Origin of the sequence: Shewanella sp. SW32 (genome assembly GCF_025653365.1) — a bacterium.
Lineage (GTDB): Bacteria > Pseudomonadota > Gammaproteobacteria > Enterobacterales > Shewanellaceae > Shewanella > Shewanella oncorhynchi.
The window spans coordinates 1-46,260 of the sequence record NZ_JAKKSJ010000040.1 but is presented as its reverse complement, the minus strand read 5'-3'; the positions used below and the strand labels follow the sequence as shown (position 1 = coordinate 46,260).

Sequence of the window (46,260 nt, the reverse complement as noted above, 5' to 3'; positions counted from 1 at the left end):
GCCTGTTAAGCCCATTGGCCTGGAAGTTGTTATGGCTAAAGACGGAAAAAAGCCAACCGCCCGAACAAGTCCCCAGTGTGCATTGGGCTTATCTAAGATTAGGAAAACTCGCGGGCTGGAATGACAGCAAACGAAGCGGAATTGTGGGCTGGGAAAGGTTATGGCAAGGATGGTTTAAACTGCAAACCATCCTTGAAGGTTACCAGCTAGCCTTGTCTCTTGAGCAAAAGATGTGATCAAGAGACAGGCCCATGCAGGGCTTTTTATTGTCTTTATCACCTCAATTTATGCACAAGCACAGTATCGAAGCCTAAAATTTAGGCAACGATAGCATTTAAGTTGATTAACAGATAACCAATTGAATCAGTTGCGTGAATTTCCAGCCAAAACACGGGTGACAAGCGTAAGTAAGCTTAGTATACTTCCTCCCGCTTCAGGTAATGACGATTGCCTTAAGTCGGCCCCTTAGCTCAGTTGGTTAGAGCACACGACTCATAATCGTTAGGTCCACGGTTCAAGTCCGTGAGGGGCCACCAATTTTGATAAGGCGTAGCAGGTTAGTAACCGCTACGCCTTTTTCATATCTAAGCATTACATACAAAGTAATGTTCTAAGCCACAACAGTACTTCTCTTGTTTATCTAGAGAAACACTTTAGCTCGAAGTTTATAAGAGCTTTCAGAAAAAGCATCACAAAGGAAATATGATGAAAAAACTTGGTTTACTTCTAGCCTCAGTGGCAATGCTAACTATTACAGGATGTACTGTACGAGTTGCAGATCTGACTGTTGGAAGTACTAAAAACTTCGATTTAAATTCAGGTAATCTAGTTAAGGGCGCACGTGTAACGGGTGAAGACTCATACCCTGTTTTTATTTTCCCTTTTGGAATACCGAATGTTAAAACAGCTATGGATAAAGCTATCGAGACTGAAAAATGTGCTGTTGGCCTTACAGATCTTGTCGTTACTCAACTTAACCACTCATTCCTTATTGGTTCTATTGGCATGAGAGTTGAAGGTGACCTTATCATTGATAAAAATAAAGCTGGTTGCGAAAATAAAGGCGTCTAACAATGGCTTTAAGTATTTGTAACTATCTTAAATTATAGTTATCTATTCTATAGTACTTATAATAAAAATAGGCTCTTTGATAAGTGTTAAGCAGCAACACAATCAAAGAGCCTATTTAAAATCAATGAGCTAATTCCACAAATATCTGAGTGCTAGGTTTTTAACTTGCCTAACTGCTCATGTTGCTGCTTCACTAAATTTGCCAGCACCACACTACTCTGTTGTGCTTCACCCGCAAGACGCGCAAGTTCAGAAGCCGAATCAGAAATGCCTGTAATATTGCGATTAACCTCTTCAGTCACCGCGCTCTGCTCTTCTGCCGCTGCCGCGATATGGGTCACTTGGCCCGAAATTTCTTCAATCTGACTCACCATAGAGTTCAATGAGTTCAGCGCTTGCTCAGTTTGAGATACGGCCATTTGTGCCCGTTCAGCGCCTTTATCTATGATGCCAGAAGCACTTTGAACTTCTTTTTGCAGTGCATCGATAAGAATACTAATATCATTCGTCGAGCTTTGAGTCTTAGATGCCAGCGCACGGACTTCGTCAGCCACCACGGCAAAACCCCGTCCTTGTTCACCCGCCCTCGCCGCCTCAATCGCCGCATTTAATGCCAGCAGGTTTGTTTGTGCGGCAATGGAGCTGATCACCTCAAGAATACGACTAATATTCATACTGCTGTCTGCGACTTTACTCACGGCCAGCTTAGCTTCCATTGACTCTTTAGACATAGTCGCCACAAAGCCCATCGCCTTAGTCAGACTTTCTTCACTGTGACGAATGTTGCGTGACATAGCTTCTGTTTCTGCAGCGGTTTGCTCAGACGCCTTAGCAACCTCAAGTGCAGTGGCACTCATTTGGTTGACGGCCGTTACCACACTCTCAATTTCACCATATTGACGATTGACACTATCACGCGTGAGCTGGGCAATTTTCGCTGAAGCTTGGCTTTCTTCCTGAGAACGACTCGCGAGGGTTTTAAGCTCGGCAATCAGGTTTTTCAGTTTATAAATAAAGGAGTTGAAACCTTTTGCTAACGCAATCAACTCTGCATGGGAGTCCACTTCTATCGATTGCGTTAAATCGCCATCAGCGCTTGCCAGGTGTTCTACACGGCCTTGGATCATCTTTAAGGGTGAAATAATGCTACGGATCACTAGGCTAATCGTAATCACAGCAGCAATCGACACGACAACACCGACCATGAGCAACAAACTTCCCAAGGAAGTTGCCATTTCATCCATATCATTATTCAACACAATCGAACTCTTGTACGCCTGCGCAGTCGGCACTTGGATCACTAAGGACCACTCGGCATTCGCTAAAGGGATCTTAATTGGGTAGGCAACAATAATTTCATCATCGTTAACCATGTAACCCGAGTTCTTGTGTAACGAGATAATTTGTGAAGCAATAGCTGGATTTATTGACTCCGCTAAAGGACGAGCCTTTTTACTGTAATGACTTGCTGCAACCACTAAACCTCGGGTACTCAATAAAGTTACTTTCGCTTGCCCATCGTAGAGGCTCTTAGATAACTTATCGATAAGAGTTTGAAAGACGGGTAAGTTTAAATCAACACCGACCACACCGATAAACTGTTTATGCTTAAGCACTGGAACAGTTAGCGAGGTCATTAATGCTTTGTTACCGGGAGTGATTTCGTATAAATACGGCTCCATTAGACAGGGCTTTAAGGTTTCTTTACCGCATAAATACCATTCTGCATCACGGATCCCAAATTCATTTAGGCTAGTAAGGTATTTTTCTGACGAATCTTCAACCTGTTGATGTGCAACAGTGCCATTGTCATCACGGGTATAGTAAACCTCTAGGGCACCTGATGTCGTTACACTGTGGCTGGAATTAATATTCAGAAACTCAGTATCGAGCCCATCATAACCATTAGGTTCAAACTGGGCATACATGGAGGAAACTTGCGCATTCTTCTTAAGCACAGCCGCCACAGTGAGTTCTAAACGATCACGCTTTAAGGGAAGTTCTTCTGCCGTACTCTCCACCATACCGGCAAAAGAGTAAGGAATACGATAGGCTTCGTTAATAAATCCAGCGACCATTTCGCCATATTCACCGGCGCGGGCTTCGAGTTTATCCCGCGTTTCAGTTTGTAGGGTATTTTGAACTTGATCCGATAATTGCGCGTTTTGAGCCGACAGTGTCCACCATAAACTGATAGATAAAATAGCCACTATCGATAAAAATAATGCTGATGTAATCCACAACAACTTAGTACTGATGGACAAATGCTTCATCTAGTAAACTCCCAAGAGAACGACAATAGCGTAATTATTTTGATCTACTTTATTTTTATACTTTCTATACAGCATTAAAAATAGCACTTAGGGTAAGAATTACCAGTACTTAAGATAAAGAGTTGTCAATGGAATGTAAAACTTTTGAATGACTAAATAAAAAAAAGGCCAAATTCAAATAAATGAATTCAGCCTTTAATATCAAACACTATTCTTGATTGAGTCTAGGATTAGCGTCCCCACAACCAAGCGGCGCCACGCACCCCAGATGAAGCACCATAATAATTTTTAACAACCGGTGTATGGCACTCTCGGCCAACCACATATAGCGGCAAAATTTTTGGTAATTCGGTATAAATAGCATCGATGTTAGACACGCCGCCGCCAAGGACGATAACATCAGGATCCATCATATTGATCACATGGGCCAATGAACGGGCTAAACGATCAATAAAGCGGTTAAATGCTTGAGTTGCCAGCGGATCTCCCGCTTGCATCATTTGGGCAATTTCAATACCGCTGTCAGCAACACCGCCCGCAGCGCGAAAGTCGCGAACAAAGCCTGTTCCAGATATAAACGTTTCGATACAGTCTCTATTACCACAAAAACACGTCGTGGTATTAAATTCATCGGCTTTCATCCACGGTAAAGGATTATGGCCCCACTCACCACCAATACCATTGCCACCATCATGTACTTGGCCTTTAATTGCGATACCAGCACCACATCCCGTTCCAATAATGGCACCAAATACAACGGACTTTCCTGCGGCAGCGCCATCTACCGCTTCTGATACGGCAAAACAGTTCGCATCATTAGCAATTTTTACTTTACGATTTAATCGAGTCCCCAGATCCACATCAAGTGGATGACCATTGATCCAAGTTGAATTAGCGTTTTTTACTAGGCCAGTAAAAGGAGAAACAACCCCAGGAATACCTATTCCGATAGTGGCGGTTTGCTGCAGGCTGTCTTCGACTTCAGTTACCAATGCAACCAAAGCATTGACTGTCGCAACATATTCTCTCGGTGTCGGGATGCGTTTACGAAAGACTTCGTTACCATCGCTATCTAATGCGACTACCTCGATTTTTGTGCCACCAAGATCGATACCAATTCGTAACATTCATATACTCCGTTTAAATATATTTAACGCAAAGCGGTGCATTAACAACCTGATGCATATCTGCAACTGTAGAGACGCTGCTAAGTAGAACTTTTCGTTTTAAAGTTATCTACATTAGAATTTCCAAGCGCACTATGCCTGCTGGACAAACAGCAATCAACCTCAATGTATTTAAATACACCATAGCGCATACCCGCACATGCCATTATCTGCTTATCCGATAGTACTGCGAATGTTCCTTGATTTATCCGCAGCAGAAAAACTTAGATAGAACTGTCCCCGCTTAAATCCACCTTAAAATTGATAAGGTCATTTGTAACAAAGTCTGTTTTTGCCTATGTCTGCCATTGGTTTGAATTGGTTATCGCCTTATACTTTTGAGCTCAAATATTAAAACAACAATGTTGGAAGCAAGCGATATGACTATTGGGACTGCTCCGGTAAGTAAAACACATTCATTTATGACTGTGTCTCTTATCGAATTATGGGAACGCTTTGGTTATTACGGCATGCAAGCGCTGATTGTGTACTTTATGGTGCAGCGCCTTGGCTTTGATGACTCACGTGCAAACTTAGTATGGAGTGCCTGTGCGGCACTTATTTATGTATCACCGGCGATTGGTGGCTGGGTTGGTGATAAGATCCTCGGCACTAAACGCACTATGCTGCTTGGCGCGGGGATTTTGTCTCTGGGTTATGCGCTAATGGCCGTACCCACTGAAAATACGTGGTTTATGTTTTCAGCGCTCGGCGTGATTGTGGTCGGTAACGGCCTGTTCAAACCCAATGCCGGTAACTTAGTTCGTAAGATCTACGAAGGTGACGATTCTAAAATCGACAGTGCGTTTACCATCTATTATATGGCGGTCAACGTCGGCTCGACCTTCTCTATGTTACTGACACCTTGGATTAAAGATTACGTCAACGCCCAGTATGGCAACGAGTTTGGCTGGCATGCCGCCTTTGCCGTGTGTTGTGTCGGCATATTGGTGGGGTTAGGCAACTATGCACTTATGCGTAAGAGTTTAGTCCATTACGGTTCTGAGCCTGATACTCGCCCAGTGAACAAGAAAAGCCTCGCAATTGTGTTAGCTCTATCCGCATTGTCGGTTGTCGCTTCGGCCATTATTTTGGAATATGAAGCGGTTGCCCGTGTCTTTGTTTACGCCGCTGGTGTAGCGGTATTGGCCATTTTCTTCCACTTGATCCGCACCAGCGAAACCAGTGAACGAGCGGGACTGATTGCGGCGCTGATCCTCACAGTGCAAACCGTGTTCTTCTTTATCTTCTATCAACAAATGTCGACCTCGCTTGCACTCTTTGCATTACGTAACGTGGACTGGGATTTCCAAATTTTTGGTACCCATTTGTGGACTTGGTCACCGGCCCAGTTTCAAGCATTGAATCCATTATGGATTATGGTGTTAAGTCCAATCTTGGCGTGGAGTTATTCGTGGGCGGGTCGTAATGATAAAGACTTCTCTATTGCGGCGAAATTTGCCCTCGGTTTTGCCGTTGTAGCGATTGGCTTCTTTATCTATGGCTTTGCCGGACAATTCGCCGTCAACGGTAAAACCTCTTCATGGATCATGATCTGGGGCTATGCCTCTTACTCTTTAGGCGAATTGCTGGTGAGTGGTCTTGGTCTTGCTATGATTGCCCGCTACGTACCTGCGCGTATGGGCGGCTTTATGATGGGAGCCTATTTCGTCGCATCAGGTATTTCACAGTATCTGGGCGGTGTGGTCGCTAACTTCGCCAGTGTACCGAAAGATTTAGTCGATCCACTGCAAACCTTACCCGTATACACCAGTCTATTTAATAAGTTGGGTATCGCGGCTGTGGTCTGTACCTTTATCGCCCTTGCGGTATTACCGCTAATGCGTCGCCTGACTGAAACTCACCATTCACACAACAATGCTGCTGATGATGGTATTAGTGAAAGTGCTGCGGCATCGCTACGGGATGTAAAAGCCGAGCAGTAATGCTCGACTGACAATAGCGATTTTTCTATTACATAACATTAACTGCCGATAGCCCTGCTATCGGCAGTTTTTTTATGACGTCACTTAGTTATACCCTTGTGTTGCAACTCATAACCAAATGAGCTGTAGCAAACATCACCCAATCCCGCAGTGACAGGCCTAGCGCTGAGTTGCTGAGAATAAGATCTTCAGTTCCACATTATCGCCCCTCACGCTGGGATGACTTCACCGCCTCGATTTGTTACAAAGCAAGTATGAACCTAGACGCACTCGGTTTAATAGCGCAGCTCAAGTGCAAACTCAAATTGACATGATTAATGAAATAACGAAGGGGAAAAGAGTTAGCCGTTCAAGCTTGAGAAGCGCGGTACTTAGCCCCATATCAATATCACTGAATACCTTTTATTCATCAAGACTGAGCCGTTAACGCTTGTTCTTCGCTATGCGCATAACAATGCCACTAGCAATGCGACTAACACTGTTAGCACCGCTTGTTTTCGCTAGCAAAAGACGGCAGTCACTTGGAGACACTATGTCACAACAGACATCAATATTGGCCGATATTCCCTTCTCACTATTGGAACTCGCGCCCATGCGCCAAGGTTCGACTGTGGGTGAAACGCTGCACAATAGTTTGCAGTATGCCAAGGAAGCCGATCGGCTCGGCTTTAATCGTTTTTGGTTTGCCGAACACCACAATATGCCCGGCATCGCCAGCGCGGCGACCTCAGTATTAATTGGTTATATTGCTGGCAATACGCAGCGTATTCGCGTCGGCGCGGGTGGCATTATGCTGCCAAACCATGCGCCATTAGTGGTCGCCGAGCAGTTTGGCACCCTTGAAAGTCTCTATCCTGGTCGTATCGATTTAGGACTGGGACGCGCCCCCGGCAGCGATCAAGTTACCAGCCGAGCACTGAACCGCGATACCAGTCGCGCCGAACAATTCCCTGAAGAAGTCAGTGAATTACAAACCTTACTCGGCCCTTATAATGGTCGCCATGCGGTGCGAGCGATTCCAGGGGAAGGCACCAATGTGCCGATTTGGTTATTGGGCTCGAGTCTCTTTAGCGCACAGTTAGCGGCGCAGCGCGGTTTGCCCTATGTGTTTGCGGGCCACTTTGCACCACGTTTTCTCTACGATGCGATTGAAATCTATCGCCGCGACTTTAAACCTTCTCAAGAGCTTGATAAGCCCTATGTGATGTTAGGTTTGCCGCTCGTTGCCGCCGACACTGATGAAGAAGCGCAATTTCTGGGCACGACCTCGAAACAGCGCGTACTGGCGCTTATCCGTGGTCACGAGTTATGGTTAAAACCTCCAGTTGAAACAATGGATGGCATGTGGAGTGCGCAAGAAGAAACCTATGTCGATAATTTCTTAGGTTTATCTGTCATTGGCGGCCCAGCGACGATTAAGCATCGTTTGGAAATGATCGTCAAAGAACTTGGCGTGAATGAGTTTATCTTCACCAATGACTTGTACGATCTTGATAAACGCAAAAAAGCGCTGCAGATCCTAATGGAGATTAAACAGTAGCGATTCAGTAAACTGACTGGTGCTGAAAGCCATTGGCAGTAAAAATAGCTGCCAATAGAACCATCCTCAAAACAATTGCCCCATAAAAAATCCCGCCGAAGCGGGATTTTCATTATGTAAAACTGTCATCTAAAACAGCTTTATATCAAAGCAATATTAGCTTTTCAGAACGGCATCGAAGCTGGCTTTGAGGATACCAAGGCCTGCATCAATTTGTGCATCCGGCGCGGTTAATGGCACCAAAATACGCAGCACATTACCGTAAGTGCCGCAGGATAATAAAATCAATCCACGGTCACGGGCATCTGCTAACACTTGCGCGCAATAGTGCGGTGCAGGTTTGCCATCTTCCATCAATTCAATGGCGATCATCGCGCCTAAACCACGCACATCGGCGATTTGTGCATGTTCAACTTGCATCACATTCAATGCAGACTTAATGCGCTCACCTATGCTATTGGCGCGGTCTAACAGCTTTTCTTCTTCAAACACTTCAATAACAGCAAGCGCTGCGGCGCACGCTAACGGGCTGCCACCATACGTACCGCCAAGACCACCCGGACCAATCGCATCCATCACTTGCGCGCGGCCAGTAATGCCAGAAAGTGGGAAACCACCCGCGATAGATTTAGCAAAAGTCGTGATATCCGCAGCCACACCCATTTGTTCCATAGCGAAGAAAGTGCCAGTACGGCCTGCGCCCGTTTGCACTTCATCGGCGATCAGCATAATGCCTTCACGGTCGCACAGTGCGCGCAGGCGCTGCATAAAGGCGGGTGATGCGGCGTAGAAACCGCCCTCGCCCTGCACTGGCTCTAAAATAATGGCGGCGATATCACTTGGCTCGGCATCATTTTTAAAGATACGTTCAATCGAGGCCATAGCATCGTCATCGGACACGCCGTGCAGCTCGCAGGGGAACTCAGCGCGGAACACATTCGCCGACATCAGCCCCATACCTTTACTGTAAGGCGCGACTTTTCCGGTCAATGCCAAGGCCGCGATAGTGCGACCATGGTAGCCAGACGTAAACGCAATCACGCCAGCACGTTTGGTATAGGCTCGCGCCACTTTAACTGCATTTTCAACCGCTTCTGAGCCACTGGTAAATAATGCCGTCTTCTTAGCAAAATCCCCTGGCACCAATTGATTAAGCTTTTCACACACTTGGATATAGCTCTCGTAACCGAGCACCATAAAACAAGTGTGGGAGAAATTATCCAGCTGAGCTGCAACCGCCGCCTTCACTTTAGGGTGAAGATGACCGGTATTAAGCACGGCAATGCCGCCCGCAAAGTCAATAAACTCGCGACCTTCAACGTCCCACACAGTCGCATTTTCGGCGCGAGCGGTAAAAATAGGGTGAATTTGCCCGACACCACCCGCAACTGCGGCTTGGCGACGTGCCATCAATGAATCATTGGTTGTTGTCATTTAGTGTTCCTCACACGCCAAATCGGACCGTATTAAACGGACATGCAGATATACTTCATTTCTAAATATTCTTCGATGCCGAACTTAGAACCTTCACGGCCAAGCCCTGAAGATTTCATCCCACCAAAGGGAGCCACTTCCGTCGAAATCAAGCCAGTGTTGACCCCAACCATGCCGTATTCCAAGGCTTCGGCGACTTTCCACACCAGTGAAATATCGCGACCATAGAAATAAGCGGCGAGGCCAAATTCCGTATCGTTAGCTTGTTTAATCACATCGTCGACATCACTGAATTTAAACAGCGGCGCAAGTGGACCAAAGGTCTCTTCACGGGCGACAAGCATGCTTTTATCGACATTAGTGAGCACGGTTGGCTCGAAGAAATTACCGCCAAGGTCATGGACTTTGCCGCCAGCGACCACTGATGCGCCTTTGGCAATGGCATCGACAAGGTGACTTTGCACTTTTTCGACTGCGGCAGCATTGATCAGCGGGCCCGTTGTGACGCCCTCCTTGATGCCCTCTCCGACTTTGAGCTTGCCCACAGCAGTGCTGAGTTTTAGGGCGAATTCATCGTATACGCCATCTTGCACATATATACGGTTAGCGCAGACGCAGGTTTGGCCGGCATTACGGTACTTAGCGATCATGGCGCCTTCGACAGCGGCATCGATATTGGCATCGTTAAACACGATAAATGGCGCATTACCGCCTAATTCTAAAGATAATTTTTTAAGAGTTGGCGCACATTGCTCCATCAGCTTAATGCCGACATTGGTCGAGCCAGTGAACGACAGCTTACGCACTATCGGGTTGCTGCACATTTCATTACCAATCGCGACGGCATCGCCTGTGACCACACTGAACACCCCTGCCGGAATGCCCGCACGCTCGGCAAGTTCGGCCAAGGCTAATGCGGTAAACGGCGTTTGCGGAGCAGGCTTAACCACCATAGTACAACCCGCAGCGAGAGCCGGAGCCGCTTTGCGAGTGATCATCGCCGCAGGGAAGTTCCACGGCGTAATCGCCGCCGTTACGCCAACGGGCTGCTTAATCACCATCAAGCGTTTATCCCCTTGATGCCCGGGAATGGTATCGCCATAGATACGTTTCGCTTCTTCGGCAAACCACTCGATAAACGAGGCCGCGTAGGTCACTTCACCCTTGGCTTCCGCCAGCGGTTTGCCCTGTTCTGTGGTCATCAATAACGCGAGGTCATCACTGTTTTCATTAAGTAACTCAAACCAGCGTCTTAATTTAGCGCCGCGCTCTTTGGCTGTGAGCGCTCGCCAAGCTGGCAGCGCCGCTTCCGCCGCTTTAATCGCAGCTTGGGTTTCGACTTGCCCCATTACAGGGACGCTTGCAATCACAGCGCCCGTAGCAGGATTGGCGATGGCGACAGTCTCTTTCGACTCGGCATCACACCACTGCCCGTTGATATAACATTGTTGACGCAGCAAACTCGGATCTTTTAGCAACACAAGGACGTCCTCGCATTAGTGAGGCAATCACTTGCCTCGAATGAAAATAAATGAAACATACTAGATACCTAATTTGTCTCTCAAAGTGTAATACCAAGCTCCGATAGCACTAAAAGGGACGCGAAGTGCGTGACCACCGGGGAAGGGATAATGTGGCAATGCAGCAAAGGCATCGAAGCGCGTGGCTTGGCCATTAAGCATTTCGGCCAGTAACTTGCCCGCCAGATGGGTATAAGTGACACCGTGGCCACTGCAACCCTGTGAATAATAGATGTTCTTACCGATACGACCGACCTGTGGCAGGCGCGACAGCGTCAGTAGGAAGTTACCTGTCCAGGCATAATCAATCTTCACATCTTTTAATTGCGGAAAGGTTTTGAGCATGTTCGGAATAATGATCGACTTGATATCCGCCGGATCACGGGCACCATACACTACGCCGCCGCCGTAAATCATCCGCTTTTCGCCAGACAGGCGGAAATAATCGAGCAAATAGTTACAGTCTTCGACGCAGTAATCCTGCGGTAATAAGCTCGCCGCTAGATCGTCACTCAAGGGCTCAGTGGTTATCACTTGCGTGCCGCAGGGCATAGATTTCGCCTGCAGTTCTGGTAATAACTTGCCTAAATAAGCATTACCCGCCACGACCACAAACTTGGCTTTAACACTGCCCTGCGCCGTATGCACAACTGGGCTATCGCCTTCATCGACACTCAGCACTGCAGAGTCTTCATAAATCTTGCCACCGAGGGATTCGACCGCGCGCGCTTCGCCAAGAGCTAAGTTAAGCGGGTGAATATGGCCGCCGCTTTTATCAAGCAGACCACCGACATAGCGCTCAGTATTTACTACACCGCGAATACCTTTGGCATCGAGGAGCTCAAGCTGATTAACATGACCGTGGCTTTCCCACAGTTGCTTTTGATGGCGCAGATGACCCATTTGCTTTTCGTTCATCGCGGCAAACACGCCGCCATCTTTTAGATCGCATTGAATGTTGTACTTAGCAATCCGATCGCGGATGATTTTTCCGCCCTCAAAGGCCATTTGGCCAAAGAGTTTACCTTGTTCTTTGCCGACTGTTTTTTCAATAGTATCAATGTCACGGCTAAAACTATTGACGATTTGTCCGCCATTACGGCCCGAGGCGCCCCAGCCAATGCGAGCGGCTTCTAACACCACCACACTAAAGCCAGATTCTAATAAATGTAGCGCAGCAGAAAGGCCCGTATAACCCGCGCCAATCACACAAACATCGGCTTCAATCGATTCCTCTAGGCGCGGACGTTCAACCTTATCGTTGGCCGATGCCGCATAATATGATCCAGCGTGAGCTATGGCAGACATGTTGTTCCCTTGAATTCTAATGTTCATTATTTTAAACAGCCATCACATCCTACACCTTCAGAAAACGAAACACTAGCCAGAAAAGTGCAATAATTTACATTTTGTTTGATATTTCAAACACGCAATATTCTTAAGCGCAGCGATGTCATGCTAATGGTGTCGAGTCGCAGAACTGGCCTGCAAAGCGAAGCGGTGATGGGAGTGGTGACACTTAACAAGGGTGGCTTTGGCGATACCAAAGCCACCCCAAGATTAAGCTAACTAGTTCATCGGTGTGCGGTCGCGTTTCTCTGCCCGTCTTGCCATATACCAAGAAAGGAAAGCGATGAGTGAAACACACAGTATGATCAGCGTCGCTAAGGCATTGATCTTAGGAGAAACTCCTAAACGTACCGAAGAGAACACCACCATAGGCAGGGTCGTTGCACCAGGACCTGAGGCAAAGCTTGCGATCACTAAATCGTCTAAGGACAAACTGAATGACAACAACCAACCCGCCACCAGCGCCGGCGAAATCATAGGCACAGTGATCAAGAAGAAAGTCTTGAGCGGTGTTGCCCCTAAGTCCATTGCCGCCTCTTCGATTGACATATCAAGCTCGCGCAATCTTGAAGACACCACCACAGCCACATAGGCAGCACAAAATGTTGAGTGTGCAATCCACACTGTCATCATGCCACGCTCCCTAGGCCAGCCCAACAAATCTGCCATGTGCACAAACAGTAAAAGCAAAGACAGACCAGTGATCACTTCAGGCATTACCAGCGGTGCAGTAATCATGTTCGACAGGGTCAGTTTTGCCCATGAACGCTTAAAGCGTGTCATCACAAAGGCTGCCATAGTACCGATAATGACCGCCATAGTTGAGCTATAAAACGCTATCCGCAGGCTGGTCCATACGGCATCTAAAATCTGTTGATCTTGAAATAATTCACCATACCATTTAGGGGAAAATCCTCCCCATACCGTCACTAATTTAGAGTCGTTAAAGGAATAAATCACCAGCACTAACATAGGTGCATACAAGAAAAACAAGCCAAACCAGAGCATCACTGAAGAAAAGCTTAATTTTTTCATAGGTCTTTCTCCAAACTACGCGCCTGATAGCGATGGAATAAAGTGATCGGAATAATCAATAGACCCAACATCACAATCGCCAGTGACGAAGCCACAGGCCAGTCGCGGTTATTGAAAAATTCTTGCCATAACACTCGACCTATCATTAAGGAATCGGGACCGCCGAGTAGCTCAGGGATCACAAACTCACCCACGGCAGGAATAAACACCAACATAGAACCAGCAATCACACCACTTTTTGATAGCGGGAAGGTGATTTTCCAGAAGGTATTCAAACGGCTTGAACCTAAGTCAGACGCAGCTTCAATCAAACTCATATCAAGTTTCACTAAGGTGGCGTACAAGGGCAGAATCATAAAGGGTAAATACGCATAGATGATGCCGATATACACGGCAATATTGGTATTGAGGATCTGTAACGGCTCAGAAATAATCCCCAACCACATCAGTGAATTGTTGATGATCCCTGTGTTACTTAAGATCCCCATCCAAGCGTAAACACGGATTAAAAATGAGGTCCAAGAAGGCAACATAACTAACAGCAGCAGCACGGTTTGCAACCGCGCAGGGGCACGGGCAATGGCATAGGCCATTGGGTAGCCAATAATCAAGCAGCCCAAGGTCGAAATTAACGCCATTTTCAATGAGCTGAGATAAGCCATGTAATATAGCGAATCATCGAGCAACATCAAATAGTTACCCAAATGCAGGAAGATATTTAATACATCGTCAGCATATTGGAATGTTGCTTCATAGGGCGGAATAGCAATCGCCGCCGTCGAAAAACTCAGTTTAAGGACAATCGCAAACGGTAGGGCAAAAAACAACAGCAGCCAAGCGTAGGGAATACCTATGGTCCAGAAGCGGCCCTTAAGCCACTTTAATTTAATGGGTTTCTTCATGATCTCAACACCACGCCACTGGTGTCCTCCCAACTAATGAACACTTCGTCATCCCATGTGGCATGATCAGCTCGGCGTTCACGATTAGTCATACTGCACTGTACGATTTGACCATTCTCTAAACGAATGTAATAGACTGAAATACCGCCTAAATACGCGATATCATGCACGATTCCTTTCGCCCAGTTGTACTGACCTTCGGGCTGTTCACGGCTAATAATGGTCTTTTCGGGACGCACTGCTAGCCAAACATTCTTATCTTCAACGTTAGTCGTGACGCCATAACCGACATAAAAAGGTTGGGCCAAATCATTAGACTTAATGATCAGATGGTCGACTTCATCCACTTCAATCGCGCCACCAAACAAATTCACAGTACCGATAAACTCAGCAATCATGCGGCTGTTCGGGCTTTCGTAAATATCCATTGGCGAGCCAGTTTGAGCAATCCAGCCATCACTCATGATCGAAATTCGACCTGCCATTGTCATGGCTTCTTCCTGATCGTGGGTCACCATCACGCAGGTCACGCCGACACGCTCAAGGATTTCAACCACTTCTAGCTGCATTTGGGTACGCAATTTTTTATCCAATGCGCCCATAGGCTCATCGAGCAGTAATAATTTAGGTCGTTTCGCCAGTGAACGGGCCAGTGCAACACGCTGGCGCTGACCACCGGATAACTGATGCGGTTTACGCTTACCGTATTGCTCCATATGCACGAGTTTCAGCATATCTTGCACACGCTGTTCAATTTCGGCTTTAGGCAGCTTGTCTTGCTTCAAACCAAATGCAATGTTTTGTGCCACTGTCATGTGGGGAAACAAAGCATAGGATTGAAACATCATATTGATGGGACGTTCGTATGGCGGTAAATCGGTGATATCTTCCCCATCAAGGAAAATACGGCCAGAGGTGGGCTTTTCAAAACCCGCCAACATGCGCAGTAGTGTTGACTTACCCGAACCTGACCCGCCAAGTAAGGCAAAAATTTCGCCTTTATTGATAGTTAATGACACATCGTCGACAGCCCGCACGTCATCGAATAATTTGCTTACTCGCTCAATCTTGAGCAGTACTTTTTCTTGCGTCTTTGTTGTCGGTTTATTGGTGACGCTCGAGGTGATTGCCATAGTACTTCTCCACCCGAAAATGAGGCGTAGATACGCTCAAACTCTAGGTTCAACACGATTAATGAATGAAAAGTGGTTAAACAAACTGTGTCAAATCCTATACGTGGATTAACTATGCATAGGATTGGACATAGAAGTTTGCCAAGCTGGGGGCAAGCTAGGCTTGCCCCCTATCGACTATTGTCCTGACTTCACTTTGGTCCAAACACGGGTTAATACGCGCTGAATTTTCAAAGGACGAATTTCACCGATATAAAGTTTGTCTAACACTTCTTGTGGTGGATAGATCGCAGGATCGGTACGGATAGCCTCATCAACCAGAGGTTGAGCGGGATCGTTCGGGTTAGCATACGCCACATAGTTAGAGATAGGCGCTATGACTTCTGGACGTAGAAAATAGTTAATCAGCGTGAGTGCATTATCGACGTTCGTTGAATCAGCAGGGATAGCTAACATATCGAACCACAGATTGGCACCTTCTTTTGGAATGGAGTAGCCAATCTTATTGCCATTTTTTGCTTCTTCAGCACGGGCCTTCGCTTGGAATACGTCACCGGAGAAACCGTAAGCGACACAGATGTCACCGTTCGCTAAGTCAGAAATATAACGTGAAGAATGGAAATACGTCACATAAGGACGAATTTTTTCCAGTAGCTCACCCGCTTTTTCATAGTCTTCAGCCTTAGTACTGTTAGGATCTAAGCCTAAATAAATCATCGCCTGTGGCACCATGTCGTCGGCAGAGTCCAACATAGCAAAGCCACACTTAGAAATTTTTTCAGCGTATTTAGTATTGAAGATCAGTTCCATTGAGTTAAATGGCGCATCTTCCCCCACAGCGGCTTTCACTTTATCGATGTTGTAACCAATGCCATTGGTTCCCCATAAATAAGGCACGGCATATTGGTTACCCGGATCGGCTTTTTCAAGCAACTTCATCAGGGCTGGATTTAAATTTTTAAAATTAGGTAACTTAGCGCGGTCTAAAGGTTTGAAAGCACCCGCTTTGATTTGCTTAGCGAGAAAGTGGTTAGAAGGTACAACGATATCGTAGCCACTACGACCAGACAGTAATTTAGCCTCAAGCACTTCGTTACTATCAAATACATCGTAAATTACCCTAATGCTCGTTTCTTTCTTGAAGTTTTCTAAGGTATCTTCCGCGATATAATCTGACCAGTTATACACGCGAACCACTTCTTCCGCTTGGGCCACTGCGCTCGCAAATACGCTCGCAGTCACCAGCGCTAATGTGGTCATCTTATTAAATAGCTTCATGCTTTCTCCTTTCTCGGGTAGCAGAACTGCTTAAGCAAATTCTGACATTGTGTCACCGGGCTGCCCGGATATTGTTGTTATTTTCGACCAATGCTACACCTTAAAAACCGCATCGGCAGTCTCTACGGCATGATAACCATGCCTACTTTATATCTTGCTGCAATTTGTTAAGTATCAGGTTTCGTGCCAAATTTTCGAGGCATCGGTATTGCATTAACACTCAAAAAAATAGACTAGATATGACACTGCTTGTACATTTTGCAACATTAAGGCAAATGCCTCAAGTCCCTAAGCAATCGCAAAAAAACACTTAGATAAACACATTTTAAATATGACTAACAATTAGTTAGTAACGCTAGTAAGCGAACAACCTAAAATTGTTAAGCCTATTTTACTTCCCTTGCAAACAAGCAATGGAATTGAATAATCACTTTAACGGACAAGCCATTAAAAACCATCATATTATTTAACAAACGAGTTGCACCAGTTAAGTGCAACCTCACTAAAACAGTGCACACATCAGTATCATTATGGCCAACGTTAACCCCTTATTCCTTGGGTTAACGCGGCAACACGGTCAGTGCAATCAATCCAAAACATTACACAGTGAGTAATAGGAATTCACGTTCCCATGAGCTGACAACACGGCGGAAGTTTTCAAGTTCAGCCTGTTTTACCGCCACAAATCCAGTGGTGAAGGATTCGCCTAAATATTGCTTACAGGCATCACTTTCTTCCATCGCCGCTAATGCTTCCTCTAATGTCAGTGGTAAACAATGGGTATTATTGCTACGACTTTCATTGGCTTTACCTTGCACAGGAGTCGAAGGTTTTAGCGACTCAACCATGCCGATATAGCCACACAACAAGCTCGCGGCAATCGCCAAATAACAGTTAGCATCGGCGCCGGGAATGCGGTTTTCAATGCGACGGTTTTGTGGTGAAGATTCTGGAATGCGTAAACCACAGGTACGGTTTTCATCGCCCCATTCTAAGTTTACAGGTGCCGAAGTGCCGGGGAGGAAACGACGAAACGAGTTCGCATTTGGCGCCATCAGTGGCAGCAACTCAGGAATGAATTTTTGTAGACCTGCAATATATCCCAAGAATAGCTTGCTCTTAGTCCCATCTTCATTGGTGAAAATATTCTTGCCAGTCTCTTTATTGATCACGCTTTGATGAATATGCATCGCACTGCCAGGTTCATCCGTCACGGGTTTTGCCATAAAAGTGGCGCACACATCGTGCTTCAGCGCGGCTTCCCGTAAAGTGCGTTTAAAGATAAACACTTGATCAGCTAAAGATAATGCGTTGCCATGGCTGAAGTTAATCTCCATCTGTGCGGGACCATCTTCATGGATTAAAGTATCGATATCTAAACCTTGAAGCTCACACCAATCGTACATATCTTCAAACATAGGATCGTATTCGTTGGCAGCATCAATAGAGAATGACTGGCGACCCGCTTCGGGGCGGCCTGAACGACCAATTGGAGGCTTTAGGGGTAAATCGTGGTCGTCACTACGACGAGTCAAATAGAACTCCATTTCGGGAGCGATAACAGGTTCCCAGCCCTGTTCGTCATAGAGAGACAAGACTTTTTTCAATACGTTACGTGGTGAAAGCTCAATAGGATTACCCATTCTGTCGTAGCAATCGTGGATAACCTGTGCCGTGGCTTCGATGGTCCAAGGCAACATAAAAACGGCATTTTCATCGGGTACACAAACAAAATCGATGTCGGCTGCATCGAGCAAACTGTAGTAAATCTCTTCGTCGACAAAATCACCCGTCACAGTTTGCAACAACACACTTTCGGGCAAACGCATGCCTTTTTCATCGAGAAACTTATCGACTGGAGCAATCTTGCCGCGGGCGATGCCAGTCATGTCACTGATAACACATTCGACTTCTGTGATTTTTCGTTCTTTTAAAAAAGCGATTAGCTTATTCATTATTATTTCACTCGAGTTGTAGCCCTACGTCGGCATGCATCACCGAAGGCATTGAAAATGGAGAGGTAAAACGGATTCTCGCTCACCTTCCACTCTGGATGCCATTGCACACCGAGGGCAAATTCTTTAGTACCAATTACGGAGAAAGCCTCCACTAACCCATCTGGAGCATAAGCTTCTGGCCGCAACCCAACACCCAGGCGCTCCACGCCTTGAGTATGTACAGAGTTAATCTCTGCAGAGTTACGGCCCCAGGCCTCGTAAATAAGCCCCCCGGGCTCAACAGTAATACTGTGAGAAGCCCCATACTGCACATCTAAGGATGTGGTTTTATCTTCTCGATGTTCAATAAAGCCACCCACCTCATGGAGCTTCTGATGCAAACTGCCACCAAAAGCCACATTCATTTCTTGAAAACCGCGACAAATACCTAATACAGGTACCCCAGCAGCAATAGCAGCGTGGATCAGCGGCAAAGTTGTCGCGTCACGTTTAGGATCATGGTGTGTACCAAGCTCACTCGGCTGGCCTGCATAAAGATGGGGTTCTACATTAGAAGGAGAGCCAGTAAACAAAATACCGTCAAGACGCTCTAAAATAGCGTCTATCGGTAAATCGCCACCTAAAGATGGGATCACTAACGGCCAGCCTTTCGCGCCATTAACTACGCCTAAAAGGTATTTTTCACCAACAATATTAAAGGGGTGTGATCCCAATTGTTGATTGCATGCAATAACACCTATGAGGGGTAAATCGGCTGACATATCTCACCTTTAGAATTGATTTTACTAGCATAACGAACACTTTGCCTTTAAATGTTCATTTTTTCACACAGTACACCGAAATTTAGCACTAGGCAAGAGGTTAAACACTTGTTAAAGGTTATTTAATCCACTTATTCTTAATAAGCATAAATAACATGTAGTTAAATGTATATTTACCCCATTTCTCGCTAATTCATGTATATAAACCAGCGGTTACACCAGCATAAAGCTCACTTTTTACAGGGTAAATTAAACCGTATTCGAACCAAATTTGAACCAATATTATTTACACAAAGAAGAGGATACATAACCAATATGACAGGGTTAGAAAGTAGGTAATACCAATCGTATTAAATATCTGTTCATTCAGCGGGAGTTCAACGCGCTTTAGACAAGGCGAAGGCTTGAAGGCATAGTGGTGCTCTGTCGAAAGCCTTAAACGTAGTATAAAGCGCGTTGCCATGTAGTGAACATCAGCCGCCCTTCGGGAGCCTCACAGGCATCCCACTCCGGTGTTGCATTGACTTAAAAGGGAATGACCATTTCTGCGTCAATGCGCCTTGGATTGAAATGCCTGTGAGGCTCTGAACTGATTAGATATTTAATGTGATTGGTATAAATCCGCAGTAATGTTGAATAACAGTATTACGCCACTCACTTTTAGTGAGTAAGTGGCCTAATATGTTGAATAATAGGGTAAGTTAATGACTTAATTAGAAGTTTGCAGGCGTAGTCGCACTCACTAGGCGACAAGGTTCATCGAAGGGATTGCGGAATCTATGGGGCAATTCACTGTTAAAATAATAACTGTCACCCGCTTCCAAAATATACACTTCATCCCCAACAGTGAGTTCGAATTTACCTTCTATCACCATAGCGGCCTCTTCACCTTCGTGCTTTAGCATCTCTTCACCCGTATCTGAACCGGGTGGGTAAATCTCATTCATCACTGACATTGCGCGGTTAGGGTAATCACGGCCAATCAGTTTAAATTCAAGTGGTCCAGTACCGATATTCAGTAATTCATTGGATCGATAGACGACCTTTTGCTCACTATCCGTTGAGGCTTCAATGGAGAAAAAGTCCACTAAAGACATCGGGATACCCGACAGCACTTTTTTTAAAGAGCTGACTGACGGGCTAACACTGTTTTTCTCGATCATTGAAATCGTACTGTTAGTCACACCAGCACGTTTGGCTAATTCTCGTTGAGATAAGCCTTTCATTTTTCGAACAGTTTTGAGGCTGGCTCCAATATCCAAATTTCACATCCCCCTAAAGGCTCGGGTCAATCCCGATAGATGACGAACAGGTTGTTCAGGATAAACACCATCCAGAACGCATTTTCGCCCAAAAAGCGCGTGTTTTACTGCTTTCATTGTATTCTACATAAAAAGCGTGTTAAATAAAACGAACACTTTTTTGCGTCATGTTAAAAGTGTGATGAGTATACTGAGACAAGTCCAATTTACAATAAAAACAATTTTTGGGAGCCATAATGGCAAGCAAACCTCCAGTGCACAGTGAACAGTATCCACACTCTTATTATGTTGATACTGCTAAAGAAATTTACGCTCACCCACAACTCGAAGGCAATATCAATGCCGATGTCTGTATCGTGGGCGGCGGCTTTAGCGGTATCAATACCGCCATAGAACTCGCGCAGCGTGGTATGAGTGTCGTGCTGTTAGAAGCGAGGCGAATTGGCTGGGGCGCATCGGGGCGTAATGGCGGCGAACTCATTCGCGGCATAGGCCATGACCCTGCACAATTTCAAAGTGAAATCGGCACTGAAGGTGTTCAAGCAATTCAACAGATGGGCTTTGAAGCCGTCGAGATAGTGCGAAATCGCATACAAGAACACAGTATCGACTGCGATCTGCAAATGGGTTACTGCGACTTAGCGGTTAAACCTCGTCACATGGATGAGCTTGAAGAAGAATTTAGCGCACTCAAAGCCATGGGTTATCAGCAAGAAATCAAGCTGTTAACTAAGTCGCAATTAGGTGAAGTCATAGGCTCAGATTTTTATCAAGGCGCGCTAGTTGATATGGGTAGCGGTCATCTGCACCCACTTAATCTTGCTCTGGGTGAAGCTCGCGTCGCCCGCAATCTCGGCGCTAGGTTGTTTGAGTACAGCGCTGCTGAAAAAATCATTCAAGGCGCCAAACCTAAGGTCATTACCGCTAAGGGCGAAGTCACATGCCAATACTTAGTGCTGGCGGGCAATGCCTATATCGGCCACAAACTTAATAGCTTTGTAGGGGGAAAAGTATTACCTGCAGGCAGTTATTTATTGGCGACAGAGCCCTTAACTGAGGCCCAATGCGCGAGTATTATCCCGCAAAACATGGCCTTCGCGGATATGCGAATTGCCCTAGATTACTTTCACTTATCGGCAGATCGTCGTTTGCTGTTTGGCGGCCTTTGTACCTATTCGGGTAAAGATCCGAAAGATATTGAAGCGGCACTGAGACCGAATCTTGAGAAAGTTTTCCCGCAATTAAAAGGGGTACGTATCGATTATGAATGGGGCGGCATGATAGGTATCGGTGCTAACCGTATGCCACAAATTGGTCGCCTTCCTGATGCCAATAATATTTTTTACGCCCAAGCCTATGCGGGACATGGTGTGAATGCCACTCACATGGCGGCAAAACTGCTTGCCGAGGCCATTTGCCAACAGGCGGGACATTTCGATGTGTTTGCTAAAATCAAACACATCACTTTCCCCGGCGGCCCAACATTCCGCTCACCTATGCTCGCTGCAGGCATGCTGTATCACAGATTTAAGGACTTGTTTTAAGTCGCTTGTTACGCCTTGCCCACAGGATAAAAGGGATAGATCCAAGATAATGCACGACTAAAGCCACCAACACACCAAAGCCAATACCACTAGAAGTTAAAGGTATCCCTGGCTTAAAGTTGCTGATGGTTTTCTCAAGATAATCAAAGCGAACAGGGTTAAACATATAGGCAGTTTTCTCAAACAAATTGCCCGTATTAAAAATCGCCACGCCCTGTGTTAACGCTTTATAAAGCGCCAGTGTCTGTACCTTTTGCTCAGCGTCGGCACGCACACTTGGCTCCTCATTTTGCTGGTGGCGGGCAATCATGGCATCAACATCAGCGTAATGATATTCCTTAGCCGTTGCCTCGTAACCTTCCACCTGCCATCGAGTGGATTCATAAAGGCCTGATAAAAATTGCTGATAATGATCGGCCAGTTGTGGTAACTGTAAGGCAATCACTAAAATAAATCCAAATACCAACTTATCGATCAATCTCGCTATCAAAGGTTTCTCCTTGGCATTTAGCCAAACGACGTAGAAGTCACATGATGTTCAACAAAAACCACGCTAACTTAATTAATCTACAGCACTAATTTCAATGGTGATACTCAATTAATACTCAATCGGCAGATCGTTACGGCTGCCCCAATCCGCCCATGAACCGTCATAGAGGATGGGATTTTTATGCCCCGCGGCGACCGAAGCTAAGATCAAAATACACGCCGTAATCCCAGAACCACAGCTGAATATCCTTGCGGATTTATCCGCTGCTAGCCCTTGATAAATAGACTGTAGCTCACTGGTCGTTTTGATTTTATTGCCATCGAGCACTTGAGCGAAGGGTAAGTTAACAGAACGAGGAATATGCCCTGAGCGCACACCGGGGCGCGGCTCACTCACTTGCCCTAAAAAGCGTGGCGCACCACGGGCATCGACAATCGCCGTTTCGGCATCTTCAATTCTTGATAGGACAGCTTGCGCATCCATCACAAGCTCAGGGTGGTATTGCAGCACATCCGCCAAAGTATCGATATCCGTCGGGCCATAATCGACGCCTTCGGCTTGATAACGCGATGAGGTAATGCGGTCTTCTTCTATCCATTGAGGCAAGCCACCATCAAGCACATAGACTCGACTAAAGCCCATAACTTTAAAGGTCCACCACGCCCGTGGAGATGAATAAATGCCTTGGTTATCATAGATAACGATAACACTGTCGACCTCAATCCCAAGTTGAGCTATCCGTTGGATGAACTGCTCAAACGTCGGCAAGGCATGAATTTGGGTTGAAGTCTTATCGCAAAACACATTTTCCAAGTCGAATCGACGTGAGCGCGGAATGCAAATAGGCTCATCGTAAACCAGAGGTTCTTTACCAATAACGGTTTCCATACTGGCATCGAGCAAGACTAAATGGGGATCGGTGAGATGTGCTTCGAGCCACTGCGTACTAACAAGTGGGTATTCCATAGCGGGTCCTTTTACTGTTATCCAAATCTGCCGCTAGTCTCTCACCAAATGCCGTAAAGCCCAAATATCGGCTTAACAAATTGTCTGCTTTGGGATTTTATTTAAAAGCGTGGACTCGATTTCATGTGCTCAATCATTAAATTGCGGCGAAGCCGTATTTTGAAGAAAGTGCTTTCAAACTGCTCATTTTTAATGATGCTGCTTTCAAAACGATCTTTTCGAGATAGCAGTGTTCAAAATAGCCGCTATTTAATGACTTCAATTTTCACGTCAATCAAGCCAGAAGAAGTGTTGCCTATGCTACTAAACGCCGATTTAGACAGATCAATAATGCGGCCACGCACGAAAGGCCCTCTATCATTGATTTTTACAATCACACTTTTGCCATTATCGACATTGGTGACCTTAACACTCGAGCCAAAGGGTAACTTTTTATGCGCTGCTGTCTTTAGTTTATGTTTGTAAAGTTCACCGCTGGCCGTCTGCTTATTCTGATGTTTATCCCCATAAAATGAAGCCTGACCAGCTTCCGTGAATCCCACCCAGTTTCCATTCTCACCCGTCTGCATTGAAGAACAGCCGGCCAAAAAGCTTAGCAATGCCAGTGCAAATAGTTTGACGATATTGAACTGCCTAATTGGGTTTTGAAGTGCATTCACATGACACCCTCTCTAATGAGTGAACGCTTTGCTGACGAGCGATTGGCTCAGCAAAAATCACAGGGAAATAACGAACAACCTTAGATGGCAAAGCTCAAGACCTGCATCCTAAAAGATCAAAATAAGAAACAATAAATTTCCACGAGGCTACAGCAGTTGCACGCTAAAATCACGTATTTACAGGTGAATGCTCTTACGTTGAGATAAAATATGCAGTCATAACGAGGCTTTGTTTCCTAATTTAGATCGGTAAACAAAGCCCTAACGAGTTAACACTTCATGGATAATCTCAAATTTGGGTTCTTTACCACTTGGCCATGTAGGTTTCTTTATGGGGTTTTCAAAGGTGGTCAGCCAAATATCAAGATCACTGGAACCAGACAAACAACCCATAAACGCAAAATACATTCCACTATTTATCATGTGACGGGCAAACTGAATAGCGTCTTCAAGAGTGCCCTCTTCCCAGTTATGTGTGAACGTTTCATCATCCCATACCCATTTAATGGGGACTCCACTTTCATCACAAGCGAAGAACCTTACATTTCGATAACCTTTACTTGCTGTTTTTAGAGAATTTATAAAACTTTCTCTGGTGTTATCGAATCTTTTTTTAAACTCTTCAATATCTAGATCTTTGCTAATAAAGTTCTTCATACTTGCCCTAGAGGTAAATACTACCAACGGTATGACATAACCACACACAAAAAATTCTATCCAATGAGCCCAGTGACTGATGTCGTTTAGCTCTGTTAGAAGCTAATTATACCAAAGATTGGTATTCATTGCTGCCATTATGAAACAACCTAATTTCGATACATTTTATTTCTTTTTTAGAGGAAATTAATTGCTCAACCAACCAAATATAACCGATTTCATATAGCTTATTTTGTAGGGAGAACAAATCATCTTCTGGCATATTGCCTATATCAACATTCAATAATTGATACCAATTAAAGGCTTTAAATTCAGAAACATACTCAAATTCACATACTGCAGTTAAAAGCCATACGCCATTCATCATAGAGGCGATGTCGACAAAAAAATCGCAATATGCCTCACCTTGATTTTTACAAGAAATCGCATATTCCCTAACAAGTTCCATAAAATCGGATTTGTAACTATCGAGAGCTTTACTGACGATTGCCCCAAACTCTTCTACATTGTGCATACTTGCCTTCTTATTCAATACTCTAAGCACCCTATAATATCACAAATAACTTACAACCCTTTTCACACTATAACTAAATGCATTAATGGTAATGTTTGAAAGCCACAAATTTATAAGCGATAACTTACGATATTTATGAAGCAGATAAGAATGGAAGTAAATTGAGATATTAATGGGAGTGTTTAAAGTCAATATTCTATCGGGTATAAATGAGCAACAACATTACGAATCAAGACGGTAACATTTTATTTACGGTAACAGATGCAGATTTTACAAGTGAAATATGGCTTAGAAAAATGGGGACGCCTTGAGCTACAAAAAATAAAAAACCTCTTTCCATTTAATATGGAAAGAGGTTTTAGTATTGAGCGAAAGCGGCTCCTTCTCTTATATAGACAAATATAGACAATAAAGAGCGGTTATAACACGATCCAAGTCGCTTTCAATTCTGTGTATTTGTCGAAGGAGTGGAGAGATTTATCTCGGCCATTACCTGACTGTTTATAGCCACCGAATGGCGCTGTCATGTCGCCGCCATCGTAATGGTTGATCCACACCATGCCAGCGCGCAGGGCTTTAGCGGTTTTATGGGCCTTGCTAATATCCGACGTCCACACGCCAGCGGCTAAACCGTAGATGGTATCGTTGGCGATTGATATCGCTTCTTCCATGCCATTAAATTCAATAACAGATAACACAGGGCCAAAGATTTCTTCGCTAGCAATTTTCATCTGATTGTTTACGTTATAAAATACCGTTGGCTGCACATATACACCGCCCGTGTCGGCCATAACTTGGCAGCCACCGTGGACTAAGGTTGCACCTTCATCTTTACCCGCTTTAATGTAACTGAGCACTGTGTCTAACTGTTGTTTATCGACAACGGCGCCGCTCACAGTGGCAGGGTCGAGTGGATGCCCTGGATGCCATGAGGCTAGCTCCTCTGCGATAAGCGCGATAAGCTCATCTTTCACCCCGGACTCCACCAGCAAACGCGAACCTGCAGTGCAAACTTCACCTTGGTTAAAAGCAATGGCTTCGGCAGCAGCAACAGCAGCGGCTTTGAGATCTGGCGCGTCATTAAAGACGATATTAGGGCTCTTGCCTCCCGCCTCTAACCACACGCGTTTCATGTTCGACTCACCAGCGTAAATCATTAATTGTTTAGCAATTTTGGTGGAACCTGTGAACACCAACGTATCCACATCCATATGCAACGCTAAGGCTTTACCCACGGTATGACCAAATCCTGGCAACACGTTGAGTACGCCTTGTGGGATCCCCGCTTCGATAGCCAATTGCGCCATACGGATAGCCGTTAAGGGTGACTTTTCAGAGGGTTTTAACACTACACTATTACCCGTGGCCAGCGCGGGCCCGAGCTTCCAACACGCCATCAGCATTGGGAAGTTCCACGGAACAATCGCGGCCACAACCCCCACAGGCTCACGGGTGATCATGCCAATTTCATTGTGAGCCGTTGGCGCGAGTTCATCGTAAATTTTATCAATCGCTTCGCCAGACCAGCGAATCGCACGGGCAGCCCCCGCCACATCCACCGCTTTGGAGAAACGAATCGGTTTACCCATGTCGAGGGTTTCTAACAGCGCGAGTTCATTGGCATTTTCCTCCAGTAACTCGGCGAAACGTATCATCACTTGTTTGCGCTTTACCGGAGACTGCTGCGACCAAACACCAGACTCGAATACGCTGCGGCCATTAGCAACCGCAAGATTAGCATCTGCAAGATCGCAACTCGCCACTTTTACCAACAAGCGGCCATCGATAGGACTAATACAATCAAAGGTGTTACCCGAAACGGCATCTTGGTATTCGCCATTGATAAACGCCTTACCATTAATAGACAGGCTGGCAGCCAGACTTTCCCATTCGCTGCGTTTCTTCGGTGTGCTCATGATGACCTCTTAATCATTCGTATAGGTGTGGTTTATCGTTCATCGACAAGAAAATAGTGGCCCGTGACGACTTTAGCGCAAATGCTAAACATCACCACAGTCATAATCCGAGCTTCAGGTTACGCTGTTTAAGCAATAAAATTCAATATTTTTTACAAAAATAGCTTTTTTGCCACAAATAACTGCACACGGCTCTTCCATGTTCATTATTTCTAACATAGCATAGCAAATATTAGCCACCCTAAAACAAGACCTGAAAATACAGGACAAGGTAGACACTATGCCCGATTTGCCGCTCAATTCCTCAAGCGTACCCTCACTTGAACATTTCTGGATGCCTTTTACCGCTAACCGCCAATTCAAAGCCAGTCCGCGGTTACTCGCCAAGGCCGAAGGCATGTATTACACGGATATTGATGGTAATAAAGTGTTAGATGCCACCGCAGGTTTATGGTGTTGTAACGCAGGCCATGGTCGCAAGGAAATCAGCGAAGCGGTCAGCAAACAAATTAAAGAGATGGACTACGCGCCCTCCTTCCAAATGGGTCATCCGATTGCCTTTGAACTTGCCGAGCGCTTAGTCGAGCTCAGTCCTGAGGGATTGAACAAGGTCTTCTTTACTAACTCAGGTTCTGAGTCCGTCGATACTGCACTTAAGATGGCACTTTGCTATCACAGAGCCAACGGTCAAGCCTCACGCACCCGCTTTATCGGCCGAGAAATGGGTTACCACGGTGTAGGTTTTGGCGGTATATCTGTCGGTGGATTAAGCAATAACCGCAAAGCATTTAGTGGCCAATTATTGCAAGGCGTCGATCACTTACCGCACACCTTAGATATCCAAAATGCGGCATTTACCCGTGGACTCTCGCACTTTGGCGCTGAAAAAGCCGAAGTATTAGAACAACTAGTGACCCTGCATGGCGCCGAGAATATTGCCGCCGTAATCGTTGAACCTATGTCGGGTTCTGCTGGAGTAATATTGCCGCCACAAGGTTACTTAAAACGTCTGCGTGAAATCACTAAAAAGCACGGCATCCTACTGATTTTTGACGAAGTCATTACCGCTTTTGGACGCGTTGGCGCCGCTTTTGCGAGTCAACGTTGGGGCGTTATCCCAGATATAATCACCACGGCTAAAGCCATCAATAACGGCGCCATCCCTATGGGCGCAGTGTTTGTGCAAGATTTTATCCACGACACTTGCATGCAAGGCCCCAATGAACTGATTGAGTTCTTCCACGGCTACACCTATTCAGGTCATCCAGTCGCTGCAGCGGCCGCACTTGCCACCCTATCGATTTATGAGCATGAGCAATTATTCGAGCGCAGTTTTGAGCTTGAACGCTACTTTGAAGACGCAGTACACAGCCTCAAAGGGTTGCCGAATGTGATTGATATCCGCAACACAGGCTTAGTGGCAGGGATTCAATTCTCCCCTAACGCTCAAGGCGCGGGTAAACGGGGTTACGGTGTGTTTGAACACTGCTTCCGCCACGGCACTTTAGTGCGCGCCACGGGCGACATTATTGCCATGTCACCACCACTGATTGTCGATAAACGCGAAATTGACCAAATGGTTAATAGCCTAAGCGATGCCATTAACGCCGTTGGATAATAGCACCAGCGGTTCGTTCTACTCTCACATTTAACACCCCACTGCGGCGGGGAACTTCAAAGGTTAACTATGCTCAAGATCACTCATTTTGTTAATGGTCAGCACACCCCTGCCAGTACCAGAACCCAAGATATTTTTGAACCTGCCACGGGTGAACTACGTGGCCAAGTCTCACTAGCAAGCGAAACCGAAGTCGGCGAAGCCATCGCGATCGCTAAAACCGCCTTTGAAACCTGGTCGCAAGTCACGCCGCTCAACCGTGCTCGAGTGCTGTTTAAATTCAAAGCCTTAGTTGAGCAGAACCTAGATGAAATGACGCAGCTTATCACCCGCGAGCACGGAAAAGTGATAGACGATGCTAAGGGCGAGTTGATCCGAGGTCTCGAAGTGGTCGAATTTGCCTGTGGTATTCCGCACTTGCTTAAAGGTGAACACACCCAGCAAGTCGGTGGCGGTGTCGATTCTTGGTCAGTTAATCAAGCTTTAGGTGTTGTCGCAGGCATAGCGCCCTTTAACTTCCCCGTGATGGTTCCCATGTGGATGTTCCCAATCGCGATTGCCTGCGGTAACACCTTTATTATGAAACCCTCGGAAAAAGACCCAAGCTCGGTGATGCGGATTGCCGAGCTGCTTAAAGAAGCGGGTCTTCCCGATGGCGTGTTTAACGTGATTAACGGCGACAAAGAAGCCGTCGATACCTTACTCACCCATAAAGATGTGCAAGCGGTGAGCTTTGTAGGCTCAACGCCGATTGCCGAATACATCTACAGCACAGCCTCTAAACATGGCAAACGCGTGCAAGCCTTAGGCGGCGCGAAAAACCATATGTTACTCATGCCAGATGCAGATTTAGATCAAGCTGTTAGCGCCTTAATGGGTGCCGCTTACGGCAGTGCTGGTGAGCGTTGTATGGCAATTTCAGTCGTACTCGCGGTAGGCGATGTGGGCGACGCATTAGTGGAAAAACTGCTACCGCAAATTCAAACCTTAAAAGTCGGCAACGGCCTGACGCCAGAGATGGAAATGGGCCCACTGATCTCCAAACAGCACCTTGCCAAGGTCACCCAATATGTTGAAGCCGGTGTGCAAGAAGGCGCAGCGCTGCTGGTCGATGGCCGTAAACTGAGTGTTGAAGAAAATCCACAAGGTTATTTCCTCGGCGCCTGTTTGTTCGACCACGTCACGCCTGAAATGAGCATCTACCGCGAAGAAATCTTTGGCCCAGTGCTGGCGATTGTGCGCGTGAAAGATTACCCAACGGCGCTTGAGCTGATTAACCGACACGAATTTGGTAATGGCACGGCGATCTTCACCCAAAGTGGTGAAGCGGCAAGGCATTTCTGTCACCACGTGCAAGTCGGTATGGTTGGGGTGAACGTGCCGATCCCGGTGCCGATGGCGTTCCACAGTTTTGGCGGTTGGAAGCGTTCACTGTTTGGGCCGCTGCATATGCATGGCCCTGATGGCGTGCGTTTTTATACCAAACGTAAGGCAATTACTGCCCGCTGGCCCGTAGGTAAACAGACTCAAGCCGAGTTTGTGATGCCAACGATGAAATAGCCGAATATCAGCTCAACAAGGAAATCGCAAATGACTGTGAGTATCAACGCCATTATTCGCTTTGCTACGGCGCAAACACCCGTCGAAACCTACCAGTTACCGGCGGAAAAGTTGTTAACTGGCAATCCAACTCAAGGGCTAGAGAATCATTATTCTAGCCCTTGTGATCAATTTCACAGTGGGATTTGGCAAAGTGAATCAGGCGCTTGGAAAATAAACTACACTGAATACGAGTACTGCGAAATCCTCGAAGGGATAAGTGTTATCACAGATCTTCAAGGTCAATCGCAGACTTTCACTGTGGGCGACAGGTTTATTATACCCGCGGGTTTTCAAGGCACTTGGGAAGTCGTGGAGCCCTGCCGCAAGGTTTACGTCATTTTCGAACAAAAGTGAGATCAACGAGGCTGATGTTAGCCTCAAAAAAGCTAAGTTATCTTAGCAATAACTCGCCATGAGGTCACAGCAACGGGTTTTCCTAGGCTGTTGTTTGGCAAACCAACGGATGCACTAGCGCGATTGAATAACCATGGTCGCCAGTAACACGTCCGAGTCAACAAAGAAAATGGGAGAAATACCGTGCATAATAATCTGAAAAAAAAACGGCTGGTACAGCTTGTCGGACTCGCGCTAACCACGACCCTATTCTCCGGCATTGCCGCCGCCGAAGTGACAGGGGAAATTAGTCTTACTAACGACTATCGTTTTCGCGGCGTATCACAAACCGCTGGCGATCCTGCCCTGCAAGGCGGTATTGATTGGAGCTTCGACTCAGGTTTCTCTGTCGGCGCTTGGGCAAGTAACGTGGATTTTGATGAGCCAGGTTATAACGGCCCAGCGATCGAATACGATTTCTATGTCGCCTATGGTGGTGAGATCAACGAAGATCTGACCTACGACATCACCCTTAACCGTTATAACTACTCAGGCGAGAGTGATATAGGTTATTTCGAAGTGATTACGGGTATGGAATTTAAGGGCTTTCGCCTAGCCTATTGGTTTACCAATGATTACGGTGGTACTGACTTAGATTATCACTATGGAGAGCTAAACTACTCCTACGAATTTGTTGAAAACTGGAGTCTCGATCTGCACTACGGCTATAACGTGGGTGATGCCTTAGATGATGGTGAAGGTTTTGATAGCTACTCTGATTACTCTGTTGGCGTATCGACCGAATTGGCAGGCTTTGGGCTTTCTCTCGCTTGGTTAGGCACAGATCTCAGCGGTGACCAAAAGGTCTCTGATGGCGCATTCAAAAACTCAGATACCGTGCTTGCGAGCGTAAGTTACGCGTTCTAATTTCGCCTTAGGTTAGATTAACTAAGACACAAAAAAGCCCTCATCATCGAGGGCTTCTTTTTAGCTGTTCAAACAGACTTGACTACCAACTACGCATCTTATGGCCTTTCACCGCGTAGAACAGGATGAACAGATAACAGGGCAACATCACAATATAACCGCCCTGCATGCCCATATCAGTCGCCGAGCTCATTAAGCCCCAAGACACTGGACCAAAGGCGCCACCAGCAATCCCCATGATGAGAAGCGCTGAACCTGTACTGGTCAATTTGCCCATCCCAGACAAGGCTAGCGGCCATACTGCAGGCCAAACGATCGCATTGGCTAAACCGAGGAAGGCAATCATCAACAAAGTATCGGGCAGCGCCACACCGCCAAAAGGCACTAACAAAACATTAGCAATAGCGTAGGAATTATTGTCGCCAAACAAAATACCGCACGTCAGTAACAAACCCAGAATAGCCGACACCATCAAAGCCTTAGGCTGTGAAATAAAACGAGGAATTAACAGGATACCTAAAGAATAACCCAATACCATACACACCATAGTATAGGAAGTCATAACACCGTATGACTCTATGCCTAAAGACAAAGCAAATGTGCCAATGGTATCGCCAGCAATAACCTCTACAGCAACATAAACAAACAGCGCTAACACGCCAAAGGCTAAGTTAGGGTGAGATAATGCCGCTTTAAGTTGCCCTTTATCGGTATTTTCAGCCACTTCATCTTCATTGGATAATTCTGGTAATGGGGATTTTTTTACCGCTAGCGCTAAAATACCGATAAAAATCGCCATGCCTAAATAAGGGAATACTAGACCGTCGGCCATTTCTTCAATTTGTACTTGGGTCAGTTCAGTACCAATACGGTCTTTAAAACTGTCTAAAATCAGTGCAGAGAACACCAAAGGCGCAATCACACCCGCACCTTTATTCAAAATACCCATCACACTCACACGGGCAGCGGCGGATTCTTCAGGGCCTAAACGCACCACATAAGGGTTAACCGCAGTTTGTAATAGAGTTTGGCCCGCGCCCATCACTAATTGAGCGAAAAGGAATAAGGCAAATATTTGGGTTTCCGCGGCGGGGATAAACAGTAAACCCGCCAACATCATCACACCCATGCCAATCGCCATACCATTCTTATAACCGACTTTGCGAATAAGCCAAGCGGATGGCAAGGCAGTAAAGGTCACTGCGATATAAAAAGAAAACAGGATCAACGACGCTTGAAAGGGATTGAGTTGCAATATTTGTTTCAAATACGGCATCAAAGAACCATTCAACCAAGTGGCGAATCCGAGGATGAAAAAGAGAGCGGCCACTATGGCCATGGGGAGAAAGCTGCTTTTTTGCTGGCTTTTATCGAGTGTCATTTCCATAAACCTGCTTCTTATAGTAATTAATTATTGAGGTGATAACGGGGTTCACATTAATGCCTAAGTTCCCGAATATCCGTATCGCGACTCGTCCGCAATGGCTAATGTTATCATCCAAACGCACCATTGTTTCAGTGATGTTAAAACAAATAACACAAAAAGACAACGCTGTCATTTAATAAATTCTCGCGAATATTCCCTCGTAATCATCGATTGGCTAACTGATAAGTTATAAGTAAGTGATGACTCACATCCAGAAAATAATGTCAAAAAAGCCGCAGACACTGAGTGCGTGCGGCTTATCTCAAGTTATTAAGCCAACTGACTAAATTCTGACAAAAATATTGCGGCGATACATCCAATATAAAACCAGCCACTGCACCGCAAGCAAGCTGATAACCGCAGCTAACGCTTGAGCGCTTTCAGGCAAGGCCAGCACTAAGCCGCCAAACACGCTTTGAGCGATATATTTCCAATCCACTAAGCTCGACGCTAAGTAAATAATGATGGCGTTCGTGCCTATCACCACGAAGAAAAATGCGGATTTTTGCCACTTAAGCACATCGACTAAGGCATAGAATACCGCCAGCAGAATCATGTTCCAGCCTGACGTCACCAGCACAAATGAACTGGTCCACAGCTCTTTATTGACCGGAATAACAAGATCTAACAGCCAACCTAAGGCTAAGAAAATGCCACCCGCAGCGGCGAGCAATCCCACTTTAGCCCACTCACCTTTAGGATGGGATTTAACAATAAAGTGGCCGACAAACACACCCGCTAACGCATTGACGATGGCGGGAATAGTCGACAGTAACCCCTCTGGATCGGGCGTGCGTCCCTGATAGCTCACGCCGGGTAATAAAATCGAATCGACATAGGCATTGATGGATTTCGTTGGCGAGAGCACGCCTGCCTGTCCACCAGGGAAAGGCAACCAAAGTTGCATTGCGCCATAACCGAGCAAAATGCCCAAGGCGACGATAATTTGGGTTCGTAGACTCGTGTGCCACACCAATAATGCGGCAAAAAACCATGCAAAGGCGATTCGACCTAACACACTGGCATAGCGAATTTTTTCAGGATCGGCAGGCGCGCCAGTTCCCCAACCGTGATTGTATAAAATGCCTAGTAACAGCAATAAAAAGAGTCGTTTAATCCCATGACGATATACAGGTAATCGCTCCTTCATAGGTAATTTATCTAAACGTTTAGGGGATAAACCTAAGGCCACACCAGAGAGGAAAATAAACAGCGGAAAAATCAAATCGTAGAAGTGAAAACCATGCCATTGGCTATGGTGCATTTGTTCATCGCCCCATTGCCAACCTGCCCAGCCCGTTAGAATAAGCAAGCCACCAAACAAAGCCTCACCGCCCAAAATCCAAAACATATCGAAGCCGCGCAGTGCATCCAGCGACATCAACCTAGGTTTATTCACCTTTACTGGCGCAATTGCATTTGTCTGTGTCGTCCCCATGCCATCATCCTTTATTATTGTTATTAAAAGCTTTTAGTAAAGTTGAGCAAAACTAATGCTGTACAATAAAAAAACTTAGCCCCTGTCATCAAAATACGACAAGGGCCAAGGTTAACGCTTTGCTGACTCAACGCACACTAAGGGCGAACATAAACTGCATTTCCAGCAATGTAGTTTGCCTGCACTTTGTTCTGCGCATCGAGCAAGACAAAGTCAGCCCTGTGTCCCAGTGCTAAACGGCCAGCCTTATGGTCAATCCCAAGGAATTGCGCGGGATATAACGCCGCCATTCTTAAGGCTTCCGCCAAAGGTAAACCCAACAAGTTGACGGTATTATTGACCGCAGTTGCCATATCGAGCACACAGCCCGCCAGCTCACCTGTCACGGCATTTAATCTGTCACCGACTCGCAGCACTCGAGTACCAAAGAGCTCGAAGCTGGTCTCATCGTCCATACCGACAGGTGGCATAGCATCAGTGACTAACATCATCTTGCCCCTTGGTTTTGCCCTTAGTGCAACCTTTGCCGCCGCAGGGTGCACATGGTGACCATCGACAATCAAACCACACCACGCAGTTTCACTCTCAATCGCCGCGCCAACCATGCCCGGCTCACGGGAGCCCAGTGGTGACATCGCATTATAAAGATGGGTAAAGCCCGTCGCGCCTGCCGCTAATGCTGCAACTACAGTGTCGTAGTCGGCATTAGAATGGCCCAAACACACCTTCACGCCCGAAGCGACAAGCGTGCGGATCACCTCCGGCGACACATTTTCAGGCGCAAGCGTGACCACTTTAAGCCCCAAATCTTGACGACAAAATACCGCGAGTTCAGCATCGGTGATTTCGCGAATAAAACCCTGCGGATGCACACCTTTTTTAGGCACAGATAAATGCGGCCCTTCAAAATGCACCCCTAAAACGCCAGCGCTACCTTTGACTAAAGCCTCGGCCACTGCATCGGCTGCATTTGCCATCACGCTAACATCATCTGTGATTAGCGTAGGTAAAAATCCGGTCGTACCAAAACGCGCATGGGCACGGCCGATAGTCTCAATACAATTAACACTCGGATCGGCATTGAATAACGCCCCGCCGCCACCGTTCACTTGCACATCGATAAAACCTGGCACCAGCGTTCCGGCTTGGCGGATGTCCTTCGCGCCAACAACCGTATCAAACGCCAGAATGTGCCCGTCTTCAACAGTCACAGGCACATCTTGATGGAAATATTCACCATCGAAAATACACTCGGCGATCAGGGTGATTTTCATCGCAAACCTCTTTCAATAAATAACACGAGTGACTTAAGTCTTTAATTTCGGCAGCTTAGAGCGTTTGCGTCACTTTTTTAAGGCCCGCCGGTTGGTCAGGGTCGATACCGCGGGCAATCGCAACCGCAGCCACATCGATATAGAATCGTTGTAATAATGCTAACGGAGCAACACGTGGGTGAATGTCAGTCGAGGTTTGATTCAGATGCACTAAATCGGCGCCGCGTTGGCTCACGTTTTCAATCTGTTCTATGTGGCTAGCGTAGGATTCATCGCCAATACACACATCAACGATAGTGAGTTTTTTCTCAACTAAGGTCACAGGACCGTGGAGGAACTCGGCGCTACTGAATGCTTCGGCATGGATTGAACACACTTCTTTTAACTTAAGCGCGATTTCCTTAGATACCGCATAACCTAAACCACGGCCAAGTACGACTAAGTTCTTCACGTCGGCAACGGATTCTGGCGTGAGTTGTGGCTCAGCGTCCACCGCCGTTTGCAGCGCTTGGGGTAAAGAAGCGACGGCGCTAGCAAGCGATTCGCTTTGAGTCCAAGCGGCGGCGAGCTGTAAAATCGCCGACAAGGTCGCGAGGTAACTCTTAGTCGCGGCAACCGCTTTTTCTTCGCCGGCACGTAAAGGCACAACAACATCGACGATATCTTTAATCGGTGCGGTTTCATCATTGACTAAGGCAACACAAAAAGCGCCGGCATTTTTTGCCATACGCGCCTGCGCCAAAATATCAGGGCTACGGCCAGATTGTGAAATCACAATCACTAACGCACCTTCGAGTTTCAAGGTCTTACCATACACACTCGCCACTGATGGTGCTGCAGCAAACGTCGGTACGCCCGCTTCGATTTCAAATAAGTACTTAGCAAAAACACCCGCATGATCCGATGAACCACGACCAACGATCATTACAAAACGGGGGGCGAAGGCGCGCAGTTTTTCACCTAACTGCTGCATGATTTCAGCGTTAGCGTCTAACTGGCCAGCGATTTTTTGCGGTGCGGTGCGAGCTTCTTGCTCCATAATAGTGTTTGTCATGTCTTTTACCTTCACGTTCAAATACAGGATTTGGCTTCAGTGCCTATTTGCACTGATAACGACTTATTAAATTCTTGCTGGGCGAAATACATAGCACCGAGTTCGGGTGGGGCTAAGGTTTCTGAAATTTTGGCGACCACATCGGCACCGAGCCAGGCTTGTAAAGGCTCTGCAAGGCCACCGATCATCGAAAAACGCACCGGATTTAGGCTAAATAGCTTACGCGCCATGTCGCTAATATAATCTGCGCCCTCTTGCACTATCGCCGTCGCGACCGCGTCACCTTCACTGGCGCAATCGAGCACACTTCTGGCTAATGCGGCGTAGCAACTTGATGATTTACCCGCTAGATTTTCGACAATACCGAGCGCATCGGTGACCTTAAAGTAGCTCAGCAGCATGTCGGTTAATCGGGTTGGTACGGCAAAGCCATCGAGTGCTAACAACACGTGTTCGGCGGCTTTTAATCCAAGCCAAGCACCGCTGCCCTTATCACCTAATGCAAAACCATAACCGCCAATACTCAAGCTGGTATCACCAACATGGGCATAACCGCAAGAACCTGTGCCCGTGATGATCACAGCGCCATCGGCACCGCGGTGTGCACCAATACAAGCGGTATGCAGATCTGTGGTGACATACATGGCTGCAAAAGGATGCTGCCAGTTGATTACGTCTTGATATAACCTAGGGACATTTACGCCAGCAAGACCAAGACCCGCCACCAGCAAGTGACTATCGCTCTCGTTCATACCCGCATCCAGCAACGCCAGGCGAGTCGATGCTTCAATGGATTCAAATGTTTGTGTGAGACCATGCAGTGGATTTGCACGTCCTGCAACACCTGTCCCTAAAACGGTACCCTCTGCTGAGTAGATGGTGGCTCGGCATTTACTACCACCTCCATCTACACCTATAAACAGTGGTTGATCTTTTGTCTGGACTAACCCCATGACACCCCTCTTCACCTATCAATGCAGCGCTACCGTTGCTTATTATTTGCCGTTAATACAGCGCTCAACTTTAGTTAACTCAATGTTACAGTAAAAATGACAGCGTTGTCATTTACTTTTTTAAGTGATTTATGATCTAAAATCAAATTTAGGAAATCACCGACACAGAAAAACAAAAAGGCTGTATTTTATTTTTAAAATACAGCCAGATATAAAAACCAATTTAGTTAACGATTAAGCTTCTGCCTTTACGAATACCATCGGCAGCAATGGCGCGGATCTCAATCGGTGCAGTAACCGCCAGCCCCGCTCGATAAGCTTGCCATTGGCCATTGAGGCTTCGGTATTCAAGCTTGAGCCCAGGATAGGCTATATTGGCAAACAGCTTGCCCTCACGGATCTCGGCGCCGACCGTCGGTACGCGATAATCAATCCCCGCTTTATCTAACTTGATAAATTCTTTATGGCCTAAGGTATTTGCAAGTTGTTGCCACTCCTTTGCCTGTGCATCACGCATGGCTAAAGTAAAAGCACCCGAGCTTTGATTATATACAGCGCCTTGATATTGATAAGGTACTTCCCACGCGGCTTGATGCCAAGCACGCTCGGCCAGCATCAACAAACGCGGGAACACCATATATTCAATTGTATCGTCACTGCGAATCGACTCACTCCAAATCTGCCCTTGCAAGCCAGTAAAAGGTTTGCCTTTCTCCCTTGGACCCGAGACTTTGTTACCCGCCTCATCGAGTTTTATTCTGTCGTCCGCTTCGAACGGCTGATGTTGAATATCGGTCCAGTGCTCGGCATTGGCTGCTAAGTTATCAGGCATAAAGCTAAAGACTTTATGGCTGTTGGTCGCGCGGCTCGCCCAGTAATAACCATGCTCCTTAGGATCGGCCTCATAGGGGAAATCAAAGTACAGCACCTCAGGATTAGAGAGCACGGTTTCCCAACCAAGATTCGCCTGCTGATTGGCGCGCTCATGACCTTTATGGGCAATCACATCCCAAATATTAGACTGCACTTTAGCGGGCATATTCTCAGGACGAACATGGCTCATGCCATCGCTCCACCCCGCAGCTTCAATGCCTTTTGCCGCTAACATAGTCGAAATTCGTTCAATAAAATAAGCGCCTAAGTCATCTATCGACTTAACGCCTTTATCGTTATTGGCGACAAATGCTAAACACTGGGGTGATTGTTTCCAAGCTCCCGCCGTTTCATCGGCACCAATGTGGTAACGCGTCAATGGTTGACCCGCGGCTTGGTGTAGCTTGGCTATTTCATCAATCACCTTATCGACAAACTGATAGGTCGATTCCATACACACGTTAAGCGTATTGTCGTCGTAATATTGCACTGAAGAATAAACCGTTTTGTCGTTTGCATCGGATAACAAATATTGCTCAGCTGCAGTGGTTTGCCCTTCAGCTTGCAATTGACGCTCGCCCGCATCTAACGCTTTTACCGCTGTGCTGGCTTGATTTGCCGTTTCCTGCACAGGGACAACCTGCACTTTGCCCGTGTTTTTAAGCTCTACGTCTTCAGCCTGTAATCGACGAAAACGCGCATCCATCGCTTTAATCGCGGCGCGGCTATGGCCCGGCATATCCATCGATGGGATCACTTGTATTTGACGCGCCTCGGCATATTTCACTATGTCGATATAATCTTGGTTGGTGTAATAACCATTGACGCTTGTATCGCCAAACGGCCCACTGCCTAACTGCGGTAATAGGCAGGTATTTTCATCTAAATCATGGCAACGTTTACTGCCGATGTCAGTCAACTCAGGTAGCCCGTCGATTTCGAGTCGCCAACCTTCATCGTCAGCCATGTGTAAATGCAATTTATTGAGCTTATATGCCGCCATTTGGTCGAGTAAATCCAGCAACAATTGTTTGCTGTGGAAATTACGAGCCACATCAATGTGCATACCACGAAACGGATAACGTGGGCTGTCTTCAATGGTCATCGCATTCACTTTCAGCGAATTCACATCCACAAGGCTTGCTAGTGATGACAAACCGTAAGAGAAGCCCGCCGCATCATTGGCAGCAATCACAATTTCAGTTGGCTGAATATCTAAGCGATAACTGCCCTCATCCCCTTTTTGGCTGGCAAATTTCACCGTAATACCACTAGCAGATTCAGCCACACCCAGGCGAGCTAAACGTACCACCGCCGCCGCAACTTGACTCTTTTGCTCTGGGTTATCTTGCTGATATTCGAGCTTAATACCACCAGCAAGGGATACTGGTGTATCGGTTGAATGGATCTTCACCTTTTGTGGCGTTGGGATGATGGTATCCACAGCCAAGGCGGCATCTTCACTCACGCTTTGATTGTCTTTAAATAATTGCGCGGCATCGGCTGGCGCGAGTTTATCCGTTTCAGTGCGTTGATATTGGGTTTTAAAATTCGTAAACCCTTCAACATACGGACGCGTCTCTAAACCCGTTTCGGCATCTTTACCCACTTGAGTGCTGGCGATAATGACGGGTTCTAATCCTTTTGCTGCGAGGTAATAGTTTGGCATAGCGTCGGTTTCAGCCAATTGCCACGGCTCACCACGGAATGTCAGTTGCTTTTTCTCGCCCTTAACAAATCCCTTAAAAGCAGCCGTTGGCGTAATACGATGTAAATCGCCTTTAACGTGCGTTATCGTCAACTCACCGCTTTCAACCGATTGCACTGGGCGCATTTGGCTTAAATAAATTTCCCAATCTTGGCTGGCTAAATCCATACCGGGCACGAAATCAATTTGAGCGACAAAACAGCGACCATCGGCTTTATCTTTTAGGCACTTATCGTCTGGCACATTGGTCACAACACGGTAAGTTACGACTAACGAATCCCCGAGTTGTTGTAACTGCGCTTGAGTTAATGCGTCCTGAGCTTGCTGTGTTTGAGCCACAGCCTTATCGGCTGACGCTGCGGAAGGCGTCACAGGCGCCTCGGAACAGGCCGCTAATCCTAAAGCCAGTAAAATGGCGCTTGCTGAAAGTGTTTTTTTCATGATTATCCTTATCTAGCTCCAGAAATGGCTACAATCTGAAGGAAGTTACTAACGTCCGCAGTCTTTCCCCTTGGTGAAACAGTCGCTCGCTCGAGTGCGCTAAGTGCTCGCTATCGAGTGAGGCTGAACCTGAGACATTGGCAAGATCATTTAACGTACGAGAAATCGCTTCGGTGACGCAGGTTTGCTCCTGTGCCGCATGGGAAACTTCGATGTTCATATTACTGATATTTGAGACTAAATCAGTCACTTTAGTAAGCACTAACTTAATTTCTTCTGAGCGGTTAACGCCCTGAGTTGAGAGTGCTTGGCTCGCTTTCATCACAGTGACAGTTTCAGCCACTCGGTTCTGGACCTGCTGGATCATTTTCTGGATCTCACCAGTTGCCTGTTGGGTTCGGCTCGCCAGCGTACGCACTTCGTCGGCCACCACAGCAAAACCGCGCCCTTGTTCACCCGCCCTTGCCGCTTCAATGGCAGCATTAAGCGCCAGTAAGTTGGTTTGTTCGGCAATACTGTTGATGACTACAACGACTTCATCAATCTTTTGCGTTTCTTGCTGTAACTGTGAGACGGACAATGCCGAGCGGGCTAATTCAGATGCCAGTTTACGAGTAATGTCTAATCCCGAATCGAACTGCCGCTGGCTGTCATCGACCGCTTTATCGGCCTGACTCGCCGCATCCGCGGTGCGTTTCGCATTAATGGCGACTTCATTGGCACTGGCGCTCAGCTGAGTTACAGCCGTCACTGCCGCCTCGGTTTCTTTTAATTGGGTTTGCACACGATCATTGTTGGTTTGCGACAGAGACCCCAGCACTTTGGCATCGCCCAGTAATTGCCCTGAGGTTTCGTGCACTCTGGAAATCGTGCCGTGAATTTGCTCAACAAAACCATTAAATGCCTTGGCAAGCTGACCAATCTCATCCTGACTCTCGACGGGTAATCTGTGGCATAAATCACCGTCACCGCTGGCAATTTCTTCCATAGCACGGACCACATTCCCAAGTGGATTAATCACTAAACGTTTAAGAATAATGAAGATAACAATTAAACTGCCACCGAGAATTAACAACGCCTGCAAGAAATAACCTAAGAGTAAATCTGACAACTGAGCGCGAATAGGTAACATAGAAAACTGAATGACCAATTGGCCCGTTGGGTTACCTTGCTCAGCAAATTGAATTTCACGTTTCACTAGATACTCATCGGCCACTGTTTGAGCCTGTTGACTCTCGGCTAATACTTTACCGCGATGGTCACTCACGACAATATGATAAATTTGCGCAGATTTAAGCATCACAGACAACACGGCTTGGATTTGTTCATAGTCGTAGGTGAAGATGGGCTGCGCCATGGTCACTTGTAAATTGGCGACGGTATTTTCTTCAAACTCAGTTTCACTGGCAGCCAATTTATCGCTCGCCAACCAGTAAGATGCACCGAACAGAACGCTAACAATCATAAAAATTGCTGCCGCTAATCCAATCTGTACTTTTAAGGCTAATGTTTTCATTATTTTGCACCTTGCATACTAAAAAGATCTAACCATAATTCTGTGCGTTCTATTGGTGTTAATGGACTTAAATCAGGTGTATCAAGACGGATAATCACCCGTTGTTCAAACTTAGCCTCACAGTACAGTTGCTCAATTTTAAGCTCGCGATTAAACATCTCATCAAAAGAGCCGTCGCTTACCATACTTTCAAGCCCGGCTAAAATGGCCGCAGCAAGTTCGGGGCGCTTAGGGGAAACAAAGAAATAAGCTGGCGAGCGATATTGCAGTAGGATATGGCTATCGACCTTAAGTGCGGGATCGGGGTGATTTGCGAGTTCTTCGCCAATTTCCTGAGCGCCGAGGGCAAGATAATCGAAACGCCCGCCTTCTAACATGGAGTATAAATTGGTGTACTGATAGCTAGTGACGACGGGTAATCCATTGGCTTCTAAAATCGTGGCATCGGGCCAATAACGATTTTGCCCCGCCTTTAACTGCCTAAAATCCGCCATGGTTTTCACATTAGCAAATCGTGCCTCATCCGATTTACGGATAATCAGCAGCCGATTACCAAGTAACCCTTTAAACAATGGAATGCGCACGGGAAGCACAGTTTCTTCCAATTCTTTTGAGGTCATGCTCCAAAACACGTCGACTGTCCCAGCGAGTGCTTCTTCAACCTTGCGCTTTTGATTCATTTGAGTCGACATTTCTTGCGCTTGATAACCCGAATCCGAGCGCCGCAGTGCTTCATCAAGTAACTTTAGCAACCATTCCTGCTGTATCGCGGTGGTGATTGTTTTTGAAACCTGTGCAGACGATTTAGACACATCAGAATTTGAAGCTAAATGGTTTATAGCAGTGTCGGTAGCAAATACAGCAAAAGAGGAAAATGCCGAAAAAAACGCTAATGCCATTATAAACAGGGGTATGCCAACCGTTCTTCTTGTCATGATGAGTGCGGTGATATGGGCAATGACACTCGTCATGCCAATTGCAATGACACGCATCACAGCCGTTAAATGAATCGCCATAAATTGCAGCCTCTTTTATTATCTGGTTTATACCAGTGAGTTTTATTTATCTATGCCGCTAACGTTCAAGTGCTGAGGTAGGCAATTGAGTAATACCGTAAAAACATCCTAAAAAAATGGCTGGGCACTGCTTACAGTACCCAGCCCACGCTAGTTTCTGGGGAGAGACTATCAAAATATCAAAGACAAACGTATCGCCGCCCGACAGCAATACTCCTGCCAAACACATGATAAGGAGACCTCATCCTCTCATGCAGACCTTACAAACAACGCGTCACACAAGCAGATGACAGCGTTGTCATTATTAAAGTACACAAGAAAGAACAGGATTTCTACATTTTTTTGACAATTATTGTTATTTTTTATGAATAGACATAATTAATGCTATTTTTTCATATACTTAAAATGTTTAATTTATTTATTCAAGCTTATGTGACAACGCTGTCTTTCATTGATAACATAGCGATAACATGACAAAGATCACGGTAGCTATTGATGAATCCCATTAACACACTTGTGCCCAATAATACCCAGCCTGCTCCGCGCTTAAATCGGTATTACCTAAACCTCAGTTTGGTATTGCTACTCTGTGGAACTTGGTTATTTTGGGCGAGCCATTTTCATTCGCTATTTGATCTTATCCAAGAATATGGACGCTTCGTTTTTCTAGGCATCACAGGAGCGATATTTGCAAACTCGACTGGAGCTGGCGGTGGAGTCATCTTTATTCCGGTATTTTCGAGCCTCAACTTTAGTGAGTCTCAAAGTGTCTCGACTTCATTTATGATCCAATGCTTTGGCATGACCGCAGGCGCGATTTCATGGTCACTGCATTATAAAAAGCACCACCGAGAAGATGATGCATGGTCTGGTTTTGTAAAAGCATCATTACTTGCAGCCTTCTTTTCTGTCTTAGGTTTCTGGAGTAGCCAATTACTACAACTCAATTCGCCCTCTTCGCTACACACCAGCTTTAGCATTTTCTCGATAGTGCTTGGTATCGCCATCATTATCAGTAGCAAAAGTAGCACACAAATCACTCGCTCTATAATGCCAGTCGATTTTCTTTGGCTCGCTCTCATTGGCTATTTCGGCGGTATTATCACAGCTTGGTTATCGGTAGGCGTCGGTGAATTAGTCGTCATTTATCTCATGATAAGGGGACTATGCGCCAAAATGTCGGTCGCCACTGGCGTTGTTGTTTCTGCGATTACAGTCTGGTCAGCAAGCCCTATCCATATTTTTTCAACAAATAGCCATGCCCTCTTTGAGCTAGTGTTATTCGCAGGCCCTGGCGCCATTATCGGAGGATTACTCGCTCGTAAATTAGCACTCTTTCTCCCAGTAAAAGTATTAAAACACTTTTTCTCCATTTGGATCATTTTGACGGGTAGCGTCATGTTGGCGAGTTAATAGGAAACATTAAGATGAATAATTCTCCGCTAAAAAGTATCACGATTGTCGGTGGCGGTAGCACAGGCTGGATGACGGCTCTCTACTTGAGTAAGTTATATAACCACTCATCTAATATCATAGATATTAGACTTATCGAAAGTAAAGAAATTGGTATTATTGGCGTTGGCGAAGCTACAGTTCATAGTCTACGATTCTTCTTTGCAGCTATGGGATTAGATGAAAATGAACTACTTAAAGAAACTAACGCAACATTAAAGACTGGCATCTTATTTCGTAACTGGATGAAACCAGTCGATGGCAAAATTCATGAGTATTTCCATCCATTTGAGCAACAAAAACCATCTGGAAAAGTTGATAATGCAAGTGCTTGGATTTTAAATAATCAGATTAATGAATCAAACAGCACTTCCTTTGCTGAAGCAACAAGCCTTTCATTTAGCTTAATGCAAAATAACTTAAGCCCTAAAACGCAATACTTGAATCAATATCAAGGTATTGTCCCCTATGGTTACCACTTAGACGCGACACTTATGGCGACCTTTTTAAAGCGCAAAGCCACCCAAGCAGGGGTAGATCATGTTGAAGCAAATGTAACGGACGTTCTGGTTAATGATGGCAACATCATAGAGGTTGTAACTGACCAAGGCTCATTCAAGAGTGACATATTTATCGACTGTACAGGCTTTAAAGGGCTTTTAATTCAAAGCCTAAAGAATGATAACTGGCAATCATTCGAAACCGAATTACCTTGCAATAAAGCCGTTGCAATGCAGCGGGAATATCTGCCTCACCAGCTACCAAGAGCCTATACGACAGCAACAGCACTTAGTCATGGTTGGGCTTGGGAAATTGACCTAACGAATCGTCAAGGAACGGGTTATGTCTACGATGGACATAGTCTAACGAGGGAGCAAGCTGAGGCTGAATTAAAAGCTTATCTTGGCGATGAACAAGAGATCATAAGAACTGTTCACTTAGATATGAAGATAGGTTGTAGACGTGAATTTTGGGTTGGAAATTGTATTGCAATGGGGCTCGCAGGCAGGGTGAGATTACGAGTGGTCATTTAATAACCACACTCATGCCGGCTTCAAGCACCGCATCCAAATAAGCCTCATTCATCAATGCCTGACGCTGCTTTCTTCTGATACTCATTTTTCGCTTCTCAGCGCGTAACATATTCAAACCAAAGTGTCGCATCGTGGCAAGATTAGTCGCTGCATTACCACGGTATATCTGGCACGCATCCTCACCTAAACTCACATCCAGCACCCAGTGCAACTGGTTTTC

At 46.1% G+C, this 46,260-nt stretch carries 38 protein-coding genes, 1 tRNA gene and 1 pseudogene; 13 read left to right on the top strand and 27 right to left on the bottom strand.

Annotated features, from left to right (window positions below; all coding sequences use genetic code 11):
• The 3 genes and pseudogenes from L5M28_RS19845 to L5M28_RS19835 form a co-directional block, all read left to right on the top strand.
• Positions 1-236, top strand: a pseudogene (locus L5M28_RS19845) (IS4 family transposase); the annotation flags it as partial.
• A gap of 223 nt (positions 237-459) precedes the next feature.
• A tRNA-Ile gene (locus L5M28_RS19840) sits at positions 460-536 on the top strand.
• 169 nt (positions 537-705) lie between these two features.
• Positions 706-1,071, top strand: a complete 366-nt coding sequence (locus L5M28_RS19835; RefSeq protein ID WP_263204239.1) for a hypothetical protein — start codon at positions 706-708, stop codon at positions 1,069-1,071.
• Between the two features lie 152 nt (positions 1,072-1,223).
• Here the strand turns inward: L5M28_RS19835 and L5M28_RS19830 are convergent, their stop codons facing one another.
• Together L5M28_RS19830 and mak are read right to left on the bottom strand one after the other, a co-directional pair.
• Positions 1,224-3,344 (bottom strand): methyl-accepting chemotaxis protein, encoded by a 2,121-nt coding sequence (locus L5M28_RS19830; protein WP_263204238.1) that lies wholly within the window; start codon positions 3,342-3,344, stop codon positions 1,224-1,226.
• Between the two features lie 230 nt (positions 3,345-3,574).
• Positions 3,575-4,471 (bottom strand): fructokinase, encoded by an 897-nt coding sequence (gene mak, locus L5M28_RS19825; protein WP_028760873.1) that lies wholly within the window; start codon positions 4,469-4,471, stop codon positions 3,575-3,577.
• Between the two features lie 419 nt (positions 4,472-4,890).
• Between mak and L5M28_RS19820 the strand changes: the two genes are divergently transcribed.
• Together L5M28_RS19820 and L5M28_RS19815 are read left to right on the top strand one after the other, a co-directional pair.
• Positions 4,891-6,456 carry a peptide MFS transporter gene (locus L5M28_RS19820; protein WP_259513043.1) on the top strand — a complete coding sequence of 522 codons (1,566 nt, stop codon included), beginning with the start codon at positions 4,891-4,893 and terminating at the stop codon, positions 6,454-6,456.
• A gap of 532 nt (positions 6,457-6,988) precedes the next feature.
• Positions 6,989-7,996, top strand: coding sequence for an LLM class flavin-dependent oxidoreductase (locus tag L5M28_RS19815; protein WP_263204236.1), 1,008 nt, complete (start codon positions 6,989-6,991; stop codon positions 7,994-7,996).
• Between the two features lie 156 nt (positions 7,997-8,152).
• Here the strand turns inward: L5M28_RS19815 and gabT are convergent, their stop codons facing one another.
• From gabT to L5M28_RS19800, 3 genes are read right to left on the bottom strand one after another with little or no spacing between them, the layout of a single operon-like run.
• Positions 8,153-9,430, bottom strand: a complete 1,278-nt coding sequence (gene gabT / locus L5M28_RS19810) for a 4-aminobutyrate--2-oxoglutarate transaminase (RefSeq protein ID WP_263204235.1) — start codon at positions 9,428-9,430, stop codon at positions 8,153-8,155.
• Between the two features lie 32 nt (positions 9,431-9,462).
• Complete coding sequence (gene gabD / locus L5M28_RS19805; RefSeq protein WP_220777569.1) at positions 9,463-10,911, bottom strand: NADP-dependent succinate-semialdehyde dehydrogenase; 1,449 nt, start codon at positions 10,909-10,911, stop codon at positions 9,463-9,465.
• Positions 10,912-10,971: 60 nt separating this feature from the next.
• Positions 10,972-12,258 (bottom strand): NAD(P)/FAD-dependent oxidoreductase, encoded by a 1,287-nt coding sequence (locus tag L5M28_RS19800; protein ID WP_263204234.1) that lies wholly within the window; start codon positions 12,256-12,258, stop codon positions 10,972-10,974.
• A gap of 105 nt (positions 12,259-12,363) precedes the next feature.
• Between L5M28_RS19800 and L5M28_RS19795 the strand changes: the two genes are divergently transcribed.
• Entirely contained in the window at positions 12,364-12,519 is a 156-nt protein-coding gene (locus tag L5M28_RS19795) for a hypothetical protein (protein WP_263196179.1), read from the top strand.
• Here L5M28_RS19795 and L5M28_RS19790 read toward each other — a convergent pair whose 3' ends face one another.
• The 7 genes from L5M28_RS19790 to L5M28_RS19760 all read right to left on the bottom strand — a co-directional run bounded on the left by L5M28_RS19790 (position 12,520) and on the right by L5M28_RS19760 (position 20,629).
• On the bottom strand, positions 12,520-13,335 hold the full coding sequence (locus L5M28_RS19790) for an ABC transporter permease subunit (protein WP_105249905.1): 816 nt from the start codon (positions 13,333-13,335) through the stop codon (positions 12,520-12,522).
• Complete coding sequence (locus L5M28_RS19785; RefSeq protein WP_028760880.1) at positions 13,332-14,237, bottom strand: ABC transporter permease subunit; 906 nt, start codon at positions 14,235-14,237, stop codon at positions 13,332-13,334. Before L5M28_RS19785 ends, L5M28_RS19790 begins: the two co-directional genes overlap by 4 nt.
• Positions 14,234-15,370 (bottom strand): polyamine ABC transporter ATP-binding protein, encoded by a 1,137-nt coding sequence (potA, locus tag L5M28_RS19780; RefSeq protein WP_028760881.1) that lies wholly within the window; start codon positions 15,368-15,370, stop codon positions 14,234-14,236. The genes L5M28_RS19785 and potA overlap by 4 nt, the downstream gene beginning before the upstream one ends.
• 177 nt (positions 15,371-15,547) lie before the next feature.
• Positions 15,548-16,648, bottom strand: coding sequence for a polyamine ABC transporter substrate-binding protein (locus tag L5M28_RS19775; RefSeq protein ID WP_263204233.1), 1,101 nt, complete (start codon positions 16,646-16,648; stop codon positions 15,548-15,550).
• Between the two features lie 599 nt (positions 16,649-17,247).
• Entirely contained in the window at positions 17,248-18,603 is a 1,356-nt protein-coding gene (locus tag L5M28_RS19770) for a glutamine synthetase family protein (RefSeq protein ID WP_028760883.1), read from the bottom strand.
• A gap of 2 nt (positions 18,604-18,605) precedes the next feature.
• Positions 18,606-19,367: a gamma-glutamyl-gamma-aminobutyrate hydrolase family protein gene (locus L5M28_RS19765; RefSeq protein WP_263204232.1), complete on the bottom strand. Its 762-nt coding sequence runs from the start codon at positions 19,365-19,367 to the stop codon at positions 18,606-18,608.
• Positions 19,368-20,080: 713 nt separating this feature from the next.
• Entirely contained in the window at positions 20,081-20,629 is a 549-nt protein-coding gene (locus L5M28_RS19760) for a cupin domain-containing protein (protein WP_028760885.1), read from the bottom strand.
• A gap of 236 nt (positions 20,630-20,865) precedes the next feature.
• Between L5M28_RS19760 and L5M28_RS19755 the strand changes: the two genes are divergently transcribed.
• Positions 20,866-22,173: an NAD(P)/FAD-dependent oxidoreductase gene (locus L5M28_RS19755; protein ID WP_263204231.1), complete on the top strand. Its 1,308-nt coding sequence runs from the start codon at positions 20,866-20,868 to the stop codon at positions 22,171-22,173.
• On the opposite strand, the gene L5M28_RS19750 is transcribed toward L5M28_RS19755, so the two are convergent.
• The 6 genes from L5M28_RS19750 to L5M28_RS19725 form a co-directional block, all read right to left on the bottom strand.
• Positions 22,157-22,663 (bottom strand): DUF2937 family protein, encoded by a 507-nt coding sequence (locus L5M28_RS19750; protein WP_028760887.1) that lies wholly within the window; start codon positions 22,661-22,663, stop codon positions 22,157-22,159. The two genes, L5M28_RS19755 and L5M28_RS19750, sit on opposite strands and share 17 nt — an antisense overlap.
• Positions 22,664-22,771: 108 nt before the next feature.
• The gene (locus L5M28_RS19745; RefSeq protein ID WP_263204230.1) at positions 22,772-23,629 is read right to left on the bottom strand and encodes a sulfurtransferase; all 858 of its coding nucleotides are present in this window, start codon (positions 23,627-23,629) and stop codon (positions 22,772-22,774) included.
• Between the two features lie 245 nt (positions 23,630-23,874).
• Positions 23,875-24,288: a septal ring lytic transglycosylase RlpA family protein gene (locus tag L5M28_RS19740; protein WP_263204229.1), complete on the bottom strand. Its 414-nt coding sequence runs from the start codon at positions 24,286-24,288 to the stop codon at positions 23,875-23,877.
• A gap of 261 nt (positions 24,289-24,549) precedes the next feature.
• Positions 24,550-24,945: a hypothetical protein gene (locus L5M28_RS19735; RefSeq protein WP_105249914.1), complete on the bottom strand. Its 396-nt coding sequence runs from the start codon at positions 24,943-24,945 to the stop codon at positions 24,550-24,552.
• A gap of 106 nt (positions 24,946-25,051) precedes the next feature.
• Entirely contained in the window at positions 25,052-25,459 is a 408-nt protein-coding gene (locus L5M28_RS19730; protein WP_263204228.1) for a hypothetical protein, read from the bottom strand.
• Between the two features lie 419 nt (positions 25,460-25,878).
• Positions 25,879-27,375: an aldehyde dehydrogenase gene (locus L5M28_RS19725; protein ID WP_263204227.1), complete on the bottom strand. Its 1,497-nt coding sequence runs from the start codon at positions 27,373-27,375 to the stop codon at positions 25,879-25,881.
• A gap of 280 nt (positions 27,376-27,655) precedes the next feature.
• On the opposite strand from L5M28_RS19725, the gene L5M28_RS19720 reads away from it, so the two are divergent.
• The 4 genes from L5M28_RS19720 to L5M28_RS19705 all read left to right on the top strand — a co-directional run bounded on the left by L5M28_RS19720 (position 27,656) and on the right by L5M28_RS19705 (position 31,855).
• Entirely contained in the window at positions 27,656-28,993 is a 1,338-nt protein-coding gene (locus tag L5M28_RS19720) for an aspartate aminotransferase family protein (protein WP_263204226.1), read from the top strand.
• 69 nt (positions 28,994-29,062) lie between these two features.
• Complete coding sequence (locus tag L5M28_RS19715) at positions 29,063-30,553, top strand: CoA-acylating methylmalonate-semialdehyde dehydrogenase (protein ID WP_263204225.1); 1,491 nt, start codon at positions 29,063-29,065, stop codon at positions 30,551-30,553.
• 30 nt (positions 30,554-30,583) lie between these two features.
• Positions 30,584-30,949, top strand: a complete 366-nt coding sequence (locus L5M28_RS19710) for a cupin domain-containing protein (protein ID WP_219234048.1) — start codon at positions 30,584-30,586, stop codon at positions 30,947-30,949.
• Positions 30,950-31,132: 183 nt separating this feature from the next.
• Positions 31,133-31,855, top strand: a complete 723-nt coding sequence (locus tag L5M28_RS19705) for a TorF family putative porin (RefSeq protein WP_113941294.1) — start codon at positions 31,133-31,135, stop codon at positions 31,853-31,855.
• 82 nt (positions 31,856-31,937) lie between these two features.
• Here the strand turns inward: L5M28_RS19705 and nagP are convergent, their stop codons facing one another.
• The 8 genes from nagP to L5M28_RS19665 all read right to left on the bottom strand — a co-directional run bounded on the left by nagP (position 31,938) and on the right by L5M28_RS19665 (position 43,554).
• Entirely contained in the window at positions 31,938-33,236 is a 1,299-nt protein-coding gene (gene nagP, locus L5M28_RS19700) for an N-acetylglucosamine MFS transporter NagP (RefSeq protein ID WP_263196228.1), read from the bottom strand.
• Between the two features lie 328 nt (positions 33,237-33,564).
• Positions 33,565-34,719: a transmembrane glucosamine N-acetyltransferase NagX gene (nagX, locus tag L5M28_RS19695; protein WP_263196185.1), complete on the bottom strand. Its 1,155-nt coding sequence runs from the start codon at positions 34,717-34,719 to the stop codon at positions 33,565-33,567.
• A 137-nt stretch (positions 34,720-34,856) separates the two neighbouring features.
• Positions 34,857-35,993: an N-acetylglucosamine-6-phosphate deacetylase gene (gene nagA, locus L5M28_RS19690; protein WP_263196186.1), complete on the bottom strand. Its 1,137-nt coding sequence runs from the start codon at positions 35,991-35,993 to the stop codon at positions 34,857-34,859.
• Positions 35,994-36,048: 55 nt separating this feature from the next.
• Positions 36,049-37,047 carry a glucosamine-6-phosphate deaminase NagB-II gene (gene nagB-II / locus L5M28_RS19685; protein ID WP_259513229.1) on the bottom strand — a complete coding sequence of 333 codons (999 nt, stop codon included), beginning with the start codon at positions 37,045-37,047 and terminating at the stop codon, positions 36,049-36,051.
• A gap of 17 nt (positions 37,048-37,064) precedes the next feature.
• Entirely contained in the window at positions 37,065-38,000 is a 936-nt protein-coding gene (gene nagK / locus L5M28_RS19680; protein ID WP_263196187.1) for an N-acetylglucosamine kinase, read from the bottom strand.
• A gap of 223 nt (positions 38,001-38,223) precedes the next feature.
• Positions 38,224-41,022, bottom strand: coding sequence for a family 20 glycosylhydrolase (locus L5M28_RS19675; RefSeq protein WP_263204224.1), 2,799 nt, complete (start codon positions 41,020-41,022; stop codon positions 38,224-38,226).
• A gap of 28 nt (positions 41,023-41,050) precedes the next feature.
• Complete coding sequence (locus L5M28_RS19670) at positions 41,051-42,538, bottom strand: methyl-accepting chemotaxis protein (RefSeq protein WP_263196189.1); 1,488 nt, start codon at positions 42,536-42,538, stop codon at positions 41,051-41,053.
• On the bottom strand, positions 42,538-43,554 hold the full coding sequence (locus L5M28_RS19665) for a substrate-binding periplasmic protein (RefSeq protein WP_263204223.1): 1,017 nt from the start codon (positions 43,552-43,554) through the stop codon (positions 42,538-42,540). The genes L5M28_RS19670 and L5M28_RS19665 overlap by 1 nt, the downstream gene beginning before the upstream one ends.
• 495 nt (positions 43,555-44,049) lie before the next feature.
• On the opposite strand from L5M28_RS19665, the gene L5M28_RS19660 reads away from it, so the two are divergent.
• On the top strand, positions 44,050-44,967 hold the full coding sequence (locus L5M28_RS19660; protein WP_263196191.1) for a sulfite exporter TauE/SafE family protein: 918 nt from the start codon (positions 44,050-44,052) through the stop codon (positions 44,965-44,967).
• A gap of 14 nt (positions 44,968-44,981) precedes the next feature.
• Positions 44,982-46,040 (top strand): tryptophan 7-halogenase, encoded by a 1,059-nt coding sequence (locus L5M28_RS19655; protein WP_263204222.1) that lies wholly within the window; start codon positions 44,982-44,984, stop codon positions 46,038-46,040.
• Here the strand turns inward: L5M28_RS19655 and L5M28_RS19650 are convergent.
• Positions 46,033-46,260, bottom strand: a 228-nt coding sequence (locus L5M28_RS19650; RefSeq protein ID WP_411569183.1) for a transposase, incomplete at its 5' end; no start/stop codon positions are given. The genes L5M28_RS19655 and L5M28_RS19650 overlap by 8 nt on opposite strands.

What these genes read in the sequence shown, in the direction of transcription:
- nagK (WP_263196187.1), bottom strand. Translation starts at nt 38,000, where the DNA reads ATGGGGTTAGTCCAGACAAAAGATCAACCACTGTTTATAGGTGTAGAT.
- L5M28_RS19785 (WP_028760880.1), bottom strand. Translation starts at nt 14,237, where the DNA reads ATGAAGAAACCCATTAAATTAAAGTGGCTTAAGGGCCGCTTCTGGACC.
- L5M28_RS19765 (WP_263204232.1), bottom strand. Translation starts at nt 19,367, where the DNA reads ATGTCAGCCGATTTACCCCTCATAGGTGTTATTGCATGCAATCAACAA.
- L5M28_RS19835 (WP_263204239.1), top strand. Translation starts at nt 706, where the DNA reads ATGAAAAAACTTGGTTTACTTCTAGCCTCAGTGGCAATGCTAACTATT.
- L5M28_RS19745 (WP_263204230.1), bottom strand. Translation starts at nt 23,629, where the DNA reads ATGGAATACCCACTTGTTAGTACGCAGTGGCTCGAAGCACATCTCACC.
- L5M28_RS19815 (WP_263204236.1), top strand. Translation starts at nt 6,989, where the DNA reads ATGTCACAACAGACATCAATATTGGCCGATATTCCCTTCTCACTATTG.
- L5M28_RS19670 (WP_263196189.1), bottom strand. Translation starts at nt 42,538, where the DNA reads ATGAAAACATTAGCCTTAAAAGTACAGATTGGATTAGCGGCAGCAATT.
- L5M28_RS19655 (WP_263204222.1), top strand. Translation starts at nt 44,982, where the DNA reads ATGAATAATTCTCCGCTAAAAAGTATCACGATTGTCGGTGGCGGTAGC.
- L5M28_RS19735 (WP_105249914.1), bottom strand. Translation starts at nt 24,945, where the DNA reads ATGAAGAACTTTATTAGCAAAGATCTAGATATTGAAGAGTTTAAAAAA.
- gabT (WP_263204235.1), bottom strand. Translation starts at nt 9,430, where the DNA reads ATGACAACAACCAATGATTCATTGATGGCACGTCGCCAAGCCGCAGTT.
- L5M28_RS19820 (WP_259513043.1), top strand. Translation starts at nt 4,891, where the DNA reads ATGACTATTGGGACTGCTCCGGTAAGTAAAACACATTCATTTATGACT.
- L5M28_RS19665 (WP_263204223.1), bottom strand. Translation starts at nt 43,554, where the DNA reads ATGGCGATTCATTTAACGGCTGTGATGCGTGTCATTGCAATTGGCATG.
- L5M28_RS19715 (WP_263204225.1), top strand. Translation starts at nt 29,063, where the DNA reads ATGCTCAAGATCACTCATTTTGTTAATGGTCAGCACACCCCTGCCAGT.
- L5M28_RS19710 (WP_219234048.1), top strand. Translation starts at nt 30,584, where the DNA reads ATGACTGTGAGTATCAACGCCATTATTCGCTTTGCTACGGCGCAAACA.
- L5M28_RS19770 (WP_028760883.1), bottom strand. Translation starts at nt 18,603, where the DNA reads ATGAATAAGCTAATCGCTTTTTTAAAAGAACGAAAAATCACAGAAGTC.
- L5M28_RS19830 (WP_263204238.1), bottom strand. Translation starts at nt 3,344, where the DNA reads ATGAAGCATTTGTCCATCAGTACTAAGTTGTTGTGGATTACATCAGCA.
- nagP (WP_263196228.1), bottom strand. Translation starts at nt 33,236, where the DNA reads ATGACACTCGATAAAAGCCAGCAAAAAAGCAGCTTTCTCCCCATGGCC.
- L5M28_RS19790 (WP_105249905.1), bottom strand. Translation starts at nt 13,335, where the DNA reads ATGAAAAAATTAAGCTTTTCTTCAGTGATGCTCTGGTTTGGCTTGTTT.
- L5M28_RS19730 (WP_263204228.1), bottom strand. Translation starts at nt 25,459, where the DNA reads ATGCACAATGTAGAAGAGTTTGGGGCAATCGTCAGTAAAGCTCTCGAT.
- L5M28_RS19675 (WP_263204224.1), bottom strand. Translation starts at nt 41,022, where the DNA reads ATGAAAAAAACACTTTCAGCAAGCGCCATTTTACTGGCTTTAGGATTA.
- mak (WP_028760873.1), bottom strand. Translation starts at nt 4,471, where the DNA reads ATGTTACGAATTGGTATCGATCTTGGTGGCACAAAAATCGAGGTAGTC.
- L5M28_RS19660 (WP_263196191.1), top strand. Translation starts at nt 44,050, where the DNA reads ATGAATCCCATTAACACACTTGTGCCCAATAATACCCAGCCTGCTCCG.
- potA (WP_028760881.1), bottom strand. Translation starts at nt 15,370, where the DNA reads ATGGCAATCACCTCGAGCGTCACCAATAAACCGACAACAAAGACGCAA.
- L5M28_RS19755 (WP_263204231.1), top strand. Translation starts at nt 20,866, where the DNA reads ATGGCAAGCAAACCTCCAGTGCACAGTGAACAGTATCCACACTCTTAT.
- nagB-II (WP_259513229.1), bottom strand. Translation starts at nt 37,047, where the DNA reads ATGACAAACACTATTATGGAGCAAGAAGCTCGCACCGCACCGCAAAAA.
- L5M28_RS19720 (WP_263204226.1), top strand. Translation starts at nt 27,656, where the DNA reads ATGCCCGATTTGCCGCTCAATTCCTCAAGCGTACCCTCACTTGAACAT.
- L5M28_RS19800 (WP_263204234.1), bottom strand. Translation starts at nt 12,258, where the DNA reads ATGTCTGCCATAGCTCACGCTGGATCATATTATGCGGCATCGGCCAAC.
- L5M28_RS19725 (WP_263204227.1), bottom strand. Translation starts at nt 27,375, where the DNA reads ATGAGCACACCGAAGAAACGCAGCGAATGGGAAAGTCTGGCTGCCAGC.
- nagA (WP_263196186.1), bottom strand. Translation starts at nt 35,993, where the DNA reads ATGAAAATCACCCTGATCGCCGAGTGTATTTTCGATGGTGAATATTTC.
- nagX (WP_263196185.1), bottom strand. Translation starts at nt 34,719, where the DNA reads ATGGGGACGACACAGACAAATGCAATTGCGCCAGTAAAGGTGAATAAA.
- L5M28_RS19775 (WP_263204233.1), bottom strand. Translation starts at nt 16,648, where the DNA reads ATGAAGCTATTTAATAAGATGACCACATTAGCGCTGGTGACTGCGAGC.